This is a genomic window from Comamonas sp. GCA5, from assembly GCF_036541385.1.
GTDB lineage: Bacteria > Pseudomonadota > Gammaproteobacteria > Burkholderiales > Burkholderiaceae_C > Comamonas > Comamonas aquatica.
Genome location: NZ_JAZHFR010000007.1, coordinates 1 through 57671 on the forward strand (window position 1 = coordinate 1; position 57671 = coordinate 57671).

General features: G+C 65.3%; 43 protein-coding genes, 7 tRNA genes and 3 pseudogenes (1 of these 53 running past the window's edge). 19 read left to right on the plus strand and 34 right to left on the minus strand.

Annotated elements, in window-relative coordinates; genetic code table 11:
* Positions 1–435, minus strand: a 435-nt coding sequence (locus tag SJH88_RS02850; RefSeq protein WP_274753556.1) for a transposase, incomplete at its 3' end; no start/stop codon positions are given.
* Between the two features lie 649 nt (positions 436–1084).
* Here SJH88_RS02850 and SJH88_RS02855 point away from each other — a divergent pair.
* Positions 1085–1414, plus strand: coding sequence for a hypothetical protein (locus SJH88_RS02855; RefSeq protein ID WP_274753557.1), 330 nt, complete (start codon positions 1085–1087; stop codon positions 1412–1414).
* 159 nt (positions 1415–1573) lie between these two features.
* Here SJH88_RS02855 and SJH88_RS02860 read toward each other — a convergent pair.
* The 13 genes from SJH88_RS02860 to SJH88_RS02920 all read right to left on the minus strand — a co-directional run bounded on the left by SJH88_RS02860 (position 1574) and on the right by SJH88_RS02920 (position 12942).
* Positions 1574–1663: transfer RNA gene (locus tag SJH88_RS02860), tRNA-Leu, on the minus strand.
* A 94-nt stretch (positions 1664–1757) separates the two neighbouring features.
* A tRNA-Gly gene (locus tag SJH88_RS02865) sits at positions 1758–1833 on the minus strand.
* A 4-nt stretch (positions 1834–1837) separates the two neighbouring features.
* A tRNA-Cys gene (locus SJH88_RS02870) sits at positions 1838–1911 on the minus strand.
* 31 nt (positions 1912–1942) lie between these two features.
* Positions 1943–2018 (minus strand) — tRNA-Gly (locus SJH88_RS02875).
* 33 nt (positions 2019–2051) lie between these two features.
* Positions 2052–2127 (minus strand) — tRNA-Gly (locus tag SJH88_RS02880).
* Positions 2128–2160: 33 nt separating this feature from the next.
* A tRNA-Gly gene (locus SJH88_RS02885) sits at positions 2161–2236 on the minus strand.
* A 108-nt stretch (positions 2237–2344) separates the two neighbouring features.
* Complete coding sequence (lon, locus tag SJH88_RS02890) at positions 2345–4792, minus strand: endopeptidase La (RefSeq protein WP_154163379.1); 2448 nt, start codon at positions 4790–4792, stop codon at positions 2345–2347.
* 132 nt (positions 4793–4924) lie between these two features.
* Entirely contained in the window at positions 4925–6187 is a 1263-nt protein-coding gene (gene clpX / locus SJH88_RS02895; protein ID WP_043384832.1) for an ATP-dependent Clp protease ATP-binding subunit ClpX, read from the minus strand.
* A 104-nt stretch (positions 6188–6291) separates the two neighbouring features.
* Positions 6292–6900: an ATP-dependent Clp endopeptidase proteolytic subunit ClpP gene (gene clpP, locus SJH88_RS02900; protein ID WP_045267034.1), complete on the minus strand. Its 609-nt coding sequence runs from the start codon at positions 6898–6900 to the stop codon at positions 6292–6294.
* Positions 6901–7043: 143 nt separating this feature from the next.
* The gene (gene tig / locus SJH88_RS02905) at positions 7044–8354 is read right to left on the minus strand and encodes a trigger factor (RefSeq protein ID WP_043384835.1); all 1311 of its coding nucleotides are present in this window, start codon (positions 8352–8354) and stop codon (positions 7044–7046) included.
* An 86-nt stretch (positions 8355–8440) separates the two neighbouring features.
* Positions 8441–8527 (minus strand) — tRNA-Leu (locus SJH88_RS02910).
* Between the two features lie 96 nt (positions 8528–8623).
* Positions 8624–11815 (minus strand): efflux RND transporter permease subunit, encoded by a 3192-nt coding sequence (locus SJH88_RS02915; protein WP_274753558.1) that lies wholly within the window; start codon positions 11813–11815, stop codon positions 8624–8626.
* A 14-nt stretch (positions 11816–11829) separates the two neighbouring features.
* Positions 11830–12942: an efflux RND transporter periplasmic adaptor subunit gene (locus tag SJH88_RS02920; protein WP_042416032.1), complete on the minus strand. Its 1113-nt coding sequence runs from the start codon at positions 12940–12942 to the stop codon at positions 11830–11832.
* Between the two features lie 80 nt (positions 12943–13022).
* Here SJH88_RS02920 and hpnC point away from each other — a divergent pair, with 80 nt between their 5' ends.
* Positions 13023–13889: a squalene synthase HpnC gene (gene hpnC / locus SJH88_RS02925; protein WP_274753559.1), complete on the plus strand. Its 867-nt coding sequence runs from the start codon at positions 13023–13025 to the stop codon at positions 13887–13889.
* A gap of 63 nt (positions 13890–13952) precedes the next feature.
* On the opposite strand, the gene SJH88_RS02930 is transcribed toward hpnC, so the two are convergent.
* Positions 13953–15674, minus strand: a complete 1722-nt coding sequence (locus tag SJH88_RS02930) for a methyl-accepting chemotaxis protein (RefSeq protein ID WP_274753560.1) — start codon at positions 15672–15674, stop codon at positions 13953–13955.
* Positions 15675–15823: 149 nt separating this feature from the next.
* Between SJH88_RS02930 and hpnD the strand changes: the two genes are divergently transcribed.
* The gene (gene hpnD, locus SJH88_RS02935) at positions 15824–16663 is read left to right on the plus strand and encodes a presqualene diphosphate synthase HpnD (RefSeq protein ID WP_045267959.1); all 840 of its coding nucleotides are present in this window, start codon (positions 15824–15826) and stop codon (positions 16661–16663) included.
* 5 nt (positions 16664–16668) lie between these two features.
* A complete protein-coding gene (gene hpnE / locus SJH88_RS02940; RefSeq protein ID WP_274753561.1) occupies positions 16669–17991 on the plus strand; it encodes a hydroxysqualene dehydroxylase HpnE in 1323 nt (440 codons plus the stop codon).
* 90 nt (positions 17992–18081) lie between these two features.
* Here the strand turns inward: hpnE and SJH88_RS02945 are convergent.
* The 3 genes and pseudogenes from SJH88_RS02945 to SJH88_RS02955 all read right to left on the minus strand — a co-directional run bounded on the left by SJH88_RS02945 (position 18082) and on the right by SJH88_RS02955 (position 19892).
* Positions 18082–18293: pseudogene (locus SJH88_RS02945) on the minus strand (DUF2788 domain-containing protein).
* 19 nt (positions 18294–18312) lie between these two features.
* The gene (locus tag SJH88_RS02950; RefSeq protein WP_274753562.1) at positions 18313–19158 is read right to left on the minus strand and encodes a DUF2189 domain-containing protein; all 846 of its coding nucleotides are present in this window, start codon (positions 19156–19158) and stop codon (positions 18313–18315) included.
* A gap of 35 nt (positions 19159–19193) precedes the next feature.
* Positions 19194–19892: an HAD family hydrolase gene (locus SJH88_RS02955; protein WP_274753563.1), complete on the minus strand. Its 699-nt coding sequence runs from the start codon at positions 19890–19892 to the stop codon at positions 19194–19196.
* 79 nt (positions 19893–19971) lie between these two features.
* On the opposite strand from SJH88_RS02955, the gene hemH reads away from it, so the two are divergent.
* The 3 genes from hemH to SJH88_RS02970 all read left to right on the plus strand — a co-directional run bounded on the left by hemH (position 19972) and on the right by SJH88_RS02970 (position 23182).
* The gene (hemH, locus tag SJH88_RS02960) at positions 19972–21039 is read left to right on the plus strand and encodes a ferrochelatase (RefSeq protein WP_274753564.1); all 1068 of its coding nucleotides are present in this window, start codon (positions 19972–19974) and stop codon (positions 21037–21039) included.
* An 80-nt stretch (positions 21040–21119) separates the two neighbouring features.
* Complete coding sequence (locus SJH88_RS02965; RefSeq protein ID WP_274753565.1) at positions 21120–21638, plus strand: nucleoside deaminase; 519 nt, start codon at positions 21120–21122, stop codon at positions 21636–21638.
* 305 nt (positions 21639–21943) lie between these two features.
* On the plus strand, positions 21944–23182 hold the full coding sequence (locus tag SJH88_RS02970; protein WP_274753566.1) for an MFS transporter: 1239 nt from the start codon (positions 21944–21946) through the stop codon (positions 23180–23182).
* Positions 23183–23272: 90 nt separating this feature from the next.
* On the opposite strand, the gene SJH88_RS02975 is transcribed toward SJH88_RS02970, so the two are convergent.
* From SJH88_RS02975 to SJH88_RS02985, 3 genes are read right to left on the minus strand one after another with little or no spacing between them, the layout of a single operon-like run.
* Complete coding sequence (locus SJH88_RS02975) at positions 23273–24253, minus strand: Bug family tripartite tricarboxylate transporter substrate binding protein (protein WP_274753567.1); 981 nt, start codon at positions 24251–24253, stop codon at positions 23273–23275.
* Positions 24254–24310: 57 nt separating this feature from the next.
* Complete coding sequence (locus tag SJH88_RS02980; protein WP_274753568.1) at positions 24311–25288, minus strand: hydroxymethylglutaryl-CoA lyase; 978 nt, start codon at positions 25286–25288, stop codon at positions 24311–24313.
* Positions 25285–26508: a CaiB/BaiF CoA transferase family protein gene (locus SJH88_RS02985; RefSeq protein ID WP_274753569.1), complete on the minus strand. Its 1224-nt coding sequence runs from the start codon at positions 26506–26508 to the stop codon at positions 25285–25287. Before SJH88_RS02985 ends, SJH88_RS02980 begins: the two co-directional genes overlap by 4 nt.
* Before the next feature lie 201 nt (positions 26509–26709).
* On the opposite strand from SJH88_RS02985, the gene SJH88_RS02990 reads away from it, so the two are divergent.
* The 6 genes from SJH88_RS02990 to SJH88_RS03015 all read left to right on the plus strand — a co-directional run bounded on the left by SJH88_RS02990 (position 26710) and on the right by SJH88_RS03015 (position 33789).
* Positions 26710–27630, plus strand: a complete 921-nt coding sequence (locus tag SJH88_RS02990) for a LysR family transcriptional regulator (protein ID WP_274753570.1) — start codon at positions 26710–26712, stop codon at positions 27628–27630.
* Between the two features lie 106 nt (positions 27631–27736).
* The gene (locus tag SJH88_RS02995; protein ID WP_042416071.1) at positions 27737–28684 is read left to right on the plus strand and encodes a sulfurtransferase; all 948 of its coding nucleotides are present in this window, start codon (positions 27737–27739) and stop codon (positions 28682–28684) included.
* A 125-nt stretch (positions 28685–28809) separates the two neighbouring features.
* The gene (locus SJH88_RS03000; protein ID WP_274753571.1) at positions 28810–29904 is read left to right on the plus strand and encodes a YeeE/YedE thiosulfate transporter family protein; all 1095 of its coding nucleotides are present in this window, start codon (positions 28810–28812) and stop codon (positions 29902–29904) included.
* Positions 29905–29921: 17 nt separating this feature from the next.
* Complete coding sequence (locus SJH88_RS03005; RefSeq protein WP_162858919.1) at positions 29922–30089, plus strand: hypothetical protein; 168 nt, start codon at positions 29922–29924, stop codon at positions 30087–30089.
* A gap of 463 nt (positions 30090–30552) precedes the next feature.
* Positions 30553–32199 carry a methyl-accepting chemotaxis protein gene (locus SJH88_RS03010; protein WP_270147934.1) on the plus strand — a complete coding sequence of 549 codons (1647 nt, stop codon included), beginning with the start codon at positions 30553–30555 and terminating at the stop codon, positions 32197–32199.
* Between the two features lie 312 nt (positions 32200–32511).
* Entirely contained in the window at positions 32512–33789 is a 1278-nt protein-coding gene (locus SJH88_RS03015) for an O-acetylhomoserine aminocarboxypropyltransferase/cysteine synthase family protein (RefSeq protein ID WP_274753572.1), read from the plus strand.
* A 10-nt stretch (positions 33790–33799) separates the two neighbouring features.
* Here SJH88_RS03015 and SJH88_RS03020 read toward each other — a convergent pair whose 3' ends face one another.
* The 5 genes and pseudogenes from SJH88_RS03020 to purL all read right to left on the minus strand — a co-directional run bounded on the left by SJH88_RS03020 (position 33800) and on the right by purL (position 41823).
* Positions 33800–34462 (minus strand): LysR family transcriptional regulator substrate-binding protein, encoded by a 663-nt coding sequence (locus SJH88_RS03020; protein ID WP_331698941.1) that lies wholly within the window; start codon positions 34460–34462, stop codon positions 33800–33802.
* Between the two features lie 190 nt (positions 34463–34652).
* A complete protein-coding gene (locus SJH88_RS03025; protein WP_043384885.1) occupies positions 34653–35240 on the minus strand; it encodes an OmpW/AlkL family protein in 588 nt (195 codons plus the stop codon).
* Between the two features lie 185 nt (positions 35241–35425).
* Entirely contained in the window at positions 35426–36433 is a 1008-nt protein-coding gene (locus SJH88_RS03030) for a DUF808 domain-containing protein (protein ID WP_274753574.1), read from the minus strand.
* Positions 36434–36535: 102 nt separating this feature from the next.
* The gene (locus SJH88_RS03035; RefSeq protein WP_274753575.1) at positions 36536–37009 is read right to left on the minus strand and encodes a rhodanese-like domain-containing protein; all 474 of its coding nucleotides are present in this window, start codon (positions 37007–37009) and stop codon (positions 36536–36538) included.
* A gap of 804 nt (positions 37010–37813) precedes the next feature.
* Positions 37814–41823, minus strand: a pseudogene (purL, locus tag SJH88_RS03040) (phosphoribosylformylglycinamidine synthase).
* Positions 41824–42064: 241 nt separating this feature from the next.
* Here purL and map point away from each other — a divergent pair.
* Both map and SJH88_RS03050 read left to right on the plus strand, forming a co-directional pair.
* Positions 42065–42880, plus strand: a complete 816-nt coding sequence (gene map / locus SJH88_RS03045; RefSeq protein WP_043384897.1) for a type I methionyl aminopeptidase — start codon at positions 42065–42067, stop codon at positions 42878–42880.
* 169 nt (positions 42881–43049) lie between these two features.
* Positions 43050–45640: pseudogene (locus tag SJH88_RS03050) on the plus strand ([protein-PII] uridylyltransferase).
* Positions 45641–45808: 168 nt separating this feature from the next.
* On the opposite strand, the gene SJH88_RS03055 reads toward SJH88_RS03050, so the two are convergent.
* Both SJH88_RS03055 and SJH88_RS03060 read right to left on the minus strand, forming a co-directional pair.
* Positions 45809–46036 carry a SlyX family protein gene (locus SJH88_RS03055; RefSeq protein ID WP_043384903.1) on the minus strand — a complete coding sequence of 76 codons (228 nt, stop codon included), beginning with the start codon at positions 46034–46036 and terminating at the stop codon, positions 45809–45811.
* Positions 46033–47229 carry an aminotransferase-like domain-containing protein gene (locus tag SJH88_RS03060; protein WP_045267059.1) on the minus strand — a complete coding sequence of 399 codons (1197 nt, stop codon included), beginning with the start codon at positions 47227–47229 and terminating at the stop codon, positions 46033–46035. The genes SJH88_RS03055 and SJH88_RS03060 overlap by 4 nt, the downstream gene beginning before the upstream one ends.
* Positions 47230–47409: 180 nt before the next feature.
* On the opposite strand from SJH88_RS03060, the gene nth reads away from it, so the two are divergent.
* A complete protein-coding gene (gene nth, locus SJH88_RS03065) occupies positions 47410–48060 on the plus strand; it encodes an endonuclease III (protein WP_154163357.1) in 651 nt (216 codons plus the stop codon).
* Positions 48061–48172: 112 nt separating this feature from the next.
* Here the strand turns inward: nth and SJH88_RS03070 are convergent, their stop codons facing one another.
* The 3 genes from SJH88_RS03070 to SJH88_RS03080 form a co-directional block, all read right to left on the minus strand.
* Positions 48173–49696, minus strand: a complete 1524-nt coding sequence (locus SJH88_RS03070; RefSeq protein ID WP_183303551.1) for a tripartite tricarboxylate transporter permease — start codon at positions 49694–49696, stop codon at positions 48173–48175.
* On the minus strand, positions 49696–50250 hold the full coding sequence (locus tag SJH88_RS03075; protein ID WP_274753576.1) for a tripartite tricarboxylate transporter TctB family protein: 555 nt from the start codon (positions 50248–50250) through the stop codon (positions 49696–49698). The genes SJH88_RS03070 and SJH88_RS03075 overlap by 1 nt, the downstream gene beginning before the upstream one ends.
* A gap of 107 nt (positions 50251–50357) precedes the next feature.
* Positions 50358–51317 carry a Bug family tripartite tricarboxylate transporter substrate binding protein gene (locus SJH88_RS03080; RefSeq protein WP_274753593.1) on the minus strand — a complete coding sequence of 320 codons (960 nt, stop codon included), beginning with the start codon at positions 51315–51317 and terminating at the stop codon, positions 50358–50360.
* A gap of 176 nt (positions 51318–51493) precedes the next feature.
* Here SJH88_RS03080 and SJH88_RS03085 point away from each other — a divergent pair, with 176 nt between their 5' ends.
* From SJH88_RS03085 to SJH88_RS03095, 3 genes are all read left to right on the plus strand, one after another.
* Entirely contained in the window at positions 51494–52192 is a 699-nt protein-coding gene (locus SJH88_RS03085) for a response regulator transcription factor (RefSeq protein ID WP_274753577.1), read from the plus strand.
* Positions 52189–53628: a sensor histidine kinase gene (locus tag SJH88_RS03090; RefSeq protein WP_274753578.1), complete on the plus strand. Its 1440-nt coding sequence runs from the start codon at positions 52189–52191 to the stop codon at positions 53626–53628. The genes SJH88_RS03085 and SJH88_RS03090 overlap by 4 nt, the downstream gene beginning before the upstream one ends.
* Before the next feature lie 279 nt (positions 53629–53907).
* On the plus strand, positions 53908–55215 hold the full coding sequence (locus tag SJH88_RS03095; protein ID WP_154163354.1) for an NAD(P)/FAD-dependent oxidoreductase: 1308 nt from the start codon (positions 53908–53910) through the stop codon (positions 55213–55215).
* A 227-nt stretch (positions 55216–55442) separates the two neighbouring features.
* Here the strand turns inward: SJH88_RS03095 and cobT are convergent, their stop codons facing one another.
* The 3 genes from cobT to SJH88_RS03110 all read right to left on the minus strand — a co-directional run.
* Positions 55443–56522, minus strand: coding sequence for a nicotinate-nucleotide--dimethylbenzimidazole phosphoribosyltransferase (gene cobT / locus SJH88_RS03100; protein WP_154163353.1), 1080 nt, complete (start codon positions 56520–56522; stop codon positions 55443–55445).
* Between the two features lie 148 nt (positions 56523–56670).
* Positions 56671–57198, minus strand: a complete 528-nt coding sequence (locus tag SJH88_RS03105) for a hypothetical protein (protein ID WP_274753579.1) — start codon at positions 57196–57198, stop codon at positions 56671–56673.
* A gap of 115 nt (positions 57199–57313) precedes the next feature.
* Positions 57314–57671 carry the 3' portion of a cobyric acid synthase gene (locus SJH88_RS03110; protein ID WP_042416112.1) on the minus strand. 1142 nt of this gene lie beyond the right edge of the window, so 358 of the gene's 1500 nt are visible here — the last part of the coding sequence; its start codon lies beyond the right edge, outside the window; the stop codon is at positions 57314–57316.

Genomic DNA, 57671 nt, shown 5'->3' on the forward strand with positions numbered 1-57671 from the left:
AATCAGACTGGGCGAAACTTCGGTGCCGTACATCTCTTCGAGGTGGGCCTGTATCTCGCGCACCGTCATGCCACGGGCGTACAGCGAGATGATTTTGTCGTCAAAGCCGGCCCAGCGGGTCTGGTGCTTGGGGATGAGCTGAGGCTCGAAGCTGCCATGGCGGTCGCGGGGTACCTCGATGGGCAGTTCGCCGAAATCGCCCTTGAGGGTCTTCTTGCTCTTGCCGTTGCGGGTGTTGCCAACGGGGTTGGACACTGCTTCGTTGCGTTCGTGGCCCAAGTGTTCGGTCAATTCGGCGTCCAGGGCTCGCTCGACCAGTAGCTTGGTCAACTGTTTGAGCAGGCCGTTCTCGCCGATGAGGTCTTCGGGCCTCTTGTAGTTGGCCAGCAGGCCAGACAGCAGTTCTTCGGGTACGTCGTGTTTCTTGGTGTTCATAGTGTTTACGGACAGGCCGGCTTGCGCCGGCTGTTGATTGGCCGTTTACACAAAATTTTGCACACCCTCGGTCGTGGAAGTGAAGGCCATCGATCATGACCCGATCACGCAGCTTGCGATAAAGCACGTCCCGGCTGTCGTCGCTGATTGTGAAATAGTTGTCACGGCCGGCTGCTGCTGCGGCCTGATCCAGCACACGTAGCAGACGCAGGCTACGTGTGGTCAACGGGACCTTGCGAGCACCAATAACCCCCGCGGTCTTGTGCTCGGTCAGCGTGTAAATCTTTCGCTTCAAGTCCACTGTGCTGCGGCTCATACGCAGAATCTCACCGCTGCGCAGGGCTGTGTGCAAAGACACCCACATCGCCCATGCCGTTTCTTGTGTAGGCGCCAGTGGTGCAGTGCCACGCGTCACGCCTGCAGAACGCAGCATCAAGCGGATCTCTGTCCATGCGCTGGTGCGCTTTCGGGCAAATCCCTTCGCCGGCAGCTTGATGGACTTCCACGGGCTTTCTCCGGCCCACTTCCACTCTCGGATAGCAATCGTCCAGATAGGGCGGAAAAGCTGTGCCTCACGCAGCACAGTGTTGGGAAGCACCGTTTTCAAGCGGGTGTCACGCCACTTGGCCAAGTCGGCTCCGCTGATTTCATGGAACGTTTTGCCTGTGAGCCAGGGGAAATCACGCACCAAAGCATCCAAACGCAGGTTATCTGCGCGCTGTCGATCAGCAGGCTTCTTGCTGACTACCTCTTGCCGGTACTTATCGATCGCTTCTTCCAAAGTGCGCTTGGGATATTGGCCGCGTGCACCTGCCAGGATGGCGGCTTCTTCGGCCACAGCCCAGGCCTGTGCTTCTGCCTTGGTAGGCCGCACGGCGGACTTGCGCACACCCTCGCGCACAACCTCTGCGCGCCAACCAGTCTTGAGCTTTCTGTAGTAGGCCACGGCCCCTCCCCTCTCCAAGAGCATCGTGCGTAATGCGATGCGTAAAACCTGCGTAACGATTGGGTAATTTACGCCGTTTTTAGGTGCTGTTCGGTACGAACAGAGAGGACAGTTTGGGCAAGAAAAAAGCCCGCTTTCAGAGGAGAAAGCGGGCTTGAGTGCTGTTCAGGCTTTTTCAGCCTTGATTGTTCGTGGTGCCCCGGGCCGGAATCGAACCGGCACGCCGTTTTAATAGGCGGCGGATTTTAAGTCCGATGTGTCTACCAATTTCACCACCGGGGCACTGTTGCAAGCCCGCGAGCATAACCGATCTTCTAGCCATGCTTCGGACTGCGCACACATGAAAAAAGGGAAGCTGTTGCTTCCCTTTTTGAATTGGAGCGGGAAATCGGGTTCGAACCGACGACCTATACCTTGGCAAGGTATCGCTCTACCAACTGAGCTATTCCCGCATTTTGGAGGCGCGATCCGGAGTCGAACCGGACTAGACGGATTTGCAATCCGTTGCATAACCGCTTTGCTATCGCGCCTGACCTGGAAGCTTGTTAGAGCCACCTGAACTGGAGCGGGAAATCGGGTTCGAACCGACGACCTATACCTTGGCAAGGTATCGCTCTACCAACTGAGCTATTCCCGCAAATCTTTCAATTACTTGAAAGAGCCAAAAAACTGGAGCGGGAAATCGGGTTCGAACCGACGACCTATACCTTGGCAAGGTATCGCTCTACCAACTGAGCTATTCCCGCGAATCTTTCAATTGCTTGAAAGAGACAAAAACCTGGAGCGGGAAATCGGGTTCGAACCGACGACCTATACCTTGGCAAGGTATCGCTCTACCAACTGAGCTATTCCCGCTTATCAACGAAGCCCTAAATTCTACAACAGAATCTCAAGCACCGATGCGATGGAATGAATTGTAGCGCAATTTTTTGACACTCCAGAAAACAGCGCTACAAAATTTCATCAATGCTTCACCGCTCGCGTCTTCTTGGCCGCAGGCTTGCGCACCACAGACTTGGTGGCAGCCACGCCAGCCGGCGGGACAGCTGCTACGTCCTCATCCAATGCGACGGGCATGCGCTCCAGGGCAACCCTGAGCACCTCATCGATCCAGCGCACAGGAATGATTTCCAGCTCGGTCTTGACGTTCGCAGGTATCTCTTGCAGGTCTTTCACGTTCTCCTGGGGGATGAGGACCGTTTTGATGCCACCGCGCAATGCGGCCAGCAGCTTTTCCTTCAAGCCGCCAATCGCGGTCACTTCCCCTCGCAAAGTGATTTCACCGGTCATTGCCACATCGGCCCGCACCGGAATGCCCGTCAATGCCGACACGAAGGCAGTCGTCATGGCAGCACCTGCGCTGGGACCATCCTTGGGGGTTGCGCCATCGGGCACATGCACATGGATGTCGCGCTTTTCAAAAGCAGCGTCTTCAATCCCTAGCATGCGGGCACGGCTGCGCACCACGGTTCGTGCAGCCTCGACCGACTCTTTCATGACATCGCCCAGCGAGCCCGTACGCAGGATGTTGCCTTTCCCCGGCATGGTAGCCGCCTCAATGGTCAGCAAATCACCCCCCACTTCGGTCCAGGCCAGCCCCACCACCTGCCCCACTTGATTGAGCTGCTCGGCACGTCCGTAGGTGAATTTGTGGACACCCAAATAGTCATCAAGATTTGCCGCCTTGACAATCACCTTGGGCTTGAGCTGCTTCAGCTGCAAGCCCTTGACGACCTTACGGCAGATTTTCGACAGCTCGCGTTCCAAAGAGCGTACCCCCGCTTCACGCGTGTAGTAGCGAACGATGTCACGGATGGCATCGTCCTTGACCTCGAGCTCACCTTCTTTCAGGCCATTGTTGGAGATCTGCTTGGGCAGGAGGTACCGCTTGGCAATATTGAGCTTTTCGTCTTCCGTGTAGCCAGACAGACGAATCACTTCCATGCGATCCAGCAGCGCTGGAGGAATATTCATGGAATTGGACGTTGCCACGAACATCACGTCGCTCAGGTCGAAATTGACCTCCACGTAGTGATCACCAAAGGCATTGTTTTGCTCCGGGTCCAACACCTCCAGCAAAGCGCTGGAGGGGTCCCCGCGGAAGTCCATGCCCAGCTTGTCGATCTCGTCGAGCAGGAACAGCGGATTGCGCGTTCCGACCTTCTCCAAGCTTTGCAAGACCTTGCCGGGCATCGCACCGATGTAGGTCCGGCGGTGCCCACGAATTTCCGCCTCGTCGCGCATGCCGCCCAGGGCCATACGGACATACTTGCGCCCCGTCGCCTTGGCGATCGACTGCCCCAGCGAGGTCTTGCCCACCCCGGGTGGCCCGACCAGGCACAAAATGGGCGCTTTGACCTTGTCCACACGCTGCTGCACGGCAAGATATTCCAGAATGCGATCCTTGACCTTTTCCAGGCCAAAGTGGTCAGCGTTCAGCACCTCTTCAGCATTCGCCAGATCATGCTTGATCTTGGTTTTTTTCGACCAAGGCAAGCCCGTCAACACATCGATGTAGTTGCGCACCACCGTGGCTTCGGCAGACATGGGCGACATCAGCTTGAGCTTCTTGAACTCCGCTTCGGCTTTCTTGCGCGCCTCTGCAGGCATCCTGGCAGCCTTGATCTTCTTCTCGATCTCCTCGAGATCGGCGCCATCCTCGCCCTCCCCCAACTCCTTCTGAATCGCTTTGACCTGCTCGTTCAAATAAAAATCGCGCTGGTTCTTCTCCATCTGGCGCTTTACGCGACCGCGAATCTTCTTATCGACATTCAGGATATCGACTTCGCGCTCCAGTTGCTCGAAGAGATTCTCCAGCCGCTCTTTCACGTTTGCCAGATTCAGAACCAACTGCTTGTGGTCCAGTTTCAAAGGCAAATGCGCCGCAATCGTGTCGGCCAAACGACCCGCATCATCAATCCCGGCAATCGATGTCAGGATTTCAGAGGGAATCTTCTTGTTCAGCTTGACGTACTGATCGAACTGCTGCGACACCGCGCGGCGCAACGCCTCCACTTCACTCGCATCCGCCACAGGCTCGCCAGCATCCATGGGCACACAAGCAGCCACAAAATGCGTCTCCTGATCCTGCACATCCAACAACTTGGCGCGCTGCTGCCCCTCCACCAGCACCTTGACCGTGCCGTCGGGCAGCTTGAGCATTTGCAAAATGGTTGAAATGCTTCCGACCTCGAACAGATCGGAGACTGCGGGCTCATCCTTGGACGCTGTTTTCTGCGCCACCAGCATGATGCGACGATCCGCCTCCATGGCCAGCTCCAGAGCTTTGATGCTCTTGGCACGACCCACAAACAGCGGAATCACCATATGCGGGAACACCACCACATCGCGCAAAGGCAACAGTGGCAGTTGCGCACGCTCGGTGACTGACAACTCCGTTGATCCAGACATGGAACTCCTTACTCGCCAGCGCCGCATTGCGGACGCTGACTAATCAATTGCACTGCTGCAGGCAGCTTGCACCTGCCAGCTTGAGCCACGGCACGAACACCCGTACGCACCAGTAGCTCTATCCGATTTCACTCAAGCTTTCTTCGCGGCTTCTCGGTACACCAGCAAAGGCGTCTTGCCTTCAGCGATGGTGGACTCCTCCACCACCACCTTCTCTACATTTTCAAGATTCGGCAACTCGAACATGGTGCTCAGCAAGGACTGCTCAAGGATGGAGCGCAATCCACGTGCGCCGGTCTTGCGGGCGATCGCCTTGCGCGCAATCGCACCGAGCGCGGCAGGACGCACCTCCAGCTCCACACCCTCCATGGCCAGCAGCTTGCTGAATTGCTTGACCAGCGCATTCTTGGGCTCGGTCAAGATGCGCACCAAAGCTTCTTCGTTCAATTCGGTCAGCGCCGTCACAACCGGCATACGCCCCACGAGCTCAGGGATGATGCCGAACTTGATCAAGTCTTCCGGCTCAATCTCGCGGAACAGCTCGGTCAACGAACGATTGGCCTTGCTGCGCACGGCGGCGCCGAAACCGATCCCCGATGCCTCCGTCCGGTTTTCAATCACTTTCTCCAGGCCTTGGAACGCACCGCCGCAAATGAACAGGATGTTGGTGGTATCAACCTGCAAAAAGTCTTGGTTGGGGTGCTTGCGCCCGCCTTGGGGGGGGACACTGGCCATGGTGCCCTCGATCAGCTTCAGCAATGCTTGCTGTACGCCTTCACCCGACACATCCCGAGTGATGCTGGGGTTGTCGGACTTGCGTGAGATCTTGTCGATTTCATCGATGTAGACGATGCCGCGCTGGGCACGCTCAATGTTGTAGTCGCAGCTTTGCAGCAGCTTCTGAACGATGTTTTCAACGTCCTCACCCACATAGCCCGCCTCGGTCAAGGTCGTTGCATCGGCCATGACGAAAGGCACATCCAACTGCCGCGCCAAGGTTTGCGCGAGCAAGGTCTTGCCCGAACCCGTGGGCCCGATCAGCAAAATATTGCTTTTCGACAACTCCACATCGTCCTTGCCAGCCTTGTCCTTGTGGTTCAGACGCTTGTAGTGGTTATAGACCGCCACCGCCAACGTGCGCTTGGCCTGCTCCTGGTCGATCACATAGTTGTCGAGATTGGCCTTGATTTCTGCAGGCGTAGGCAGATCTCCACGCGCTTCGCGTGGGCTATTGCCCGGCACTTCATCCCGGATGATTTCATTGCACAAATCAATGCATTCATCGCAGATGAAGACGGACGGACCAGCAATCAGCTTTTTGACCTCGTGCTGGCTCTTGCCGCAGAAGGTGCAATAGAGGTTCTTTTCGCTGGATGTGCCTTTTTTCTCGGCCATGGGGGCTACGCCTTGTTTACGTCAATAGAGAGAGGATGATAGCAATGAAAAAACGGCGCTATCCGAAGGGGAAAGCGCCGCCTGCTGCCTAGCAGCGCCGTGTGTTACACGCGCTTTTCGATCACGTTGTCGACCAAGCCATAGTCTTTGGCTTCGTGCGCAGACAGGAAGTAGTCACGTTCGGTGTCGTGCTGGATTTTTTCCAGCGGCTGGCCAGTCTGCTCGGCCAAGAGTTTGTTCAGACGCTCGCGTGTCTTCAGAATTTCGCGGGCATGGATCTCGATTTCCGTTGCCTGACCCTGGGCACCGCCCAACGGCTGGTGGATCATGACTTGCGAGTTGGGCAAGGCAAATCGCTTGCCCTTGGCGCCTGCAGACAGCAAGAAAGCCCCCATGCTGGCAGCCATACCGCAGCACAGCGTGGACACATCGGGCTTGATGAAGTTCATGGTGTCAAAAATCGCCATGCCTGCACTGACCGAACCCCCGGGGCTGTTAATGTAGAAGGAAATATCCTTGTCAGGATTCTCGCTCTCCAGGAACAGCAACTGCGCCACCACCAGATTGGCCGTCTGGTCATTCACCGGACCCACCAAAAAAATCACGCGCTCTTTGAGCAAGCGGGAATAGATGTCATAGGACCGCTCACCACGGCCTGACTGCTCAATCACCATGGGCACCATACCCAAACCTTGCATATCCAATGCGCTCATGTTTTCTCCATACGATGGAACAGAACAAATACTGTAACCAAGAAATGAAATGGGGCCTGCACTCGAAAGCACAAGCCCCGGAATCAGAACTTTTTAGGCCACACCCACCTTCTCAAGGCAGATGTGGCAGCAAGCCAGCTTGATTACGCTTGACCCATCAGTTCTTCAAACGACACAGCCTTGTCGCTGACCTTGGCCTTGCCCAGCACAAATTCGGTCACGTTGTTTTCAATCACAACAGCTTCCACTTCCGCCAGACGTTGGCGATCACCGAAGTACCAACGCACCACCTCTTCAGGCTTCTCATAGGAAGCAGCCAGCTCGTCCACGTGGGCCTTCAGTTGCTCAGGAGTGGCTTCCAGCTTGTTGGTCTTGACCAGTTCAGCGACCACCAAGCCCAGGCGCACACGGCGCTCAGCTTGGGGCAGGAAGATGTCTTCAGGAATTTCCGCCTTGTCCGCATCCTTGATGCCGCGTTGCTTCAGGTCAGCGCGCGCGCCTTCCATCAGACGGGCCACTTCAGCTTGCACAGACGCCTTGGGCAGATCCAGCTCGGCAACCGACACCAGGGCATCCATCACCGCTTGCTTGTTGCGGGCCTGCAGGCGGAACTTCACTTCACGTTCCAGGTTCTTCTTGATGTCTGCGCGCAGAGCTTCCACGCTGCCATCAGCAATGCCCAGCGACTTCACCAGCGCCTCGTTGACTTCGGGCAGGTGTGCAGCTTCCAGCTTGTTCACAGTCACCAGGAAGTCGGCCGTCTTGCCAGCCACATCCTTGCCATGGTAGTCCTCAGGGAAGGCCAGAGGAAAAGTCTTGGACTCGCCCGCCTTCATGCCACGCACAGCGTCTTCAAACTCCTTGAGCATCTGACCTTCGCCCACCAGGAACTGGAAGCCTTCAGCCTTGCCGCCGGCAAATGCTTCGCCATCGATCTTGCCTTCGAAATCCACGGTCACGCGGTCGCCATCCACTGCGGCTTCGTCAGCTGCACGCTGGGCGAAAGTGCGGCGCTGCTTGCGCAGGATGTCCAGGGTCTTCTCGATGGCGGCATCATCCACCTCAGCGGTCAGCTTTTCCACTGCTGCGCCGGCCAAGTCACCGATCTTCACTTCAGGAAACACTTCGAACACGGCTTCGAAATCGGCATGACCTTCGGCAGCGCCTTCCTTTTCGGAAATACGAGGCTGACCTGCCACGCGCAGACCGGTTTCGGCCACAGCCTGGGCAAAAGCTTCGCCCACCTTGTCGTTCAGCACTTCATACTGGACGGAGTAGCCATAACGCTGCGCCACCACATTCATGGGCACCTTGCCAGGACGAAAACCGTCCATCTTCACAGTGCGTGCAACCTTCTTCAGACGCGCTTCAACTTCGGTCTGAATCGCAGCGAGGGGCAGGCTCAGCGTGATTTTGCGCTCAAGCTTCTCGAGAGTTTCAACTGTAACGGCCATGGTGATTCCTAATTCGGGGAAAGTAGTGGACCGAGCCGGCTGCAGTTCACAGCCTGCACCGTATTCCGCATAGTCTCACTGGAATGTGGTGCGCGGGGCGGGACTCGAACCCGCACAGTGTTGCCACCGTCAGGACCTAAACCTGGTGCGTCTACCAATTTCGCCACCCGCGCGGTCTGGATAACAGCGGACCGGCGTACACCGACCCGCGTCATAGGTCAATCGGCGATTTTAACCGCGAAAACTTCGCAGCAGAACGACAGCGCCCATCATTTTTCAGGGAAAAAGTGGACATCCGGGCGTTTGACGCGGAACCACGCCGCATACATTGCCGGCAAGGCGAACAGCGTCAAGACCGTCGCCACGATCAAACCGCCCATGATGGCCACCGCCATCGGGCCCCAGAACACGCTGCGCGACAGCGGGATCATGGCCAGGACCGCAGCGGCGGCCGTCAGCACGATGGGGCGCAAGCGCCGTACTGCGGCTTCCACGATGGCATCCCAGGCCGGTACGCCCCGCTCGCGGTCCGATTCAATCTGATCGATCAGGATGACCGAATTGCGCTGAATCATCCCCATCAGGGCGATCACCCCCAGCAAGGCCACGAAGCCAAACGGGCGGTTCAGCAGCAGCAAGGCGGCCGCCACGCCCGCAATCCCCAGCGGGCCGGTCATGAACACCAGCAAGGCACGGCTGAAGCTGTGCAATTGCAGCATCAGCAAGGTGAACACCAGGAACAGCATGACAGGAATGCCGGCTGCAATCGAGGAAGCGCCCTTGGCACTTTCCTCCACCGCACCAGCCACGACGATGCGGTAGTCCCCCCAGCCTTCCGCAGTCCACTGCACCTGCAAACGGTCCAGCTGCGGCTTCAGCGCCTGTGTCAGCGTCGCGCCCTGCAGCCCCTCGCGGACATCACCCTGCACTGTGATGGCATAGCTGCGCGCATCCCGCCACAACACCCCCGGCTCCCAGGCAAACACCGGCTGGGCAATCTGCAGCAAAGGGATCGACTTGCCCGATGCCGTGGGCACATAGGCCGCGGCCAGGTCCGACAGCGCATCGCGCTCTTCGATCGGCTGGCGCAAGACGATGTTGATGAGCTTGTCGCCCTCTCGATACTGGCCGATCGTGGTGCCCGAGAACATGGTCTGCATGGCCTGGGCAATCGACTGGCTGCTGACACCCAAGGCACGCGCCTTGTCCTGGTCGATCTCGAGGCGCATGGCCTTGACCGACTCGTTCCAGTTGTCGTTGACCCCACGCAGATCGGGGTGCTGCTGCATCACGGACTTCACCCGGTCGGCCAGCACACGCAGCTGCTGCGCATCCGGCCCCACCACCCGGAACTGCACGGGATAGGGCACGGGCGGCCCACTGGGGAGCAGCTTGGCGCGGGACCGCACCTCGGGAAACGCCTGCGCCAGCCCTGCCGGCAAAGCCTGCATCAAACGGTTGCGCGCCGCCAGGTCATCCATCATCACGATGAATTGCGAGACATTGGTTTGCGGGAACACCTGGTCCAGCGGCAGATAGAAACGCGGCACGCCCGAGCCCACCCACACCGTCACGCTCTGCACCCCGGTCTGTGCCCGCAGGAAGGTCTCCATGCGCTGGGCCACCTGCTCGTTGCCGGCAAACGAAGTCCCCTCGGGGAACCAGGCGTCCACCAGGATCTCCGGCCGGTTGGAATCCGGAAAGAACTGTTGCTGCACCCGCGTCATGCCGAACAGCCCCAGGCCAAACACCGCCGCTGTGACCGCGATCGTCAGCCAGCGGTGCGCGACACACCATGTCACCGCCGCGCGAAACCACCCATAGAAGGCACTGTCGAACACCTCGTGCGGATCCTGGGCAAATCCGGCCTGCACCGTCCGCTGCGGCTCCTTGAGGAACAGACTGCCCAGGTAGGGCACGAAATACACCGAGGCCACCCAGCTGATCACCAGCGCGATCACGGTGACCGCAAAGATGGCAAAGGTGTACTCCCCGGTCATGGACTGGGCCATGCCGATCGGCAGGAAGCCGGCCGCCGTGATCAGGGTCCCGGTCAGCATCGGCTTGGCGGTGATGTCATACGCGAAGGTGGCCGAGCGCAGCTTGTCGTAGCCCTCTTCCAGCTTGCGCACCATCATCTCGACCGCAATGATGGCGTCGTCCACCAGCAAGCCCAGGGCGATGATCAGCGAGCCCAGGGACACCTTGTGCAAGCCGATCTTCCAGTACCACATGGCCAGAAAGGTCGCTGCCAGCACCAGGGGAATGGTGACCGCCACCACCAGCCCCGGCCTTGGATCGATGTACCAGCGTCGCCACCACACGGTGGCCTCCGCACGTTTGTGCAGCCCCAGGCTGACAAAGCTCACCGCCAGCACCACCACCACCGCCTCGACCAGCACCTTGATGAACTCGTTGACCGATTCGGTCACTGCCCTCGGCTGGTCCTGGATGTTGACCAGCTCCACCCCGACCGGCAGCTTGGGACCGATCTGCGCCACAGCCTGACGCAGGGCGTGGCCCAGGCCAACAATGTCTCCGCCCTTGGTCATCGAAATGCCCAGGGCGATCACTTCGCGCCCTTCATGACGCACCTTGACACTGGGTGGGTCCTCGTAGCCGCGCGTCACACTGGCAATGTCGCCCAGCTTCAGCAGTACACCGGACGGCGCACGCACCGGCATGGACCGCACCTGCTCCAGCGCATCAAACTGACCGGCCACGCGGATCTGCACCTGTTCCTGCGGCAGTTGCAGCACGCCGGAACCCTCGATGGCGTTTTGCTGGTTCAACTGCCCCACCACCTGGTTGACGTCCAGCCCCATGGGCGCCAGGCGCTTCTGGGACAGCTCGACGAAGATGCGTTCGTTCTGCACGCCGAACAGCTCGACCTTGGCCACATCCTTGACCCGCAGCAGTTGCTGGCGTACGTCGTCGGCAAAGGTCTTCAGTTCGGCGTAGCTGTAGCCTTCGCCCGACAGGCCATAGATCACCCCGTAGACATCCCCGAACTCGTCGTTGAAGAACGGCCCCTGCACCCCCTGCGGCAGGGTGTAGCGCATGTCACCAATCTTCTTGCGCACGGTGTACCAGAGGTTGGCCACATCCTGGGGGCGCGAATTGTCCCGCAGCTGGAAGATGACCTGGGACTCCCCAGGCTTGGAGTAGCTGCTGATCTTGTCGGCGTAGGGCACCTCCTGCAGGGTGCGCTCGATCTTGTCGGTCAGCTGCTCCGCCACCTGCTGGGCCGATGCCCCCGGCCAGTAGGTGCGCACCACCATCGCACGGAAGGTGAACGGCGGGTCCTCATCCTGCCCCAGCTGGAAATAGGCGGCCCCCCCCAACAGCAGGATCACCACCATCAGGTAGCGCGTCAACGGGATGTGCTGCAGCGCCCAGCGCGACAGATTGAAGCCCGGCTTGTCCGGCGTCGGTTGCGGCGCTTGGTCTCGGTCACTCATGCTTGGCTCCAGGCTCAGTGCGCAGCTTCAGGGTGGCGTGGCTGATAGACGCTGACCTTCTGGCCCTGCGTCAACACGTGGGTGCCCGTCACCACCACCTGCATGCCCGGCTCCAGGCCCGAGGCAATCACCACCTCGCTGCCCTCGACGCTGCCCACCTCCACACGCTGCGCTTGCACGGTGGCACTGGCAGGATCGAAGCGCCAGACCATGGACGCACCCTGCTGCTGCCACAACGCCGTGGTCGGCAGCTTCAAGGCGGCCTGGGCTGCTGCCGCCCCGGAATCCATGGACACATAAGCCGTCGCGCCCAGGTCCGGCTGGGGCTGGCCTTGCAGGCCCACCTTCACGCTGTAGGTGCGCGTGACCGGGTCGGCGCTGGCGGCCATCTCGCGCACCGTGGCTGACAGTCTCTCGGCCGTGGACCAGATGCGCACCTGCACCGCCTGTCCGACGGCGATCTGACCGCGCGCACCTTCGGGCACGGCGATCACCGCATCGCGCGGCCCATCGTGGGCCAGTTGCAGCACCGCGGTGCCCGCGGACACCACCTGCCCCGGCTCGGCACTCACCGCCGTGATCACCCCGGCGGCCGGCGCCAGCAACCGGGCATAGCTGCTCTGGTTGCTCTGGGCCGCAGCCTGGGCCTGGGCCTGTTCCAGCTGCGCCTGGGCCGATTGCAGGCTGGCGCGGCGGCGGTCCAGTTCCACCCCGCTGATGAAACCCTTCTCCTTCAGGGCCGAGAAGCGCTGCCAGTCCGCCTGCGCCAGGTCCCGCTGCGTCCGTGCGGCGGCCACCTGGGCCTGCGCGGCCTGGGCGGCCAGCGCATAGTCCTGGCCGTCGATTTCGGCCAGCACCTGCCCCTGGCGCACCACATCGCCCACATTCACGGCACGCCGCACCAGCTTGCCGGCCACCTGAAAGCCCAGGCGCGATTCGGTCTGTGCCCGCACATCCCCGGCATATTCCACCCGGGTCTGCAGTGGACTGGCCCCCACCTCCAGCAACTTCACCGCACGCACCGGCTCGGGCGCCGGCGCCTGGCGCGAACAGGCCGACAAGGTCAACGCCACCAGCGCGACAACGCAAAGGCCCAGGCTGGGCCGCAACCGAAGAGTAGAAACCATGGAGGGGGAAAGATAAGTTACTGACTGACTGGTTAGCAATCTAGGAGAGCCCCCGCAACCTGTCAAGCGACAATCACGGCGTGAACACGCCCGCCCCCTCCTCCAGCCCGCAAGCCGCCCCGGTCACGCACTACGAGAACTTCCCCGTCGCGTCCTGGCTGTGCCCGGCCCCGCTGCGCCAGCCGATTGCCGCGATCTATGCGTTTGCGCGTGCAGCCGACGATCTGGCCGACGAAGGCACGGCCACGCCCGCCCAGCGTTTGCAGCAACTGCAGGCCTACCGCAGCGAACTGCACGCCACGGCCGGCGGCCAGCCACCGGCGCCGCACTGGGCGCACATTTTTGCGCCGCTGCAACACCAGCTGCAGCAGCGGCAACTGCCCGTCGGGCTGCTGGACGACCTGCTCAGCGCCTTCATCCAGGACATCGAGAAGACGCGCGATGGCGCCACCTATGCCGACCGGGAGGCACTGCTGGACTATTGCCGCCGTTCGGCCAATCCGGTGGGCCGCCTGCTGCTGCACCTGTATGGCGTGCACGATGCGCAGGCCCTGGCGCACAGCGACGCCATCTGCACGGCGCTGCAGCTGATCAACTTCTGGCAGGACCTGAGCGAAGACATTCCGCGCCAGCGGCACTACCTGACCGATGCTGACTGCCAACGCTGGGCCGTCACCCGGCAGGAACTGGCACGGCAACAGGTCACCCCGGCCATACAGAAACTCATAGCTGACAACGCAGCATGGGCAAGGGCCAGCATGCAAAAAGGCTTGCCACTTGTGCACCGCCTGCCCGGGCGCATCGGCTGGGAGCTGCGCCTGGTGGTGCAAGGCGGTTTGCGCGTGCTGGACCGGGTGGAAGCACAACAGGGCGCCAGCCTGCACACGCGCCGCACCCTGAGCAAGGCCGACCTGCCGCGCATGCTCTGGCGTGCGCTGTGGATGTGATCGCACGCCCCATGCAAAAGGCCGGTGCATGCACCAGCCTGGAACTTCAGAGGGCTCGTGGCTTTACGCGGCTTCGTTCGCCGATTCGGCCGGCGCCAGCGCAGGCGACGCCAGCGTGCGCTGCCCCTGGTACACCGCAGGCTTGGCCTTGGCCGTGGATGCGCCGGGGCGGCTGTAGCTGCTGATGTACGGCGTGCCCGTGGTGGCGCCAGCTTCCAGCACAAACTGGGCCGACATTTCCGCCATCTGGCGCGCCTGTTCCTGCAGCGCGCTCGAGGCGGCCGAGGTTTCCTCCACCAGGGCCGCGTTCTGCTGGGTCACGTCGTCCAGGTTCGAGACCGCATCGTTGATCTGCGCCAGGCCCTTGGACTGCTCGCGGCTGGCATCGGCAATCTCGTGCACGATGCTGGACACGCGCGCAATGCTCTGCACGATGTCCTCCATGGTCTTGCCGGTGCGGTGCACCTGGTCGCTGCCCAGGCGCACGCGGTTGACCGAGTCGTTGATCAGCACCTTGATTTCCTTGGCCGCCTCGGCCGAACGGCCCGCCAGCGAACGCACCTCGCTGGCCACTACGGCAAAGCCACGGCCTTGTTCACCGGCGCGCGCGGCTTCCACGGCGGCATTCAGCGCCAGGATGTTGGTCTGGAAGGCAATGCTGTCGATGACCCCGATGATGGCCTCGATCTTCTTGGCCGAGGTGTTGATGTCCTCCATGGTCGCCACCACCTGCGACACCATCTCGCCACCACGCTGCGCCACCTTGGTGGCCCCCGAGGCCAGCTCGCTGGCGCGCAAGGCGCTGTCGGCGTTTTGCTGCACCGTGCTCGACAACTCCTCGGTGGCCGAGGCCGTCTGCTGCAGCGAGGCCGCCTGCTGCTCGGTGCGCATCGACAAATCGCCCGTGCCCGCCGCCACCTGGGTCGAGGCGCCGGCAATCGCATCGGCACCGCTGCGCACCTTGTAGATGATGTCGTGCAGGTGCGTGCGCATGTCTTCCATCTGCACCAGCAGTTCGGTGATTTCATCCTTGCCGCTGACCGGCACGCGCTGGGAGATGTCGCCCGCCGCAATCACCTGGGCGGTGTGGTGTGCGGACTTGAAGCCGTGGCTCATGCGGCGCAGCAGCGACACCGACAGCAGCGTGGCCGGCAGACCGCCCAGCAGCACGCACAGCACGAACACCAGGATGCTGAAGTGGTAGCGCTCGGACGCCGCCTGGTAGGCCACGTCCGCCTGCGTGATCTGCAGGCCCTTGAAGGCGCCGACCAGGGCCACCAGCATGTCACCCTCCTCGCGCCCCAGGGTCAGGAAGCGCGACATCTGCTCGCTGCTGAAGTCGCCGTTCTCCATGCTGCGCACAATCTCGCCCAGCTTGGCGTTCCAGGCGTTCTGCGCACGGATGGCCTCCGCGAACATTTCCTTTTCCATGGGCTCGGTGACGATCTTGGCCAGTTGCTGCTGCCACTCCACGCCCTTGTCGAGGTTGTGCCGGATCAGCTCCAAGTGGCTGGACGTGGGGTGGTCGTGCAGGGCCGACAGGGGGTTGTCGGGGGCGTGCTGGAACGACAGCAGGGTCTGCATGCGCATCTGCGACACGCTTTCGTTGATCGAGTCGGCCAGCAAGATGCGCTGCAGCGACTCGTCGTGCAAGGAACGCAGGCTATCCCGAGAGCTCATCAAGCCATACCAACTCATGCCGATGACCACCGCCATCGATGCGAAGTAACCGAAAAAGACCAGCATGTACCGCTGTGTCAGACGCAGGGAATTGAAGCTCGGCATCTCGTATGCTTGTATCAAATTGCAACCCTATGATCTTAGGGGCTTGCCCGAAAAATAAGCACACCCTTCCATTGATGCAGATCAAGCCGCGCACTAATCCAGTACACAGCGCTGCGGCCCTGCCCAAGCATGTGACAATCGCCCGCCATATGAATCCGGAAACCTACGTCCAAGAAAAAGCTGCCGCATCGGGCAGCAGCTTTTATTACGCCTTCCTCTTTCTGCCAGCCAACCGCCGGGCCGCGATCACCGCGTTCTATGCGTTCTGCCGCGAAGTGGACGATGTCGTGGACGAGGTGCAGGACGTGGGCGTGGCCGCCCAGAAGCTGGCCTGGTGGCAGCAGGAAGTCGCCCAGGCCTTTGGCGGCCAGCCCAGCCACCCGGTGACGCAGGCCCTGATGCCGCACGTGGCCGAGTTCGGGATCGAGCAGCGCCACCTGCAGGCGGTGATCGAGGGCTGCCAGATGGACCTGGAGCAGACCCGCTACCTCGACTTTGCCGGCCTGCAGCGCTATTGCCACCTGGTCGCCGGCGTCGTCGGCGAAGTGGCGGCCCGCATCTTCGGCCAGACCGACCCGGCCACCACCGCCTACGCCCACAAGCTGGGCCTGGCCTTCCAGCTCACCAACATCATCCGCGACGTGGGCGAAGACGCCATGCGCGGGCGCATCTACCTGCCCATCAGCGAGCTGCAGCAGTTCGACGTCAAGGCCCACGAGATCACCAAGCGCGAATACTCGGACCGCTTCACGGCCCTGATGCGCTTCCAGGCGCAACGCGCCCACCAGCTCTACGACGAAGCCCTGGCGCTGCTGCCGGCGGCCGACCGCCGCACCCAGAAGCCCGGCCTGATGATGGCCAGCATCTACCGCACGCTGCTGCGCGAGATTGAAGCCGGCCAGTTCCAGGTGCTGCACCAGCGCATCGCCCTGACGCCGCTGCGCAAGCTGTGGCTGGCGTGGAAGATGCAGGCCCTGGGCCGCATGTAAGGGCCATGCCCCAGCCGCAGCGCATCGCCATCGTGGGCGGCGGCTGGGCCGGCATGGCCGCCGCCGTCGCCCTGCAGCAGCAGGGCCACCAGGTGCAGGTCTGGGAAGCCAGCCGCCAGTGGGGCGGCCGTGCGCGCGCCCTGGACATTCCCGCACCCGACGGTGGCCACTGGACGGTCGACAACGGCCAGCACATCCTGATCGGTGCCTACCAGGCCTGCCTGCAACTGCTGCGCACCGTCGGCGTGGAAGCCGCAGCCCTGCAGCGCCTGCCGCTGGATCTGCGCTACGCCGATGGCCAGGGGCTGCACCTGCCCGACTGGGCCCCGCCCTGGGACGCAGCCTGGGGCATTGCCCGCGCCCGCGGCTGGCACTGGCGCGAGAAGCTGGCCCTGCTGCGCACGGCCCAACGCTGGCAGCGCCAGCAGTTCCAGTGCCCGGCCAGCGCCAGCGTGGCCGACCTGTGCCAGGGCCTGCCGGCGCGCCTGCTGCAAGACTTTGTCGATCCCCTGTGCATTTCGGCCTTGAACCTGCCGGCCAGCGCCGCCAGCGGGCAGATCTTCTTGCGGGTGCTGCAGGATGGACTGTTCAGCGGACGAGGCGGCTCCAACCTGCTGATTCCGCGCACCAACCTGTCCACCCTGTTCCCGGCCACGGCCGCCGCCTGGCTGCGCCAGCGCGGTGCCCGGCTGCGCCTGGGCGAGCGCGTGCAGGCCCTCACCCCCCCGACAGACCATGGCGCTGCCTGGCAGGTGGATGGCGAAAGCATGGATGCCGTGGTGCTGGCCACGCCCTGCGCCGAGGCGGCACGCCTGGTGCAGGCCCTGCAGGGGGTGCCCGCACCGCTGTCCGGGCGGACCACCGCCTGGGCCAACTGCGCTCAGGCGCTGCCGCACACGGCGATCGCCACGGTCTATGCCCACACGGCGCAGGGCCCTGGCCTGCCGGCGCCCATGGTGGCCCTGCGCAGCCATGCGGACGCCCCCGCGCAGTTCGCCTTCGACAAGGGACAGTTGGGGGGCCCGGCCGGCCTGCTGGCCCTGGTGGTCAGCGCCAGCCAGGGCGACAAGGCACTGCTGCAGTCGCAGGTGCTGGCGCAGGCCCGCACGCAGCTGCGCCTGCCCGATCTGCAGCCGCTGAAAACCGTGATCGACAAGCGCGCCACCTTTGCCTGCACGCCCGGCGTGCAGCGCCCCGCTGCCGACATCCTGCCGGGGCTGTGGGCCTGCGGCGACTATGTGCAAGGCCCCTACCCCGCGACGCTGGAAGGCGCGGTGCGCAGCGGACTGCAGGCGGCTGCAGCAGTGAACAACTTTCTAAAAACATAGCTGACAGCGCGCAAAGACAAAGCACTTCAGGCCTTTTTTGGCCCAAAGTGCTTGCATCGCATGCGCTGACAGCTATGGTTTAAGAAGCGATCACTTTTCCAGGTACCACTGGATCACGACCTTCGCCAGAAAACCGATGAAGCCCACGGCCAGGCCCAGAAACAGCACAAAGGTGCCGAACTTGCCCGCCTTGGACTGCCAGGCCAGGTGACCAATGATGAACAGCATGAAGAGGATGAAGGCCCCCACGCCGTAGGTCAGGAAAATTCCGAAATTTGTTGTTCTGTAAAACCGAAGATCACAACACAGGTCCTAGAAACCTCACCGCCCTGGCACGCCGTGCGCCGCCTCCCGCAGCGCAAAGTCGGAGGCATCCACCAGATCGCGGTAGGCATGCCAGCTTGCATGGCCCAGCATGGGCATCACAAACACCAACCCCAGCAGCAGCGACGCCAGGCCCAGCAAGGTAAACATCAAAATCAACCCCGCCCACACGGCCATGGGAATGGGGTTTTGCAAAATCACCAACCAGCTAGTGAGCACCGCCTGCGGCAAAGAAACCTTGCGATCCAGCAACAAAGGCATAGAAACCACGCTGGAAGCGAAGATGGGTGCCGCCAGCAGGCTGCCCAGCGCCAGCCACAGATGGAACAGACTGCCATCCGCCGCCAGCACCACGTGCTGCATGAAGTCCAGCGGTGTGGCGATGCGCACGGGGGACATCAGCGTGATCAGCGAGGCAGACACCAGCACCCAGCCCGTGGCCGAGATGGACAGCAAGACGCCGAACTGCACCAGGCACCAGTAGTCGTTGCCGAGCTTGCTGTGCCCCTGTTGCCAATGGGACCAAGTATGCCGCACCAGGCGCCAGCCCACCGGCTCGCCACGCTCCAGGGCACGGCTGATGGCGTACAGGCTGGTGGCCACCACCGGCCCCATGACCAGAAAACCCGACAAGGCGCCGGCCATCAGCCAGAAGCGGTCATGCCCGATCCACAGGATCAACAGGCCGAAAAGCGTCAGGCACAGGCCATGCGCCAAGCTCAGTGCCGGGGCACGGCACATGTCCTTCCAGCCCAGGGCCAGCCAGCCCAGGGGCTGCACCAGGCCAACGGACAGGGGGACGGGCAGATCCATGCTGGGGTTGCGCGACAAAGTGCTGGGCATACGCTGGCTCCTGCGCCCCGCTGGGGGCAAAACCCTCAGGCAGCCAGCATGTCACACAGCGCTTGCAAGCTGGCCACCGTGGTGGGTGGGTGCTCTTTCTCTACCGGCCAATCTAAGCCGCTGCGGTTCAGCCAAACAGCGTGCATACCCGCATCCCGGGCTGCCACGGCATCCAGTTTGGCGTCGTCTCCTACATGCAGCACGGCCGAAGGCGGCACATCGACGGCCGCCGCCGCCAGGTGAAAGATGCGCGCATCGGGCTTGGCAAAGCCGGTGCGCATGACGTTGAAGCTGTCGCGAAAGAAGCGGCCGATCCCGATGTGGTGGATGTCGGCATTGCCATTCGTCACGGCCACCACGGGCCAGCGCCGGGCCAGGAACTCCAGTGCCGGCAAGGCGTCGTCAAACAGCTGCACGCGCTGGCGTTCGGCAAAAAACAGATCAAACGCGGGGGTCGCCAAATCCTCATCGTCGCCGGCCTGGCGCAGCGCCAGCCGGATGGACTCGCGGCGCATGGCACTCAGGTCATGGCGCAGGTCGGGGCGCTCCTGCTCCACGCGTTCGCGGATGGCACGCAGGGCTTTGGGGGTGTCAAACAGTTGTGCGGTCTTGGCTGCACGCTCTTTCAACCATAGCAGCAGCACTTCTTCAGCGCGGTGGATGGTGGGCCAGATCGGCCACAGCGTGTCGTCCAGATCCAGGGTGATGGCGTGGATTTGCGATGGGTCAAGCATGGGCCGAGGTTACTGCAAGCCGCCACACGCAACAGCCCCCGCGGTGCGGAGCCCACCCGGGTTTTGCGACAATCACTGCATGCTCTCACGCTTTGCCCCCGAACCCCAGCTCCCTTCCGGCCAGCCTGAACGCACGGGCGTGCTGCTGTGTAACCTTGGCACCCCCGATGCCGCCACCGCCCCGGCGGTGCGCCGCTACTTGGCGCAATTCCTCAGCGATGACCGCGTGGTGGAAATCCCCAAGCTGCTGTGGTGGCCCATCCTGCACGGCATCATCCTGCGATTGCGCCCCAAGGCCTCGGCCGCCAAGTACGCCACCGTCTGGAACCAGGGCGGCGCCACGGGCTCGCCGCTGCTGTACTTCACCGAGCGCCAGGCCACCCTGCTGCGCGGCTGGCTGGGCGAAGCCGGCGCGAATGTGCTGGTGGCACCGGCCATGCGCTATGGCAATCCGTGCATCCCGGCGCAGCTCGACGCCCTCAAGGCCCAGGGCGCCACCCGCATCCTGATCCTGCCGCTGTACCCCCAGTACTCCGGCACCACCACGGCCAGCGTGTGCGATGCGGTCTACGACTGGGCCAAGACCCAGCGCCACATCCCCGAGCTGCGCTTCGTGCACCGCTACCACGAGCACCCGGGCTACATCGAAGCGCTGGCACAGACCGTGGAGCAGCACTGGCGCGAGAACGGCCGGGCGCAGAAACTGTTCCTGAGCTTCCACGGCGTGCCCGAGCGCACCTGGCAGCTGGGCGACCCCTACCGCGACGAGTGCTATGCCACCGGCCGGCTGCTGGCCGCGCGCCTGGGGCTGGACGACAGCCAGTATGTGCTGACCTTCCAGTCGCGCTTTGGCAAGGCCAAGTGGCTGGAGCCCTACACCGAGCCGACCTTGGTCGAGATGGCCCGCCAGGGCCTGGAGAGCGTGGACATCATGTGCCCCGGCTTCACCAGCGACTGCATCGAGACCCTGGAGGAAATCAACCAGGAAGCGCGCGAAGCCTTTGTGCACGCCGGGGGCAAGGACTACCGCTTCATCCCCTGCCTGAACGACCACGCCACCTGGATGGGTGCGCTGCGCGACGTGGCGCGCCAGCACCTGCAGGGCTGGCCGGTGCAACCGGTGCCCTCCACAGCCCCCCAGGCCTGATGCACCCCAGGCCCCGTGCACGCCAGGGCGGCGGGTGTGCACGCTAATTGCTTGCATGGCGGTACACACTTTCTGTACCCATGACTGCCACACCCCACACCCTGCCCGCCCAGGGCCTTGTCCCGACGCACGAGCAACTGTGCCGCCACCTGCGCCACACCCAGCGGGTGGCCGAACGGGCCATGGCCCTGGGCCACCACCCGTTTGGCGCCATCCTGGTCGGCCCGGACCAGGAGACGGTGTTGATGGAGCAGTGCAACATCGACACCGTCAACCATGCCGAGTCCACCCTGGCGCGCATGGCGGTCACCAACTTCACGCCCGAATTCCTGTGGAGCTGCACGCTCTACACGAACGTCGAACCCTGCTGCATGTGCGCCGGCACGGCCTACTGGGCCAACATCGGCCGCATCGTGTTCGGCATGACCGAGCATGCGCTGCTGCAATGCACCGGCAACCACGGCGAGAACCCGACGATGAGCGTGCCCGCACGCTACATCTTTGACCACTGCCAAAAGCCCGTGGCGCTGATCGGCCCGGTGCCCGAGCTGGCCGCGGAGATCGCCGCCCAGCAGCAGCGCTTCTGGTCCCGCCGCTGACCGCGCACGGTCATCCCGGGCCTGCACCCTGCATGGCACATTCCGACATTTTTTGCAGGGCTGCCGAATTAAGCTGGTGCAGTTGCGGGCCTGTTGCACCGGCGCGGCGCAGGCCAAGCGATTACCCCTAGAATCACGCTCCGAATCCACGGCCTGCACTTTCCTGCAGGCCTTTTGCTGCGCCCCATCCAGCGGCGCCAGCATCTTTCGGTGATTGCTTTTGCCCCCATGGCCTGCGCGCCCTGGGGTTTGGCCTGTTGGGGGCACATGCCCGTGCCCCAGCAAAAAACAGGACAACAACAGCCATGACCTCCCCCTCTTCGACTGCAAGCGGCCAGCCCACGGCCGTCAACAGCTACAGCTGGAAAGCCCTGTGCGGCTCGGCCGTTGGCTACGCCATGGACGGCTTTGACCTGCTGATCCTGGGCTTCATGCTCACAGCGATTTCGGCCGACCTGAACCTCACCCCTGGCCAGGCCGGCTCCCTGGTCACCTGGACCCTGATCGGCGCCGTGTTCGGTGGCATCGTGTTTGGCGCGCTGTCGGACCGCTATGGCCGCATCCGCGTGCTGACCTGGACCATCGTGCTGTTTGCCGTGTTCACCGGGCTGTGCGCCTTCGCCACTGGCTATTGGGACCTGCTGGTCTACCGCACCATCGCCGGCATCGGCCTGGGTGGTGAATTCGGCATCGGCATGGCCCTGGCGGCCGAGGCCTGGCCGGCCCGCCACCGTGCGCGCGTGTCGTCCTATGTGGCCCTGGGCTGGCAGGTGGGCGTGCTGGGCGCCGCCTTGCTGACCCCGCTGCTGCTGCCGCTGATCGGCTGGCGCGGCATGTTCCTGGTCGGCGTGATTCCCGCGCTGGTGGCCTGGTTCATCCGCCACAAGATCCACGAACCCGAAGTCTTTGTGCGCAAGCCCACCGCCCCGCAAGCCTCGCGCTTCGAAGCCTTCCGCCTGCTGGTCAAGGACAAGGCCACCGCCAAGGTCAGCCTGGGCGTGATCGTGCTGACCTCGGTACAGAACTTTGGCTACTACGGCATCATGATCTGGATGCCCAGCTTCCTGTCCAAGCAGCTGGGCTTCAGCCTGACCAAGTCCTCGATGTGGACGGCCGTCACCATCGTCGGGATGATGGCCGGCATCTGGATTTTTGGCCAGCTGGCCGACCGCATCGGCCGCAAGCCCAGCTTCCTGCTGTTCCAGCTGGGCGCCGTCATCATGGTGCTGACCTATGCGCAGCTGTCCGACCCCATCGCCATGCTCTGGGCCGGGGCTGTGCTCGGCATGTTCGTGAACGGCATGATGGGCGGCTATGGGGCCGTGATGAGCGAGGCCTACCCCACCGAGGCCCGCGCCACAGCACAGAACGTGCTGTTCAACATCGGCCGCGGCGTTGGCGGTCTGGGGCCGGTGGTGGTGGGGGCGGTGGCCATGGGCTACGGCTTCCAGATGGCGATCGCCTTGCTGGCCGCCATCTATGTGATCGACATGATTGCCACGGCACTGCTGATCCCCGAGCTCAAGGGCAAGGAACTGCACTAAGCCCAGCAATGCCCCACCTGCGGCACCACCCCACAAAAAAAGGGCATCCTCGGATGCCCTTTTTTCATCGGCGGCGGGTCGCCCCAGCCATCAATCGGCCTTGATGTTGGCGGCCTTGACCACCTTGCCCCACAGGTCCCAGTCGCGCTTGACCATGGCCCCCAGGGCCTTGCTGTCCATGAAGTCGGCCGTGGCCCCCTGGTCCAGCGCCTTTTTCTGGAACGCCGGTTCGTTGAGCATGGCGCGCACATCGCCTTCCAGCTTGCGCACGATGGCCTCGGGCGTCTTGGCCGGCGCAAACAGCGCAAACCAAGAGGTGGCATTCACCCCGGGCAGACCGGCTTCGGCCGTAGTGGGCACCGACGCCAGGCTGGGCAGGCGCGCCTTGCTGGTCACGGCCAGCACCTTCAGCTTGCCGGCCTGGATGTGGGGCATGAAGGGCGGCGCCGTGCCGAAGGTCAGGTCCACCTGGCCGCCCAGCAGGTCCTGCAGCGCCGGGCCAGTGCCCTTGTAGGGCACGTGCACCATCTGGATGCCGGCGGCCTGCTCCAGCTGCACGCCAGTGACGTGCTGCAGCGAGCCGTTGCCCGAGGAGGCGTAGTTCAGCTTCATCGGGTGGGCCTTGGCATAGGCCACCAGCTCCTGCAGGGTGTTGACCGGCAGGTCCCCACGCACCACCACGATCTGCGGGGCCGACAGCACGTTGGCCACGGGCACAAAATCGTCACGTTCCCAGCTGGACTTGCCCAGGTGGGGCGAGATCACGTGGAAGCCCGAGTACTGCATCAGCAGGGTGTAGCCATCGGCCTCGGCGCGCTTGACCTGCGCGGTCGCGATGTTGCCGTTGCCACCGCCCTTGTTTTCGACCACCAGGGTCTGGCCCAGCATGGGGCCCAGGGCCTGGGCGGTCATGCGGGCGGCCAGGTCGGTGGTGCCGCCTGCCGCGGCCGGCACGACCATGGTGATCGGTTTGTGGGGGTAGGCCGTCTGTGCCAGGGCTGTGCCAGCCACGGTCGTGGCCAGTACCGAGGCCAGCGCCAGGCGTCCAAATTGCTTGCGAGTCATCGACATGGTTTCATCTCCTTCTTTGTTGTCATACGCCGGGACAGGGGTGACCTGCCCGGGCTGCTAGCGCGCCATAGCCCGGGCGCGAATTTCTGGCAGGGACACCGGTGCCGGGTGCAACTGGTGCGCCGGCCCGGCCTTGACGATGGGGCTGGGGATATCGTGGCCCAGCAAGGCCGGCAGCCCGGCAGCGATCTGCGTCAGTGCCGCCAGGTCCACCCCGGTGTCATAGCCCATCAGTTGCAGGGCATGCACCAGCTCCTCGGTGCAGGCGTTGCCGCTGGCCCCGGGGGCATAGGGGCAACCGCCCAGGCCACCGACCGAGGCATCGAAACGGTCGGCCCCGGCGTCGATGGCGGCCAGCACATTGGCCAGCGCCATGCCCCGCGTGTCGTGGAAATGCAGGGTCAGCGTGGTGGCCGGCCAGCGCGCCTTGAAGGCCTGGACCATGGCATGCACCTGGCGCGGATGGGCCATGCCCGTGGTGTCGCACAAGGTGATGCCCTGCACGCCAGCCGCCACAAAGCGCTGCACCCAGGCGAACACCTCGTCCACCGGCACATCGCCCTCCATCGGGCAGCCAAAGCTGCACGACAGCGACACATTGACAGCCACCCCCGCCTGCTGGGCGGTGGCGATCACGGCCTGCAGCCCGGCCCAGGACTGCTCGCGCAGCATGCGCAGGTTGCACAGGTTGTGGGTTTCGCTGGCCGACATGACCAGGTTCAACTCGTCGGCGCCGGCGGCAATCGCGCGCTCCGCGCCCTTGACGTTGGGCACCAGGCAGGTCAGCACGGTGCCCGGGCGGCGCGTGGTGCGGGCCAGCACCTCCTGTGCATCGGCCAGCGCCGGGATCGCCTGTGGCGAGACAAAGGCGGTCACCTCCACCTTGGCCATGCCGGTGGCCACCAGCGCATTGACCAGCGCGATCTTGTGCGCCGTGGGCACGAACACCGACTCCATCTGCAGGCCATCGCGCGGCCCGACCTCCTGGATAAACAGGCGTCGCCCGGCCCCTTGCCACACGCTGGGGGCGCTCATTCGATCACCCCCTGGCTGCGCAGTTGCGCAATCTGTGCGGCGTTCAGGCCCATGCCGGCCAGCACGGCATCCGTGTCATCGCCCAGGTGCGGTGCACTGCTGCGCACCGTGCCCGGGGTGGCCGACAGCTTGGGCACAACGCCCGGCACCTCCACGGTGTAGCCGTCGCGCGTGGCTTGCTGCAGGATCATGTCGCGCGCCCGGTAGTGCGGGTCTTCGCAGATGTCCTTGGCGGTGTAGACCCGGCCAGCCGGCACACGGGCCTGGGCCAAGACGTCCAACACCTCGGTGATGCTGCGGCTGCGGGTCCAGTCGCCGATGGCGGCATCGATCTCCTGCACCCGCGCCACCCGGCCTGCGTTGTTGGCCAGGTCGGGGGACTGGCCCAGGTCCTCGCGGCCAATCGCCTGCATCAGGCGCTTGAAGATGCTGTCGCCATTGCCGGCCACCAGCACCCAGCCGTCGGCGCAGGGGTAGGCATTCGACGGTGCAATCCCCGGCAGGGCGCTGCCGGCGGACTCGCGCACGGCACCGAAGGCACTGTACTCGGGCACCAGGCTTTCCATGACGTTGAACACCGCCTCGTGCAGGGCCACGTCGATCACCTGGCCCTGGCCGCCGTTGACCTTGCGGTGGTACAGCGCCGTCAGCACGCCGATCGTGCCGTGCAGCGCGGCCAGCGTATCGCCGATGGACACGCCGACACGCACCGGCACCCGCCCGGGCTCGCCGGTCAGGTGGCGCAGGCCACCCATGGCCTCGCCCACCACGCCAAAGCCCGGCAGGTCACGGTAGGGCCCGGTCTGGCCATAGCCGGAAATGCGCAGGATCACCAGCCCGGGGTTGATGGCATGCAGCGCCTCGGGCGACATGCCCCAGCCCTCGAGCGTGCCGGGGCGGAAGTTCTCGATCAGCACGTCGGCTTCGCGCAGCAGCTGGCGCGCCAGGTCCTGGCCCTGCGGCTGGCGCAGGTCCAACGCCACCGACTTCTTGTTGCGCGACTGCACCTGCCACCATACGGAGGTGCCGTCCTTGATCATGCGCCAGTTGCGCAAGGGATCGCCCGCGCCGGGCGCCTCGATCTTGATGACCTCGGCGCCGAATTCGCCCAAGGTCTTGCCGGCAAACGGGCCGGCAATCAGTTGCCCCATCTCCACCACGCGCACCCCGGCCAGGGCGCCTGGCTGGAGGGTGGTGGGGGCCATCGTGCTGTCTTGCATCTGCTTTCTCCGTGCTGGCAGCCCCGCACCGTGTGCGGGCTGCCGTCGCATGATGCAAAAGTCCAGGCCCGGCGCAAAACGCTGATTGGCGAAGCTGCCATCGCATTTTGGCAAAGCAACACTCCATACTGGTAATTACCCTTAATAGAAATCACCATATAAGCCACCTGCAATGCCCATACAGCAAAGCAAAATGTAGGAATGCGCCTAGACCCCACCTCCCTGCGTCTGTTTGTGGCCGTGATGGAAGAGCAGGCCATCGCCCGGGCTGCCGCGCGCGAGCACATCGCCACCTCGGCCGCCAGCCGCCGCCTGGCCGAGCTGGAAAACCAGCTCAAGGTGCGCCTGTTCGAGCGCAGCAACCGCGGCATCGCCCCCACCCCGGCGGCCTACACCCTGCTGGACCTGGCGCGCAGCGTGCTGGGCGAGATGGACGGTATCGCCCGCCAGATGCGCGAGTACGGCAGCGGCATGCGCGGCCACGTGCGCATGGTGGCCAACATCTCGGCCATCACGCAGTTCCTGCCGGCCCAGCTCAAGGGCTTTCTGGCCCAGCACCCCGAGGTGCAGGTCCACCTGCAGGAAAAGATCTCCACCGACATCGCCCTGGCCGTGGCCCAGAACACGGCGGACTTCGGCATCCTCAACGCCGGGCGCTACGGCGGCGAGCTGACCTACATGCCCTACCGCCGGGACGAGCTGATCCTGATCGCCCCCCAGGGCCACCCGCTGACGGCCCAGACCCGCGTGCGCATGCGCGAAGCGCTGGCCTACGACTTTGTGGGCGCCCACACCGGCAGCGCCATCAACGGCGTGCTGACCCGCAGCGCGGCGCAGCTGGACCTGCCGCTCAAGCTGCGCATCCAGGTGACCAGCTACGACGCGCTGTGCCTGATGGTCGCCGCCGGCCTGGGCGTGGGCGTGCTGCCGCGCCAGAGCGCGGCGCTCTACCAGGGCAGCCTGCCGATCCAGGCCCTGCGCCTGGACGAGCCCTGGGCCCAGCGCGAACTGGTGCTGTGCCTGCGCCATTACGCCTCGCTGCCGCCGGTGGCGCGGGCGCTGGTGGACCACCTGGTCGCACCGGCTGCGGGCGCACCGAAGGGGCCCAGCCTTATTCCCTGACGGCATAAGTTTGAAAGCGATGGTTCGTTCAAGCATCCTGTCGCTGCCACGACAATAGGGCCCTTCGTCACTTACGTGGGTGTCTGCTGCGCCAGGCACACATGCCATGACCTCTTCCAAGCTGATTGCCTTCTCCCTGTGCCTGGGTGCCAGCGGCTGGGCGCTGGCCGCTGAGCCACTGCTCACCCCCCAAGCCCTGTCGCCCCTGCTGCAACAACCCGGCGTGCGCGTGATCGACATCCGCGACCCCAAAGCCTTTGCCGCCCAGCACATTCCCGGCGCCGTGAACGCGCCCTACGGCCAGTGGCGCGGCCCGGCCACCAACCCGGGCGAACTGCCCGACCACGACAAGCTGGTCGCCCTGGTACAAAAACTGGGACTGACCGCCGCCACCCATGCCGTGGTGGTCTCCACCGGCAAGGACGCCACCGACTTCGGCGCCATGGCCCGCGTGTACTGGACGCTCAAGTCCCTGGGGCTGACCGAGCTGTCCATCGTCAACGGCGGCATGCAGGCCTGGCAGCAGGCCCAGTTGCCGCTGTCGACCACCCCGGTACAGGTGGCGCCCAGCACCTACGCTCCCACGTTCGATGCCACCTGGCTGTCGACGCGCGAGGACGTGCAGCAAAGCCTCAAGCTGAGCAACGCCGTGCTGGTCGATTCGCGCCCCGACGCTTTCTACCAGGGCAAGACCCAGGCGCCCGCCGCCAAGCTGGCCGGCACCCTGCCCGGCGCCGTGCAGTTGGACTTCAACCAGTGGTTCGAGCCCAAGACCGCACTGTTCGTCGACAAGGCCAAGGCCCAGGCGATTGCCGCACAGATCCAGGTGCCCAGCGGCCAGGGCGCCGTGGCCTTTTGCAACACCGGCCACTGGGCTGCGACCGACTGGTTCGGCATGAGCGAAGTGGCCGGCATGCCGCATGTCAAGCTGTACGCCGGCTCCATGGTCGACTGGACCCAGCAGCCCGATTACCCGGCCCTGCAGAACGCCCCCGGCCGTGGCGAGCAGCTGATGCGCGCCACCCAGCAGTGGTGGCAACGCAAGTTCAACTGATCCCACACTACATAAAAAGAGAGCAGTTAGCGCTGACTGAACAAGCACTTCCGGCATCAATCAGCGGAAAGTGCAAGCGGAACGCGCGCTGACCGCTCCTGTTTTTCAAGAGAGGCTGTCTTCGAATGAAGCGATTACCCTTGGCCATCCTCATGGCCGTGTTCTTTGGCTGGCTGCTGTGGTCGGTGTCCGTGCGCCAGGCCGCACTGTTTGCCGTCGGCATCGGCCTGGGCGCCGTGCTGGCTGGCAAGCGCTTTGGCTTCACCACCGGCTGGCGCCTGCTGGTCGAGGACAAGGACCCGTCCGGCGTCTTCGGCCAGCTGCTGCTGGCCCTGGCCGCCATCCTGGCCATGCCCCTGCTGGGCCACTTCCCCGAGCTGACGGCCGCCCTGGGCCCGCCCAGCGTGAGCCTGATCGTCGGCGCCTTCGTCTTCGGCCTGTGCATGCAGATTGCCGACGGCTGCGGCAGCGGCACGCTGTACAAGGCCGGCCTGGGCATCCCCATGAACGCCGCCATCCTGCCCGTGTTTGCCATCGGCAGCTTCCTGGGCAGCCTGCACCTGGGCTGGTGGCTGGACCTGGGCCGTGCCCAGCCCGTGGGCCTCGTGAGTGCCTGGGGCTGGCCCACCGCCCTGCTGGCCACCCTGGCCGGCCTGGCCGCCGTGGCCGCCGGCGTGAGCGCGTACTGCAAGCGCGCCAACCACCGTGCCGGGCGTGAGTACAAGCCGCTGTTCGTGCGCAAATGGGTGGTCGGCGCCGTGCTGCTGGCCGTGCTGGCCACGCTGAACCTGGTCATCGCCGGCCAGCCCTGGGGCGTGGTCTACGGCTTTGGCCTGTGGGCCGCCAAGGTCGCCAACGCCACCGGCGCGGTCGACGTGGGCAGCAGCTGGTTCTGGAGCCAGCCCGGCAACGCCCTGCGCCTGCAGGAGACGGTGCTGCTGGACGTGACCAGCATCACCAACATCGGCATCCTGGCCGGTGCCCTGTGGATCAGCGCCGGCACACCGGCCAGCGCCAAGCCGTTGACGGGCACGCAATGGGCCGTGGCCCTGGTCGCTGGCCTGGTGCTGGGCTACAGCTCGCGCCTGGCCTTTGGCTGCAACGTGGGGGCCATGTTCTCGGGCATCTCCACGGGCTCCATCCACGGCTGGATCTGGGTGCCACTGGCGTTTGCCGGCACCATCTTCGGCCTGCGCATCCGCCGCCATTTCGGCTTCTGACCCCGGAGGACAAGACCATGAGCCAATCGACCGTGCTGCGCACTGCGTTCTGGGTGATCCTGGTGGCCTTTCTGGCCTGGGACTACACCCACTCCCAACCCGTGGACCTGCGCTTCGAAGCCCCGCTGATCGCGGCCGGCTCCGGCGTTGCCGTGCAAGGCGGCCACTGCTCCATGCCGGATTGAACGCCGCACGCCCACCCTGCCCAAGGCCGCTGCATGCGGCCTTTTTTCATGCCGCAATAGCACAACAGACCGGGGCCGTCGATGCCGGCACCACAGGGTGCCACCTGGTGGGCACCTCCGGCTCCGGCCAGCAAGACCTTGTATACAGCAGGGTCTTAACCGTATTTCAACCATGCCGCCACACCATCGCCAATTTCGATTTCACACCCCGCGCAAAAGAAGACGGAAATGCCCAGCCCGTGCGCGCCAGCGGATATAAGCGAAAAGTTACAAATAGGAGCACCCCGGGCGCGGCAGCGCGTGCGTTGCGTCATGTGAGCGTCTCCTCATCCATTAACAATCTGCCACAATTTGTCACACAGAACCCGCAGGGCACAGTCTTTGCATCAGGTTCCATGGTGCACATCAAGGAATGTGCAGTTTCTGGAAGACCTTGGTTAGGAACACGTAAGCAATGAGAAATATGAGTATTCGGGGCAAGCTGTGGTCACTCGTCGCGGGCCTTTTGCTGCTGACAGCGGCCATGACCGGCATGCTGGGCTATCAGCTCTTCAAGAGCAATCAACACCTGTCCAGCATCTACAAGGACCAGGTGGCCCCCATGCAGTACCTCAAGCTGATCTCGGACGGCTATGGCATCAAGCTGGTGGAAATCACCAACAAGGTCTACAACCAGCAGATCCTGGCCGATTCGGGCAAGGAACAACTGGCCGAAGTGAAGAAGAACGCCGAGGCCGCCTGGCAGGCCTACCTGCCCTCGGTGGTCACCCCCGAGGAAAAGGAACTGGCCGACCGCGTGGGCGTGCTGCTGGATGCCATCACCCCGCGCATTGACGACGTGCTGCGCCTGTTCGAGCGCCAGGACCACGACTCGCTGGGCTCCTTCATCGAATACCGCCTGTTCCCCAGCGTGAGCCCTCTGGCCGCGGCCTTGCAGCAGCTGTCGGCGATGCAGGAAGAGCAGGCCCAGAGCGCCTACAACGAGGCCCAGTCCAGCCTGCGCCAGGCCGTGATTGCCGCCGGCGTGACGGCCGCCATCGTGCTGGTGCTGGCCCTGGCCGGCGCCACACTGCTGATCCGCACCATCACCCGCAGCCTGGACCGCGCCGTGCAAGTGGCCGAGACCGTGGCCCAGGGCGATCTGAGCTCCAGCATCCAGGTCACGTCCAAGGACGAGCTGGGCCGCCTGATGCTGGCCCTGCAGACCATGAACGGCAACCTGATCGGCATCGTGAACCGCATCCGTGAAAGCAGCGAATCGATTGCCACCGGCTCCAACCAGATCTCCACCGGCAACAACGACCTGTCGCAGCGCACCGAAGAGCAGGCCAGCAACCTGCAGCAGACCGCCGCCAGCATGGAAGAGCTGACCTCCACCGTGCGCCACAACACCGACAACGCCCAGCAAGCCACCCAGCTGGCGCGCAGCGCGGCACAAAGCGCCAACGCCGGCGGCCAAGCCATGGAGCAGGTCACCCAGACCATGGAAACCATCGCGGCCAGCTCGCGCAAGATTGCCGACATCATCGGCGTGATCGACGGCATCGCCTTCCAGACCAACATCCTGGCGCTGAACGCCGCGGTGGAAGCTGCGCGTGCTGGCGAACAAGGCCGTGGCTTTGCCGTGGTGGCCGGCGAGGTGCGTTCCCTGGCCGGCCGCAGCGCCGAAGCCGCCAAGGAAATCAAGCAGCTGATCCAGCAAAGCGTGAACCAGGTCAACGAAGGCACGCGCCTGGTGGACACCACGGGCCAGACCATCAACGAGGTCGTTCGCCAGGTGCAAAGCGTGGCCACGCTGATCCAGGAAATCAGCAACGCCAGCAACGAGCAAAGCCAGGGCACCAGCCAGGTCAGCGATGCGATTGCCCAGCTGGACCAGGTGACCCAGCAGAACGCCGCCCTGGTCGAGGAAAGCGCCGCCGCCGCCAGCAGCCTGAACATGCAGGCGGCCGAGCTGAACCAGCTGGTGGCCGTCTTCAAGACCGGCACCGGCACCTCGGCGCGCTTCGCGGCTGTGGCGCCCAAGCTGGCCCCCGCCGGCAGCGCGGCCCCTGCCCGTCAGGTGGCTGCCACTTCGCAGGCTGGCAACGAGCCCGCCCTGCTGAACTGAGCCCCGGCACAGTCCAGCCTTTCCCGCACGGCCACCCGGCTGTGCGGGCCTCCGCCCCACCCGCCACCCCTGCCGTGTTGCGCAGGCACCGCGCCCACCAGGCCACAGCGTGCGCGCAGCTTCAGCACCCAAAGTGCCAATGACGCTGGTGCAGCCAGCGCTGACAGCTCTCAATTTCAAAGCACATCCGGCCGCTGCTGTGCACGCACCGCTGGCGGCATAAGCACATCACGGATGCGTAGTTGGCGCCGCCAGGGTTCTTCTCCACAATCGTTGCACCTTCTACAACGATTGAACCCGGAGACCCTTGTCATGCGCATTGAAACCCTGGCCGTCCATGCCGGCTACAGCCCCGACCCCACCACCAAGGCCGTGGCCGTGCCCATCTACCAGACGGTGGCCTATGCCTTCGACAGCGCGCAGCATGGCGCCGACCTGTTCGACCTGAAGGTGCCGGGCAACATCTACACCCGCATCATGAACCCCACCACCGACGTGCTGGAAAAGCGCGTCGCGGCGCTGGAAGGCGGGATTGCCGCGCTGGCTGTGGCCTCGGGCATGGCGGCCATCACCGCCGCCATCCAGACCCTGGCCGAAGCGGGCGACAACATCGTCAGCGCCAGCACGCTCTACGGCGGTACCTACAACCTGTTTGCCCACACCTTCCCGCAGCAGGGCATCGAGGTGCGCTTTGCCGATCCGCGCGACCCAGCCAGCTTCGGCGCGCTGATCGACGCCAAGACCAAGGCGGTGTTCATCGAGTCCATCGGCAACCCGCTGGGCAATGTCACCGACATCCGCGCGCTGGCCGATGTGGCCCATGCGCATGGCGTGCCACTGATCGTGGACAACACCGTGCCCAGCCCCTACCTGCTGCGCCCGTTTGAATTTGGTGCCGACATCGTCGTGCACTCGCTGACCAAGTACCTGGGCGGCCACGGCACCAGCGTGGGCGGCGCCATCGTGGACAGCGGCAAGTTCCCCTGGGCCGAGCACAAGGCCCGCTTCAAGCGCCTGAACGAGCCCGACGTCAGCTACCACGGCGTGGTCTACACCGAAGCCCTGGGCCCTGCGGCCTTCATCGGCCGCGCGCGCGTGGTGCCTCTGCGCAACATGGGCGCGGCCATCTCGCCGCAAAACGCCTTCCAAATCCTGCAAGGCATTGAAACCCTGGCCCTGCGCATGGACCGCATCTGCGAGAACACGCAGAAGATTGCCGAAACCCTGCAAAACCACCCCAAGGTGGAATGGGTGCGCTATGCGGGCCTGAAGGACCACCCCGACCACGCCATCGTGCAAAAGCAATCGGGCGGCCGCGCCTCGGGCATCCTGTCGTTCACTCTCAAGGGCGCAGAAGGCCGCGCGGCCGGTGCGCGTTTCCTCGATGCCCTGCAGCTGTTCACCCGCCTGGTGAACATTGGCGATGCCAAGTCGCTGGCCACGCACCCGGCCTCCACCACCCACCGCCAGCTGGACGCGGCCGAACTGGCCAAGGCCGGTGTGACCGAAGGCATGGTGCGCCTGTCCGTGGGCATCGAGCACATCGACGACCTGCTGGCCGACCTGGACCAGGCCCTGGCCCAGGTCTGAGGACTGGGGCTCAGGCCCCAGGCACCTGTGCAGGGCCCTTGGCCTGTGCGCAGGTGGGCGGCGGCAGGCATTGCGCCAGGATGAGCTCCTTGAGCCGCTCTGCCGCCGGGGGCAGCGCATGGCCGCGCGGCCAGATCATGTTCAGGTGCGTGCGCAGCTTGGCATCGGCCAGCGGCACCAGCACAGGCAGGCCCTGCATGCCCAACTGGGCAAAGCTGTCGGGAGCAAAGGCCACGCCCAGGCCTTTTTGCACCATCAGCAGCATGGGCAAGGTCTCCACCCCCCAGTAGGCCACTTCCGGCGTGAACCCGGCTTCCTGGCAGGCGCGCAGCAGCATGTCCGAAATGCCGGTGCCCAGCAGCGAGCTGTGCAGCAAAAAGCGCTCTGCGCGCAACGCCCCCAAGGCAATCTGGGCCTGCCCGCACAAGGGATGCTGCGGCGGCAAGGCCACCCGCAAGGGTTCGTTCATCACCTCCTGGTTCTGCAGCTCCGGCGCCGCAAACTGGCTGCGGCAGATGACCAGGTCCAGGCTGCGCTCGCGCAGACGCTGGAGCAGGTAGCCGGTTTCCCCCTCGTGCACATGGACCGTGATCTTCATCGCACTGGCCAGCAATTGCTCCATCACGCGCGGCATGATGAACAGGCTGGCCGCCGTGGCGCAGCCAATGTGCACCGTGCCCCTGCTGGCCTGGCACTGTAGGTGTCGCCGATGGCCTTGCGCCGGCGCATCTGTGACCTGTGGGTGAGCGGTTTGCGCCTGATGGCCCACGCCCTGCTGGAATCAATCTAGTGCCGCACAGTTGCAGGCATAAAAAAACCGCTGCCATGGCAGCGGTTGGAAGCCCTTGGAGAGAGCTGGAAATTTAGAAGCGGTAGCCGACGCCCACGCCAAGCAGGATGGGATCGATCTTGAACTTGCCGATGCCGTTGTTGATGGTCGTGTCGATATACACCTTCTTCACGTCGAAGTTCAGCGACCAGTTCTTGTCCAGCGCATAGTCAAAACCGACTTGCAGAGCACCGCCCCAGCTGTTGCGCTTCACATCCAGACCGGCGGGCAGGTCAACATTCGAGAAGCGTGTGTAGTTGATACCAGCACCCACGTAAGGCTTGAAAGCACCAAAGTTGGTGAAGTGGTACTGGGCCATCAGGCTGGGAGGCAGGTGCTTCAGCGAACCAATCTTGGCGCCATTCAGTCGCACGTCCTGCTTTTGAGGGTAGGTCAGGACCAGTTCAGCGGCGAAGTTGGGGGTGAAGTAGTAGCTGATGTCCAGCTCAGGAATCACCTTGTCGTTGATGCTAACGCCAGCAGCACCGGCAGCACCGCCGTTATCGCTTTCCAGGTGCACAGCGCGCACGCGCACTTGCCACTTGCCATCTTGCTGCTGCGCCATGGCAGCACCGGAAGTCATTGCACACAGAGCGGCCACGGCCAGCAGAGTCTTTTTCATAGTAGGTGTTTGGTCAAAGTCCGGGGACAACCCCCGTGACAGCCATTGCATCACTGCGCCCCACCCTGGGGTTTGCCTTAGGTCAACCCGGTCACCAGCGCGATTTCAGAGTTTGCTGAAATGTTGGAATTGAGCAACAAACCCTGCCACCCCGCTTCCATCGCCCATGCACGGTGCCCCAGGGACTAGTGCGCGTCCGCGGTGCCGCGCAGGCGCTGCACCGCTTGCACCAGCACCACGATCACCCCGCCAATGAAGGCGCCCACCCCCACATGGACCAGCAGCGGCACCAGCAAGGCCACGACGCCACCCAGCGGGGCAATGCTGGCATCCAGCCAGGCCTGGATCGGCCGCAGGCCGTGCACCAGCAGGCTGCCTCCCACCAGGAACATGGCCGCCGTGCCCACGATCGACAGGCCCTTCATCAGCCAGGGGGTGAAAGCAATCAGGCCGCGGCCCAGGGTCTGCAGGCTGGCACGGTCCTTGGACATCCAGGCATTGCCGACATCGTCCATGCGCACAATGCAAGCCACCAGGCCATACACGAACACGGTGATGGCCAAGGACACCGCCACCAGCACGCTGAACTGCTTGACCAGCGGTTCGTTGGCCACGGTGCTCAACGCAATCGCCAGGATTTCGGCCGAGAGGATGAAGTCCGTGCGGATGGCACCCTTGATCTTTTGCTGCTCATAGTCCGCGGCGTCCATGCCACGCTGCTTGGCCTCGCGCACCGACGACTGCGCCACGCCCTGGGCCTGTGCTTCCTGGGCCTCCTGCACGGGATCGTGGCCGTTGCGGCGCTGGTGCAGGGTGTGCAGGATCTTCTCCACCCCCTCGAAGCACAGGAAGGCACCGCCCACCATCAACAACGGGGTGATCAGCCAGGGCATGAAGGCGCTGATCAGCAGGAAAGCCGGCACCAGGATCACCTTGTTGAGCAACGACCCCTTGGCCACGCCCCAGACCACGGGCAGCTCACGGTGGGTGCGCACGCCGGTCACCTGCTCGGCGTTCAGGGCCAGGTCATCGCCCAGCACGCCCGCGGTCTTCTGCATGGCCACCTTGGTCATGCCCGCTACGTCGTCGGCCATGGCGGCCGATTTGCGCGCGGCCACCTTGCTCATCAGGGCCACGTCGTCCAACACGGCAGCAATGTCATCCAGCAGCATCAACAGTCCAGCACCGGCCATCTCGACTCCTTGGTGAATGTCCGCCGCACGCTTGCTTGCGCGGCATGACGTGAATCTTCAAAACATGGCAGCCGCCCCGCCACAGCCAGGCGGCTGCGGGACTCAGGGCTTGTCGTAATACGCCTGGGCCGCGTCGCTCAGCAGGTTGGGGTGCATGCTGACCGCATACGGCAGGCCCAGGAAGTTGCGCCAGCCGCCCCGGTCGGCCTCGGTGAGCTTGCCGTCCTTGTTGACGTCCAGCGCCACCGGCGCCACGCCGTAGAAGCTGCCGCCCACGCCGTCCAGCTTGAGCTTGTCGCCCTTCTTGTCCGTGCTGAGCACGCGGCCACTGGCGGCATCCACGGCCACCAGCGGTTCACCGACAAAGCCTTCGCGGACCACGTACACCTCGGTATAGCCCTGACCAGCCCAGCGCTTGTCGACCAGCAGGTCGGGCCGCGCCAGCAGATTGGCCACCTCGGCCGCGCAGGCGCCCGTGCGGCACAGCACGGCCACCGGCGCATCCTTGTACGGCAGCACCGCCTGCACGGCCTGCCAGAAGTCCGCCGCGCTGACGCGCACCTCGGTGCCCGGCACCGCGCCATAGCGGCATTGGCTGCCATCGTCCGAACGGATCTGCGCCTCGGCCGCCCCAAACGGGTGGGGCTGGCACTGCTGGTACAGGCGTGGAAACGGCAGGTGGCGCGCCCCTCGGGGTGACCCAGGCGGTATTCCGTGGCATCGCGCACATCGATCAGCGCCATGCGCTGGCTGGCCGGCAATTGCGTGCCCACATAGGCCCGGGCCGCGCTGATGTCACCCGCGTAATGGCGCACGGGGGCGTACAGGGGCTGCGCCGGTGCCGCCTTGGTCACGGGGGTGGTGGCCGTGCTCTTGCCGCCGCCATACCAGCCTTGGACATAGGCACAGCCCGAAGTGAGCAGCACGGACGACAAGGCCAAGGCCTTCAGGACCCAGGAAGAAGAGGTTTGCATACACATGGTGAAAGAAGAACCCGCGGGCACGAAGACTGCGCCTGCGCTGTGGCCGCCATCATAGAGGGGCGCCGGGGCTGCACCACCGCATCGCCGCTGTGGACATGGCTGGGCCTGCACCAGGTCGTCACCCCGTGCTGCGCCGCCGGCAGTCCACCCACCGATGTATTGGCAGGCATGCTGGCCCTGCTGCGCTGGCTGGGTCCGGTGTTGCCCAGGTTGCAATTTAAAAAAGAGAGCAGCTTGCGCTGCCCCAATCTGCTGTTCAACGCCATTCAGGCTTGAAGTGCTTGAATGACCAGCACAGCACGCTCTCTTTTTGATGCAGTGTCCATAAAAAAAGGCCCTGCCTGCGCAGAGCCTTGTGTGCCAAGCGCGCAAGCTGCCTAGCAGCTTGCGGTGGCCATCAACCCAACCACTTGCGGGCGTTGCGCCAGACGCGCATCCAGGGGCTGAAGGCGGACTTGTCGCCCGAGGTCCAGCTCATCTGCACGTTGCGGAACACGCGCTCGGGGTGGGGCATCATGGCCGTGAAGCGGCCATCGGCCGTGGTCACCGCCGTCAGGCCACCGGCCGAGCCGTTGGGGTTGAACGGATACTGCTCGGTCGGCTGGCCGTGGTTGTCCACATAGCGCATGGCCTTCACGACTTGGTCTGCATTTCCACGGAACTGGAAGTTGGCATAGCCCTCACCGTGTGCCACGGCGATCGGCAGGCGCGAACCGGCCATGCCCTGCAGGAAGATGGAGGGCGACTCCAGCACTTCCACCATGGACAGGCGCGCCTCGAAGCGGTTGCTCTGGTTTTGCGTGAAGCGTGGCCAGTCCTGCGCGCCGGGGATGATGTCGGCCAGCTCGGCAAACATCTGGCAGCCGTTGCACACGCCCAGGCCGAAGGTGTCCTGGCGGCCAAAGAAGGCCTGGAACTGCTCGGACAGGCGGTCGTTGAAGGTGATGGAACGCGCCCAGCCAATGCCCGCACCCAGGGTGTCGCCGTAGCTGAAGCCGCCACAGGCGACCACACCGGCAAAGTTCTTCAACTCTGCGCGGCCGGCCTGCAAGTCGCTCATGTGCACGTCCACCGTATCAAAGCCGGCTTCGGTGAAGGCGTAGGCCATTTCCACGTGCGAGTTCACGCCCTGCTCGCGCAGCACGGCCACGCGGGGCTTGGCGGCCACGTTGATGAAGGGCGCCGCCACGTTGTCCTGGGGGTCGAACGTCAGGTGCACGTGCATGCCGGGGTCGGTGGGCTCACCGGCGGCGGCGTGTTCGCTGTCGGCACACACGGGGTTGTCGCGCTGCTGGCAGATCTTCCAGCTCACGGCGTCCCAGACCTGGTGCAGGTCGCTTAATGTCGCGCCAAACACCTTTTGTGCATCGCGCCAGACCTGCAGCTCGCCCTTGCCGGCGTCCACGGGGGACGATGCGGGGCGGGTCTTGCCGATGGTGTGGCTGCACTGGATCAGGCCGTGCTCGCGCAGCACGTGCATGACTTCGGCGCGGTCTTCGGTCTTGATCTGCAGCACCACGCCCAGCTCTTCGTTGAACAGCGCGCGCAGCGTCAGGTCCTCGCGGCGGCCGGCCACCTGCTTGCCCCAGTTCTTGCCCTCGCCGCTGTCCATGCGGCTGTCGCTGATGCCGTCGCCTTCGGTGATCAGCATGTCCACGTTCAGCGCCACGCCCACATGGCCGGCAAAGGCCATCTCGGCCACGGTGGCCAGCAGGCCGCCGTCGCCCTTGTCGTGGTAGGCCAGGATCAGGCCCTTGGCACGCAGTGCGTTGACCGCATCGACCAGAGCGATCAGGTCTTTGGCATCGTCCAGATCGGGCGTCTCGTTGCCCGACTGGTTCAGCACCTGGCCGATGATGGAGCCGCCCATGCGCATCTTGCCGCGGCCCAGGTCAATCAGCACCAGGGTGCTGTCCTCCACCTCGGCGTCCAGCTGCGGGGTCAGCGTGGTGCGTACGTCGTCAATCGCGGCAAAGCCAGTGATGATCAGGCTCACGGGCGAGGTGACCTTCTTGGTCTGGCCGTCCTCGCTCCACTGCGTGCGCATGGACAGGCTGTCCTTGCCCACGGGGATCGAGATGTTCAGCGCGGGGCACAGCTCCATGCCCACGGCCTTGACGGTGGCGTACAGCGCGGCGTCTTCGCCGGCTTCACCGCAGGCGGCCATCCAGTTGGCCGACATCTTGACCTTGGGCAGTTCGATGGGCGCGGCCAGCATGTTGGTGATGGCTTCGGCCACGGCCATGCGGCCCGAGGCCGGGGCGTTGATGGCCGCCAGCGGTGTGCGCTCGCCCATGGCCATGGCTTCACCCTTGAAGCCCTGGTAGTCGGCCAGGGTCACGGCCACGTCGGCCACCGGCACCTGCCAGGGGCCGACCATCTGGTCGCGGTGGGTCAGGCCGCCCACGGCGCGGTCGCCGATGGTGATCAAAAAGCGCTTGGACGCCACGGTGGGGTGGGCCAGCACGTCGATCACGGCCTGCTCCAGCGCCACGCCGGTCAGGTCCATGGCGGGCAGCGTGCGCTCCAAGCTGGTCACGTCCTTGTGCATCTTGGGCGGCTTGCCCAGCAGCACGTTCATGGGCATGTCCACGGGGAACTTCTGGTCGCCGGACTCGACCGCTGTGTCTTCCAGCACCAGCTGGCGCTCTTCGGTGGCCACACCGATCACGGCGAACGGGCAGCGCTCGCGCTCGCAGAAGGCGGTGAACTGGGCCAGCGATTCGGGCGCGATGGCCAGCACGTAGCGCTCTTGCGATTCGTTGGACCAGATTTCCTTGGGCGACAGGCCCGACTCTTCCAGCTTGACGGCGCGCAGGTCAAAGCGCGCGCCACGGCCGGCGTCGTTGGTCAGTTCGGGGAAAGCGTTGGAGATACCGCCGGCACCCACGTCGTGGATGGCCAGGATGGGGTTCTCGGTGCCTTGCGCCCAGCAGTGGTTGATGACTTCCTGCGCCCGGCGCTCGATCTCAGGGTTGCCGCGCTGCACCGAGTCGAAGTCCAGTTCCGCCGCGTTCGTGCCCGAAGCCATGGAGCTGGCTGCACCGCCGCCCATGCCAATGCGCATGCCGGGGCCGCCCAGCTGGATCAGCAACGTGCCAGCGGGGAATTCGATCTTCTTGGTCAGCTCGGCGTCGATCACGCCCAGGCCGCCGGCGATCATGATGGGCTTGTGGTAGCCGCGGGTGATGTCGCCGACCTGCTGTTCGTACTCGCGGAAATAGCCGGTCAGGTTGGGACGGCCAAACTCGTTGTTGAACGCCGCGCCACCCAGGGGGCCTTCGATCATGATCTGCAGCGGGCTGGCAATGTGCTCGGGCTTGCCGACTTCGCTGCCCCACAGCTTGGAGACGGTGAAGCCGGTCAGGCCGGCCTTGGGCTTGGAGCCACGGCCGGTCGCGCCTTCGTCACGGATTTCGCCGCCGGCGCGGTCGAGGCACCGGGGAAGGGCGAGATGGCCGTGGGGTGGTTGTGCGTCTCCACCTTCATCAGCACATGGTGGGTGGCCGTCTTCTTTTGATAGCTGGGAGCGCTGACCGCGCCTGCCTTGGCATCGAATTGGGCCACGAAGCGCTCGACCGCATGGCCTTCCATGATGGAGGCGTTGTCGGAGTACGCCACCACGGTGTGCTGGGGCGAGACGGCTTCGGTGTTGCGAATCATGCCGAACAACGACTTGTCCTGCTCCACGCCGTCGATGGTGAACTTGGCGTTGAAGATCTTGTGGCGGCAGTGCTCGGAGTTGGCCTGCGCAAACATCATCAGTTCCACGTCCGTGGGGTTGCGCTTCAGGTCGTGGAAAGCCTTGACCAGGTACTCGATCTCGTCGTCGGCCAGGGCCAGGCCCCACTGCTTGTTCGCGGTTTCCAGCGCCGTGCGGCCACCGCCCAGCACGTCCACAAACTCCATGGGCTGGGCCTGCAGGGTGGAGAACAACTGCTCGGCTTCGGCACGGGTGGCGAAGACCGATTCGGTCATGCGGTCGTGCAGCAAGGCCGCGATCTGCGCGGTCTGCGCTTGCGACAGCTCAGGCTTGCCGCCCAACAGGCCGGACTTCACCTCCACGCGGTACTCGGTCATGCGTTCAACGCGGAACACCTCCAGGCCGCAGTTGCGCGCGATGTCGGTGGCCTTGGAGGCCCAGGGCGAGATGGTGCCCAGGCGCGGGGTCACGACCAGGGCCACACCGTCGCTGCCGCCGACATACGGGTCGCCATACGTCAACAAGGCCGCCAGACGCTGCGCTTGCTCGGCAGTCGGGGCGGCCTCGGTGGCGACCAGGTGCACAAATCGGGCGCTGATGCCCGTGATCTTGGGGTGGATGGCGACCAGATCGGTCAGGAGTTGCTGGGCGCGGAACGAGCTCAGGGCGTTTCCACCCTCAAACTGAGTCAAATGCAAGGTCACGAGGCGGCCTGTTTATGTGAAGGCTGGTCAAAAGCGTCCCGCCCTGAGGACAAGCACCAAGGCAGGGACGCTGAATTGAGAGAGTTGCGATTTTACCGGGTCGAATACCCTATATATGGAAAGCAATATGAGCAGGGGGAATAGACACAGGCTTTGCACACAATCGCCAACACCCTGCTAGCAACTTCCCCAAGCGGGCCTGTGCCGCCACCGAAAGCCGGCCGATGGAATAATCCAGGGCATGAGCATCACCATCAAAACCCCGCAAGACATCGAGCGCATGCGCATTGCAGGCCGACTGGCTTCGGAAGTGCTGGACTACATCACCCCCCACATCAAGCCCGGCATCACCACCGCAGAGATCGACCGCCTGGGTGCCGAGTGCATGGCCCAGCAGGGCACCCGGTCCGCCACCATCGGCTACCAGCCCCCGGGCTACCCGCCCTACCCCGGCCACCTGTGCACCTCGCCCAACCACGTGGTGTGCCACGGCATCCCGAACGACAAGCCGCTGAAGAAGGGCGACATCATCAACGTGGACGTCACCGTCATCACCGAAGACGGCTGGTACGGCGACAACAGCCGCATGTTCATGATCGGCGAAGGCACCATCGCCGGCAAGCGCCTGTCCAAGCTGACCTTTGAAGCCATGTGGCTGGGCATCCAGCAGGTCAAGCCCGGCGCCACGCTGGGCGACATCGGCCACGCCATCCAGACCTACGCCGAAAAGCACAACCTGTCGGTGGTGCGCGAATACTGCGGCCACGGCATCGGCCAGAAATTCCACGAAGAGCCCCAGGTGCTGCACTACGGCAAGCCCGGCACGGGCACGGTGCTGGAAGAAGGCATGGTCTTCACCATCGAGCCCATGCTGAACCTGGGCAAGCGCGAGGTGAAGGAACTGGGCAACGACGGCTGGACCATCATCACCAAGGACCGCAGCCTGTCGGCCCAGTGGGAGCTGATGCTGGCCGTGACCAAGACCGGCTACGACATCCTGACCTGGTCCGAGGGCTCGCCCACGCCGCCCGACTTCATCACCGGCATCCGCACCTGATGCGGCACCAGCCCTGACGCCCTGTGACAAGGCAGTCCCGCTGCAGGCGGACTGCCTTTTTTCATGGCGGGATCGTGCACACTCGGGTTCCAGGTCCATGCCGCCGCCACGCCTTGCATATTTCTTGCTTGCCTGTGGTCCAGTTTTTGCCTGACAGGTCTTTCTTGCCATGAACATCGAACTCGGCGCCCTGCGCACTGCCTACCGCCAGGACAAGGCGGCCCTCACCGACGCCTTGCGCACCCCTGCCAGCAGCACCCGGGGCATCCGCAGCGTGCTGCAAAAGCTCTCGCGGCTGACCGACCAGCACCTGTGTGCCATCCGCGCGGCCAGCGGGCTGCCGGCCGAGGTGGCCCTGGTGGCCGTGGGCGGCTATGGCCGCGAGCAGTTGTTCCCCGCCTCCGACGTGGACGTGCTGTTGCTGCTGCCCGGCCACAGCACCGAGGGGCACGCCCCGCTGAAGGAGGACCTGGAGCGCTTCATCGGCGCCTGCTGGGATGCGGGCCTGGAAATCGGCTCCAGCGTGCGCACCATCAGCGAATGCGTGGCCGAGGCCCGGAACGACGTGACCGTGCAGACCTCGCTGCTGGAAGCCCGGCTGATCGACGGCGATGCGGCACTGTTTGCCGAATTCCAGCGCCAGTACCGCGCCTCGCTCAACCCCAAGGCCTTCTTCACCGCCAAGACGCTGGAACTGCGCCAGCGCCACATCAAGCACGAGGGCACACCCTATTCGCTGGAGCCCAACTGCAAGGAGTCACCCGGCGGCCTGCGCGACCTGCACACCATCCTGTGGGTGGCGCAAGCGGCCGGCCTGGGCAGCAACTGGCGCGAGCTGGCGGCCAGCGGCATTGCCACCGAGTTCGAGGCCACGCAGCTGGAGCGCAACGAGGCCACGCTGAGCCTGATCCGTGCCAAGCTGCACGCCCTGTCGGGCCGGCACGAGGACCGGCTGATCTTCGATTTGCAGACCGCCGTGGCCGAGTCCTTCGGCATCCAGAGCCACACGCCCGTGGGCGAGACCATGCCCGTGCGCGCCAGCGAGGTGCTGATGCGCCGCTACTACTGGGCGGCCAAGGCAGTGATGCAGCTGCAGCAGATCCTGCTGCTGAACATCGAGGAGCACCTGTACCCGAACAACGCCGAGCTCAAGCGCATCGACGACCGCTTCTTCGACAAGGACGGACTGATCGAGGTGGCCAGCGACGACCTGTACCAGAAGGACCCGCAGGCCATCCTGGCGACCTTTCTGACCTACCAGAAATCGCCCGGCCTGCGCGACCTGTCGGCGCGCACGCTGCGTGCCCTGTACAGCGCGCGCGACCTGATGGACAACACCTTCCGCCAGGACCCGGTGAACCGCGACACCTTCATGCAGATCCTGCAGGAGCCGCGCGGCCAGACCCATGCCTTCCGGCTGATGAACGCCACCTCGGTGCTGGGGCGCTACCTGTGGTCCTTCCGCCGCATCGTGGGCCAGATGCAGCACGACCTGTTCCACGTCTACACCGTGGACCAGCACACGCTGATGGTGCTGCGCAACATGCGGCGCTTCTTCATGGCCGAGCACGTGCACGAGTACCCGCTGTGCTCGCAACTGGCCAGCGGCTGGGACAAGCCCTGGCTGCTGTACCTGGCGGCGCTGTTCCACGACATCGGCAAGGGCCGCGGCGGCGACCACTCCGAGATCGGCGCCATCGAGGTGCGGCGCTTCGCCCGCCAGCACAACATGGCCGCCGAGGACGCCGAGCTGGTCGAATTCCTGGTGCGCGAGCACCTGCAGATGAGCACCGTGGCGCAAAAGCAGGACACCAGCGACCCGGACGTGATCCGCGCCTTTGCCGACCGCGTGGGCACCGAGCGCCGCCTGACGGCGCTGTACCTGCTGACCGTGGCCGACATCCGCGGCACCAGCCCCAAGGTCTGGAACGCCTGGAAGGGCAAGCTGCTGGAAGACCTGTACCACGCCACGCTGCGCGTGCTGGGTGGGCGCGCCCCGATGCCGCCGCCCTGGTGGAGGCGCGCAAGCGCGAGGCCCAGGTGGCCCTGGCCCTGACAGCCCAGCCCTACGAGTCGCACAAGGCGCTGTGGGACACGCTGGATGTGAGCTACTTCATGCGCCACGAGCCGGCCGACATCGCCTGGCATGCGCGCCAGCTGTCGCGCCACGTGGGCAGCCCCGTGCCCGTGGTGCGCGCGCGCCAGTCCCTGGTGGGCGAAGGCGTGCAGGTGCTGGTGTACGCCCCGGACCAGTCCGACCTGTTCGCCCGCATCTGCGGCTACTTCGACAACGCCGGCCTGATGGTGGTGGACGCCCGCATCCACACGGCGCGCAATGGCTATGCGCTGGACACCTTCCAGATCGCCTCCGAGCAGCTGCAGATGCACTACCGCGAGCTGACGACGCTGATCGAAAACGGCCTGCCCCAGGCCATCCTCAGCAAGGAGCCGCTGCCCGAGCCCGGCAAGCGCCGCCTGTCGCGGCGCGTGCGCAGCTTCCCCATGGTGCCGCGCGTCACGCTCACGCCGGACGACAAGGCGCAGAGCTGGCTGCTCAACATCTCGGCCAGCGACCGCGCCGGCCTGCTGTATTCCGTGGCGCGCATCCTGGCGGCGCACGGCCTGAGCGTGCAACTGGCCAAGGTCTCCACCCTGGGCGAGCGCGTGGAAGACAGCTTCCTGGTGCAAGGCCCGCGGCTGAACAGCAATGCCCAGCAGCTGCTGATCGAAACCCAGCTGGTGCAGATGCTGCAGGAGTGAGCCACGGCCTGCACGCGGTCCGAAGAAAAAAAGAGCGCCTGGCGCAGGCTTGACAAGGATTTCAGAGGATTTTGACTCTGAAAGCCTTGCAGGACCTGCGCCAGGCGCTCTGTTCGTGGAAGTGACTCCACTGGCACCGGACCCCTGCCGCCCCGTGCGCCACACCGCTCAATAGTGCGGTGGCAGCTCGTCGCGCAGGTTGCGCGGCGCGCCCTGCCCGCCTTCCGGCACCTGCTGGCGCAGTTGCCGCACTTCGTTGATCAGCGCGTCGATTTGCTGCTGCTGGCGATAGATGGTCATGTTCAGTTGCTCCAACAGATCGTCGGTGTAGCTGGCCTTGACCTCCAGGTCCATGATGCGCGCCTCCAGCGCCTCGGGCGTGGGCTGCTCGCTCATGCCCGCAGCGCCTTGGCCAGGCGTGCCACGCCTTCGCGGATCTTGTCCTCGTCCGCCGTCGCGAACGACAGGCGGAAGGTGGACAGGTCGGGGTGCTGGCTGAAGAACGGGGCCCCCGGCACAAAGGCCACGCCCTGCGCGATGGCCTGCTTGGCCAGCACGTTGGCATCGGCCAGCGCACCGTGCGCGCCGGTCAGGCGCACCCACAGGAACAGGCCGCCCTGCGGTTCGGTGAATGCCACGGCATCGCCCAGCTCGCTGCGCAGCGCCGCCATCATGGTCTGGGCACGCTGGGCGTAGACCTTGCGCACCTTGGCCAGCGTGGCGGGCATGTGGCCGGCCAGCAGGTAGTGCGCCGCGGTGGCCTGGGCAAAGGTGCTGGTGTGGGCATCGCTGAACTGCTTGCACATCACGGCCTTGGCCAGCAGCTCGGGCGGGGCGATCAGCCAGCCGATGCGCAGGCCGGGGCTGAGCACCTTGGACAGCGAGCCGCAGTGCGCCAGCCAGTCGCGGCTGCCGGGCACCTCGCTGGACAGCGCCAGCAGGCTGGCGGGCGGGGGGGCATCGAAGTACAGGTCGCCATACGGGTCGTCCTCGACCACCAGGGTCTGGTACTTCACGGCCAGCTCCAGCACGCGCTGACGGCGCTCCAGGCTCAGCGTGGCGCCGCTGGGATTGCCGAAGGTGGGGATCAGGTAGACCAGCTTGGGCTGGTGCTCGGCGATCAGCTTTTCCAGCTCGTCCACGATCACGCCCTGGCTGTCGATGGGCGCGCTGATCACTTCGGCGCCGTACAGGCGGAAGCACTGGATGGTGGCCAGGAAGGTCGGGCCTTCGACGATCACCTTGTCGCCGGGCGAGATCATGCACTTGCCCAGCAGGTCCAGCGCCTGCTGGCTGCCCGTGGTCACAACCAGGTTGTCGGCGTACACGTCCTTGGCGCCCTTGGCCGCGGTGAAGGCGGCCAGCTGTTCGCGCAGCGGCATGAAGCCTTCGGTCGCACCGTACTGCAGGGCCAGGCCGGCGTCCTGGGCCAGGGCCTTCTGGGATGCGTCCTGGATGCCCGCCACGTCGAACATGGCGCTGTCGGGAAAGCCCCCGGCAAAACTGATGATCCCGGGCTTGCCCAGCAGCTTGAATAATTCACGGATCGCGGATGTTTCTACGTTGTCCAAACGTTGTGCAAACTGCATGGAGCATGTCCTCTCGGTAAAAATCCAGTGCCTGGTGCCGGGGCTGTGCACCAGGCCGGCAGCGGCCTGCCGCCTATGCGCTGCATTATCGCGCCTGCCACAGGCCGCACCGCGCCATGGCCGGCCACCACCGCCCGGCGCTTGAAGGAAAATCCGCAGCTGCCATCCCCACCGAGCGCCATGAAAAAATCCGAAATCGTTCCCTTCTTCACCCTGCTGCGCGACGCCAACCCCAGCCCGCAGACTGAGCTGGAATACACCACCGTCTTCGAGCTGCTGGCGGCCGTGCTGCTGTCGGCCCAGGCCACGGACGTGGGCGTCAACAAGGCCACGCGCAAGCTGTTTCCGGTGGCCAACACGCCGCAGGCCATCCTGGACCTGGGCCTGGAGGGGCTGGAGGGCTACATCAAGACCATCGGCCTGTACCGCAGCAAGGCCAAGCACCTGATGGCCGCCTGCCGCATCCTGGTTGACCAGCATGGCGGCCAGGTGCCCGCCACGCGCGAAGCCCTGGAGGCCCTGCCCGGCGTGGGCCGCAAGACGGCCAACGTGGTCCTGAACGTGGCCTTCGGCCAGCCGACGATGGCGGTGGACACGCACATCTTCCGCGTCAGCAACCGCACCGGTCTGGCCCCCGGCAAGACCCCGCTGGAGGTGGAAAAACAGCTGCTCAAGCGGGTGCCGGACGAATTTGCCGTGGACTCGCACCACTGGCTGATCCTGCTGGGACGCTACGTCTGCCAGGCGCGCAAGCCCAAGTGCTGGGAATGCCTGGTCGCGGCGCACTGCGACTTCAAACCCAAGACCGCCGCGCCCACCGGACGCGCCTAGGCCCGGGCCCGCAACGCCTGAACGCCCTCCGCACCACGGGCCCAGTGCTGCGGGTCCAGCCCATGAAAAAAGCCCCGCACAGCGGGGCTTGGAGGGGTCGACGGCAGGCCGTTCAGTGGGCCGCGAAATCGTGGCGTTGCACGGCACGGCGGGCCGCCCAGTACTGCAGCGCACGCGGCACGATCAGCACCAGCAGCACGATCACCACCAGCGTCAGCGACATGGGGCGCTGCAGGAAGATCCAGAAGCTGCCCTCGCCGATCGACACGGCGTTGCGCATCTGCGCTTCGGCCAGCGGGCCCAGGATCATGCCGACCACCACGGGGGCCGTGGGGAAGTCGAAGCGGCGCATCAGCACACCCAGCAGACCGATGCCATACAGCAGGAACAGGTCGAACGTGCTCTGGCGCATGCCATAGGCACCGACGGTGGCGAAAATCAGAATCCCGGCGTACAGCTGGGGGCGGGGAATCTTCAGCAGCTTCACCCACAGGCCCACCATGGGCAGGTTCAGCACCAGCAGCATCAGGTTGCCGATGTACAGCGAGGCGATCAGCGCCCACACCAGGGCACCGGCGCTGCTGAACAGCTGGGGCCCGGGGTTGATGCCGTAGTTCTGGAACGCGCCCAGCAGCACGGCCGTGGTGTTGCTGGTGGGAATGCCCAGGGTCAGCAGCGGAATCAGCGCCGCCGTCACCGTGGCATTGTTGGCCGCCTCGGGGCCGGCCACGCCTTCGATGGCGCCCTTGCCGCCGAACTCGGCCTTGTCCTCACCCTTGGCCAGCTTCTTCTCGGTGGCGTAGCTCAGGAAGGTCGGGATTTCCGTGCCGCCGGCGGGAATGCAGCCAAACGGCGTGCCGATGATGGTGCCGCGCAGCCAGGCTGGCACGGAACGCTTCCAGTCACGGCGTGTCATGTGCACGCGCGTCACCTTGTTCTGCGACTGGTCGACCTTGCCTTCGTACAGGGCGGCGTACAGCACCTCGGCCACGGCGAACAGGCCCACGGCCACCAGCACGATGTCCACGCCGTCCATCAGCTCCATCTTGCCGCCGGTGTAGCGGGCCGAACCGGTGATCTGGTCCATGCCCACGCAACCCAGGGCCAGGCCGATGAACAGGGCCGTCATGCCGCGCAGGCTGCTTTGCCCCAGCACCGCGCTCACGGTGGTGAAGGCCAGCACCATCAGCATGAAGTACTCGGGCGGACCCAGCTTCACCGCGAAGTCCGCCACTGCGGGTGCGAACAGCGTCACCACCACGGTGGCCACCGTGCCCGCCACGAAGGAACCGATGGCTGCCGTGGCCAGCGCCGCGCCGGCGCGGCCGTTCTTGGCCATCTTGTTGCCCTCCATGGCCGTGACCATGCTGGCGGTTTCCCCCGGCGTGTTCAGCAGGATGGAGGTGGTCGATCCCCCGTACATGGCACCGTAGTAGATGCCCGAGAAGAAGATCATGGAGGCGGTGATTTCCACCTTGGCCGTGATCGGCAGCAGCATGGCCACGGCCACGGCGGGGCCGATGCCCGGCAGCACGCCCACGGCCGTGCCCAGGGCGCAACCCAGCAGCGCCCACAGCAGATTGATCGGTGTGGCCGCCGTGGCAAAGCCCTGCATCAGTGCGTCGAACATGTCCATCACAGCCACCCTGTTTCCGTCAGACCTGGCAGGTTGATGGCCAGGAACTGTGTGAATGCCCAGAACACCGGGGCCGCAATCGTGAAGCCCACCAGCACGTCCTTGAGCAGGCCCTTGCCGCTCAGGGTGTCCGTCTGGCCCTGGGCCCGGCGCAGGCCTTGCACGGCCAGGGTGAAGCACAGCGTGCAGCTGATGATGAAGCCCAGGTGCTCGATCAGCCCGGCATTGAGCAGCAGACCCGCCGAGACCCAGACGAAGGGGCCGACATCGGCCTTGGCACTGCCGCCGGGCTCACCCGCCTTGCGGTAGCCACCGGTCAGGGCCTCCCACACCAGCCAGACGCCGCACAGGGCCAGCACCGCGGCACACAGCCAGGGCAGGAAACTGGGGCCTACGCCGCCGTAGCCGGCGTCGCCGGCAATCTGGCTGGCACCGACGCCCATGCCCACGGCGACCAGCACCACCCCCACGCCCACGGCGGCTTGCCAGCGCGCGGACGGAATCGAACTGTGCCAGGCCGGCTCGGCGGGCACAGGGTTCAAGCTCTCAGACATGCAGAGCTCCTTTAAGAGAGAAATCAGGCTCTAGCGCTTGTGCAGCAAGCGCTTTCAGCTATCAAGTTCTGCAGCACGGTGCACGCACCGTGCCGCAGGACCGCGCGTTACACCATGCCGGCGCGGGTCATGGTGTCTTGCAGGCTGCTGAACTCCTTGTCCACAAAGGTGGCGAAGGCATCGCCGGCCAGCCATGCCGGGGTCCAGTCGTTCTTCTTCAGGGCTTCCTGCCAGGCCGCGCTCTTGGTGGCCTTTTCCAGCTTGGCGATCAGCTCGTCGCGCTGCTGCTTGCTGATGCCGGGGGCACCGTAGACACCGCGCCAGTTGCCGATTTCCACGTCAATGCCCTGCTCCTTCAGCGTGGGCACGTCCAGCGACGGCAGGCGCTCGGCCGAGGTCACGCCCACGGGCTTCATCTTGCCGCTGGCGATGTACTCGGCAAACTCGCTGTAGCCGCTGCCGCCGATGGTGACGTTGCCACCCAGGATGGCCGAGATCGCCTCGCCACCCCCACGGAAGGCCACGTAGTTGATCTTGGCAGGGTCCACGCCCACGGCCTTGGCAATCATCGCGGCCGCGATGTGCTCGGTCGATCCGCGCGAACCACCGCCCCACTTCACGCTGCCGGGGTCTTTCTCGAGCTGGGCAATCACCTCGCCCATGTTCTTGAACGGCGAATTGGCAGGCAGCACGAACACGTTGTATTCGCTGGTCAGGCGCGCCAGGGGCGTCACCTGCTTGAGGGTCACCGGGGGCTTGCCGGTGATGATGCCGCCCAGCATGACCGCGCCCATCACCATCAGGGCGTTCGCATCGTTCTTGCTGCCGTTGACGAACTGCGCCAGGCCGATGGCACCGGCCGCGCCGCCCTTGTTGTCGTAGGTCACCGACGAGGCCACGCCCGCATCCTGCAGGGCCTTGCCCAGGGCACGGCCCGTGGTGTCCCAGCCGCCACCGGGATTGGCGGGCAGCATCATCTTCATGGCCGCAGCCTGGGCCCAGCTGGTGGGGACGGTGCCGGCCACCGCCAGGGCAGCCATGCTCTTCAAGAAAGTATCGCGTCGCATCATCTTGTCTCCTGTTTATAGGTTCGTCGTCAGGAAAAGCAGCACCAGCCGCAACCTGCACTGCTTGGGCTGCATGATGCGGCGACTGCCTGTCAAATGGCTGTCCTGCAGGGGCCGTGAAAACCCCAAGCTGCACAGCAACAAAACCCGGTCGCCGCAGTGCTAACGTGCCGGCCATGCACATTCTCCTGGTCGAAGACGATCCCGCCATGCAAACCAGCCTGCAGCGCGCCCTGGCGCGCCGCGGCATCCATGTCAGCCTGTGCGCGGACGGGCTGCAGGCCATCCCGCAGTGGCAGGCCCTGCAACCCGACGTGGTGGTGCTGGACCTGACGCTGCCCGGCCAGGATGGCCTGCAGGTGCTGGAGCACCTGCGCGCGCTGCGCGCCACCACGCCGGTGCTGATCCTGACCGCGCGCAGCACCGTGGGTGACCGCGTGCTGGGCCTGAACGCCGGGGCCGACGACTACCTGGCCAAGCCCTTCGACCTGGACGAACTGGAAGCACGCCTGCGTGCCCTGGAGCGGCGCGCCCAGGGCGCGGGCGGTGCCTCCACCCAGGCCGACCATGACAGCTTCGGCACCCTGCGCCTGGACCGTGCCAGCGGCGCCATCTACCACCTGGGCCTGCCCATGGACTTCACGCCGCGCGAGCGCGCACTGATGCACGCCCTGCTGGCGCGACCGGGCCAGGCCATCGCCAAGGAGCGCCTGTACGAGCTGGTGTTTCCCGGCGAGGTCGATGTCAAGTACGAGGCCATCGAGGTGGTGGTCTACCGCCTGCGCAAGAAGCTGTCCGGCACCGGCATGGACCTGGTCACGCTGCGCGGCCTGGGCTACCTACTCAAGCCCACGCCCTCGGGGGCCGCGGCATGAGCGAGCCCCAGCACCGCGGCATCTGGTCCTTGCGCAGCCAGCTGCTGGTGGGCATCTTGCTGCCAGTGATTGCCTGCATCGCGCTGAACATGCTGTGGTCCTACCGCGCCTCGCTGCAGGCGCTGCACACGGCCTACGACCGCACGCTGCTGGCGTCGGCCAAGACGATCGGCGAGCAGCTGGACGTGGACGGCTACGACGAGCACGCCCGCATCCACGCCCTGGTGCCGTATTCGGCGCTGGAGGCCTTCGAGGCCGACACCCACACGCGCCTGTACTACCGCGTGTCCAGCCTGGATGGGCAGCTGATCTCCGGCTTTGACGACCTGCCTTTCTGGCGCGGCACCATCCCGGCCCAGCCGCCCTACGCGGCGCTGGTGGATTTCTACGACAGCACCTACCGCGACCAGCCGGTGCGCATCGCCGTGCTGCTGCAGCCCGTGGCCAGCCACAAGGGGCGCAGCATGGCCGTGATCCAGGTGGCCGAAACCCTGCAGCTGCGCCACAACCTGGCCTGGAACCTGCTGACCGAGACCCTGTGGCAGAACGCCGTGCTCCTGGGCCTGCTGGTGCTGACCATCATGATCGTCGTGCAACGCGTCACGCGCGCCGTGCGCGAGGTCGGCCACGCTATTGGCCAGCGGCCGCACCATAACTTCCAGCCCCTGCAACGCGACGCCGTGCCGCGCGAGCTGCAGCCCTGGATCGACGGCATGAACCGCGCCATCGAGCGCCTGCGCGAACTGCTCAGCCACCAGAAACGCTTCGTGCGCGATGCCTCGCACCAGCTGCGCACCCCGCTGGCGGTGCTGAAGGTGCAGGTGCAGTCGGCCCGCCAGGGCGACATGCCGCCCGCCACGGCCTTGCAGGAAATCGAGGCCACCGTGGACCGCGCCACACAGCTGGCCAACCAGATGCTGTCGCTGGCCAAGGTGGAACAGCTGCGCCAGCAGCCACAGGCCGCCACCGCCACCGGCTGGGACGCCATCGTGCGCGAGGTGGCGCTGGACCTGGCCCCGCTGATCGCCGACAAGATGCTGGACTTCGAGCTGCGCGCCGACACCCCCGTGCCGCTGTCTGCGCACGAATGGATGCTGCGCGAGCTGGTGCGCAACCTGCTGCACAACGCCATCCGCCACGCACCACCGGGCAGCGCCCTGCTGGTCACGCTGACCCCGCAGGCCGACAGGCAGCACGCCTGCCTGCACATCATCGACCAGGGCCCGGGCCTGTCCGAAGAGCTGCTGCAGCGCCTGTACCAGCCGTTCTCGGCCGGGGACACGCGCAACGGCTCCGGCCTGGGGCTGGCCATCTGCCTGGAAATCGTCCAGGCGCTGCACGGTCGCCTGGAGCTGCACAACCGCCAGCAGGGCGCGCGCATCCTGGGCCTGGAGGCCGTGGCCTGCCTGCCCATGGCCCCGACCGAAGGCGTCTGAGGGCGGCCGCCCGCGCCCGCAATACCCTCGCACTCTGAGCGGTTATCCCCCAATTTTTGCGGGCTGGGGGAACGGTGGCCCCAACGCCCGCGCGGCCCACGGGCCTGCAGCGCTATGCATTGCGAAGCACTCTGCTGTAAGACATAAATCCCAAGAAATCCCAAGCCCATCCTACGCATCGCGCTATCAAAAATATCAGCAGAATGCCTGTTTCGCCGCGCAGGCCGAATGCATGCGCGCAGCCTCAACAACATTCGATAGCACAGGCAGGAAACAGCAATGGGTGAAGCGCAGCAGGACAAGGCAGCACGGGTCGTGGTCGTGGGGGGCGGGGTCGCGGGGCTGGAAATCGCCTCGGCACTGGGCAAGCTGCGCGACCCGCACACCGCCTCGGTGACCCTGGTCGATGCCGATTCCGCCCACGTCTGGAAGCCCATGCTGCACACCATTGCCGCCGGCACGCGCGATCTGGCGCAGCAGCAGACCACCTACCTGGCCCAGGCCACGGACGCCCGCTTCGCCTACCAGCCCGGCGCCATGGAAGGCCTGGACCGCGCAAGCAAGGAAATCATCCTGTCCGCCATCTGTGCCCCCGACGGGCGTGAAATGGTGCCCGCGCGCCGCATCGGCTACGACAAGCTGGTCATCGCCGTCGGCAGCGGGGCCAACGACTTCGGCACGCCCGGCGTGCTGGAGCATTGCTACATGATTGATTCGCGCCGCAAGGCCGATGACTTCAACCGTGAAATCCGCCTGCGCATGGTGCGCGGCATGACCGAGGGCGAAACCCTGCAGGTGGCCATCGTCGGCGCCGGCGCCACCGGCGTGGAGCTGGCGGCCGAGTTGGTGCAGCTGTCCGAAAGCGCCGAAGCCTATGGCGCGCTGGGGCGGGCCGCCAAGTTCCGCATCGTGCTGATCGAGGCCGGGCCGCGCATCCTGCCCAGCTTCCCCGAGGAGATCTCCCAGGCCACCCAGCAGCGCCTGGAGCACCTGGGCGTGCGGGTGCTGGTCGGCCGCCGCGTGCAGGCAGCGCTGGCCAACGGCCTGCTGCTGGATGGCGACGAGGTCATCCCCGCCGGGCTCAGCGTCTGGGCTGCTGGCGTGAAGGCGCCCAATTTCCTGGCCCAGCTGGGCCTGCCCGTCACGCGCGGCAACCAGCTGATCGTGAACGACGATCTGCAGACCGCCGACCCCGACATCTACGCCGTGGGCGACTGCGCCAGCTACACCCTGCCTGGCCAGAGCACGCCGCTGCCGCCCACCGCCCAGGTGGCCCACCAGCAGGCACGCTACCTGATCGAGCTGCTGCCCAAGGTGCTGGCCAGCCGCCAGCCGTACGCCGGCCAGGGCTTTGCCTACCGCGACTTTGGGGCGCTGGTCTCGCTGGCCAACTACGACGCCTACGGCTCGCTGGGCAAGTTCGGGCTGTTCAACGGCGGCATGATCAAGGGCCGGCTGGCCATGCTCAGCCACATCTGGCTGTACCGCTCGCACCAGGCGCGCCTGTACGGCTTCTGGCGCGGCGGCCTGCTGTGGCTGGTGGATTTGATGAACTCCCGCCTGCGCCCCACCATCCGGCTGGATTGATCCCAAACGCCCCTACCCCCCAGCACATCGAAGATTGGCGTCCGTGACACAACGTAAAGCCGCAGGCAGTCCCCGCGTACGACCAGGCCCAGCAGCGACGTATCAGGGGTCACGCTAGCGGGTATAAAAAAAGGAGCTGACCGCGCAGCCCCTGCGGGCCTTGCAGAACGATTCGTTCTGAAAGGCAGGCGGGAGGCGCGCAGTCAGCTCCCTTTTTTGAAAAAGCTTCAGCCGGCCTTGGTAGCCACGCCGGCCGAGGTGAAGCTGGCCATCTCGCGCAGGATGGCACAAGCCGCCGGCAGCAGCGGCCAGGCCGCCGCGGCCCCGGAACCCTCGCCCAGGCGCAACTGCCAGTCCAGCAAGGGCCGCGCGCCCAGCGCCTGCAGCAGCAGGGTGTGGCCGGGCTCGCCCGAGCGGTGGGCGTACACGCAGCGCTGCAGCACCGCAGGCTGCAGGCGGCTGGCCACCAGCACCGCCGCCGTGGTGATGAAGCCATCGACCACAATCACGCGCCGCTCGGCCGCGGCCTGCAGCACGGCACCGACCATGGTCGCCACCTCCAGCCCGCCCATGGCGGCCAGCACCGGCAGCGGCTCGGTCACGGCGGCATGCGTCTGCAGCACCTGCTGCAGCACGGCGATCTTGCGTTCCACACCCTGCGGATCCAGGCCCGTGCCCATGCCCGTGACCTCCGCCACGGACACACCGCACAGCCGCGACAGCAGCAGCGAGGCGGTGGAGGTGTTGCCAATCCCCATCTCGCCCAGCAGCAAGGCATTGCCCGGCAGGCGCTTGACCAGTTCCACCCCGTTGCGGATGGCCAGCGCGCATTCCTGTTCGGTCATGGCCGGGCCCTGGCTGCAGTCCTGCGTGCCATAGGCCACCTTGCGGCGCCACAGGCGCGGCTGGCCGGCCTTGGGCAGCTTGTCCTCGGGGTCCTGCTCGCGGGCGGCAAAGTCGCGCGCCACGCCGCAGTCCACCACATTCAGGGCAATCCCATGCTGGCGCGCCAGCACGCTCACGGCCGCGCCGCCGGCCATGAAGTTCTCCACCATCTGCCAGGTCACGTCCACGGGGTAGGCCGACACCCCGCGCGCCGCCAGGCCATGGTCGGCCGCAAACACCACCATCTGCGGCGCCTCCAGCACCGGGGCGTCGCTGCCCAGGATGCAGGCCAGGCGGTGCGCCAGCTGCTCCAGCACGCCCAGGGAGCCCACGGGCTTGGTCTTCACGTCCAGCAAGCCCTGCACATGGGCGGCAAATGTGGCGTCCTCGATCGAAGCCACGTCAGGAATCACGGTCGACATTTCCATCCCTCATCACACACAAAAAAGGCGCTCCAGCGCCCGGGCCCAAGTATGCGCCTGCGCCCATGGCCTTGCCCCGCACCACATCAATCGCGGGCAAGAAAAAACCCGGCCAGGCCGGGTTGGGGGTGCTGGGCAGCGCAGGCGCTTACTTGCGCATCGGCTCCATGGGCTGGGGCATCGGCTGCTGCATCATGTGGTGATGCTGGGCGGGCGGTGCGGCGGGCACCTCGATGGTCTGGGTGTATTCGCGGATCACCCCTCCCCCCTCGACGCTGCCGGAGAGCTGTGGCTGCTGCACGCGTGCCACGCAGGCGCTGCGGTCCAGCTCGGTCTTGAAGATGTCGCAGCGGCGCAAGGCGTTGCGCTGCAGGTCATCCATGCCCATGCCCGGCGGGTTGACCGGCCCCTGCCCGCGGCGCTGTTCCGCCGCGACGGCCGCGGCCTCGCGCTGCTGCGGGCTCATGGCCGTGCCCTGGGTCCCGTGGTGCGGCATGGCGCGATGGTGCGGCGCCTTGGCCGGATGGTGGGGGGCTGCAGGGTGGTGCGCCCCAGGGGTGAGCGCAGCGGGAGCGGACGCGGGAGCAGCGGTTTGCGCCTGTGCCAAGCTTGCGCCGGCCAGTGCCACCATGCACAAGCCCAGGCGCCAGGAAGGGGTCCATTGCAACTTCATCAAAGCATTCTCCTTGGATAACAAACAATGCCAACAGCATGCCTGCCATGGCCCGACATGGACTATCAGCCCAGCCCGCCCAGCCTTGCAGGCACAAGCCTACAACCGTAGCACCCGCTTACACCTCTTGCGCAAACCAGGCCTGCACGCCCTCGGCCAGGCGGGCAAACACCACCTCCAGCGACGGGGCCTGGGCGCCGAACAAGGCCTGGACAAAGGCCGTGTTCTCCAGCATGCCGTGCCAGTAGGTGCCCCAGATGTGGCCGGGGCCGTTCTGCCAGACCAGGCCCGGCACCACCTCCCGGGAACGCTGCGGCTGGCCGGCCTCCATGTCGGTGCGCAGCTGCGTCTGGCCGTGGTGGATTTCATAGACGTCCAACGCCATGCCCGCCAGCGACGACCAGGGCCCGTGCAGCGCCGGCAGGTGCACGCGCACACGGCGCACGGTCTTGTCCGGCGCAAACAGCGTGACCAGG

Coding starts and splice junctions, on each gene's coding strand:
- SJH88_RS02855 (WP_274753557.1), top strand. CDS start 1,085: ATGGAACGTTTTGCCTGTGAGCCAGGGGAAATCACGCACCAAAGCATC.
- lon (WP_154163379.1), bottom strand. CDS start 4,792: ATGTCTGGATCAACGGAGTTGTCAGTCACCGAGCGTGCGCAACTGCCA.
- clpX (WP_043384832.1), bottom strand. CDS start 6,187: ATGGCCGAGAAAAAAGGCACATCCAGCGAAAAGAACCTCTATTGCACC.
- clpP (WP_045267034.1), bottom strand. CDS start 6,900: ATGAGCGCATTGGATATGCAAGGTTTGGGTATGGTGCCCATGGTGATT.
- tig (WP_043384835.1), bottom strand. CDS start 8,354: ATGGCCGTTACAGTTGAAACTCTCGAGAAGCTTGAGCGCAAAATCACG.
- SJH88_RS02915 (WP_274753558.1), bottom strand. CDS start 11,815: ATGAGTGACCGAGACCAAGCGCCGCAACCGACGCCGGACAAGCCGGGC.
- SJH88_RS02920 (WP_042416032.1), bottom strand. CDS start 12,942: ATGGTTTCTACTCTTCGGTTGCGGCCCAGCCTGGGCCTTTGCGTTGTC.
- SJH88_RS02930 (WP_274753560.1), bottom strand. CDS start 15,674: ATGCCGAGCTTCAATTCCCTGCGTCTGACACAGCGGTACATGCTGGTC.
- hpnD (WP_045267959.1), top strand. CDS start 15,824: ATGAATCCGGAAACCTACGTCCAAGAAAAAGCTGCCGCATCGGGCAGC.
- hpnE (WP_274753561.1), top strand. CDS start 16,669: ATGCCCCAGCCGCAGCGCATCGCCATCGTGGGCGGCGGCTGGGCCGGC.
- SJH88_RS02950 (WP_274753562.1), bottom strand. CDS start 19,158: ATGCCCAGCACTTTGTCGCGCAACCCCAGCATGGATCTGCCCGTCCCC.
- SJH88_RS02955 (WP_274753563.1), bottom strand. CDS start 19,892: ATGCTTGACCCATCGCAAATCCACGCCATCACCCTGGATCTGGACGAC.
- hemH (WP_274753564.1), top strand. CDS start 19,972: ATGCTCTCACGCTTTGCCCCCGAACCCCAGCTCCCTTCCGGCCAGCCT.
- SJH88_RS02965 (WP_274753565.1), top strand. CDS start 21,120: ATGACTGCCACACCCCACACCCTGCCCGCCCAGGGCCTTGTCCCGACG.
- SJH88_RS02970 (WP_274753566.1), top strand. CDS start 21,944: ATGACCTCCCCCTCTTCGACTGCAAGCGGCCAGCCCACGGCCGTCAAC.
- SJH88_RS02975 (WP_274753567.1), bottom strand. CDS start 24,253: ATGTCGATGACTCGCAAGCAATTTGGACGCCTGGCGCTGGCCTCGGTA.
- SJH88_RS02980 (WP_274753568.1), bottom strand. CDS start 25,288: ATGAGCGCCCCCAGCGTGTGGCAAGGGGCCGGGCGACGCCTGTTTATC.
- SJH88_RS02985 (WP_274753569.1), bottom strand. CDS start 26,508: ATGCAAGACAGCACGATGGCCCCCACCACCCTCCAGCCAGGCGCCCTG.
- SJH88_RS02990 (WP_274753570.1), top strand. CDS start 26,710: ATGCGCCTAGACCCCACCTCCCTGCGTCTGTTTGTGGCCGTGATGGAA.
- SJH88_RS02995 (WP_042416071.1), top strand. CDS start 27,737: ATGACCTCTTCCAAGCTGATTGCCTTCTCCCTGTGCCTGGGTGCCAGC.
- SJH88_RS03000 (WP_274753571.1), top strand. CDS start 28,810: ATGAAGCGATTACCCTTGGCCATCCTCATGGCCGTGTTCTTTGGCTGG.
- SJH88_RS03005 (WP_162858919.1), top strand. CDS start 29,922: ATGAGCCAATCGACCGTGCTGCGCACTGCGTTCTGGGTGATCCTGGTG.
- SJH88_RS03010 (WP_270147934.1), top strand. CDS start 30,553: ATGAGTATTCGGGGCAAGCTGTGGTCACTCGTCGCGGGCCTTTTGCTG.
- SJH88_RS03015 (WP_274753572.1), top strand. CDS start 32,512: ATGCGCATTGAAACCCTGGCCGTCCATGCCGGCTACAGCCCCGACCCC.
- SJH88_RS03025 (WP_043384885.1), bottom strand. CDS start 35,240: ATGAAAAAGACTCTGCTGGCCGTGGCCGCTCTGTGTGCAATGACTTCC.
- SJH88_RS03030 (WP_274753574.1), bottom strand. CDS start 36,433: ATGGCCGGTGCTGGACTGTTGATGCTGCTGGATGACATTGCTGCCGTG.
- map (WP_043384897.1), top strand. CDS start 42,065: ATGAGCATCACCATCAAAACCCCGCAAGACATCGAGCGCATGCGCATT.
- SJH88_RS03055 (WP_043384903.1), bottom strand. CDS start 46,036: ATGAGCGAGCAGCCCACGCCCGAGGCGCTGGAGGCGCGCATCATGGAC.
- SJH88_RS03060 (WP_045267059.1), bottom strand. CDS start 47,229: ATGCAGTTTGCACAACGTTTGGACAACGTAGAAACATCCGCGATCCGT.
- nth (WP_154163357.1), top strand. CDS start 47,410: ATGAAAAAATCCGAAATCGTTCCCTTCTTCACCCTGCTGCGCGACGCC.
- SJH88_RS03070 (WP_183303551.1), bottom strand. CDS start 49,696: ATGGACATGTTCGACGCACTGATGCAGGGCTTTGCCACGGCGGCCACA.
- SJH88_RS03075 (WP_274753576.1), bottom strand. CDS start 50,250: ATGTCTGAGAGCTTGAACCCTGTGCCCGCCGAGCCGGCCTGGCACAGT.
- SJH88_RS03080 (WP_274753593.1), bottom strand. CDS start 51,317: ATGCGACGCGATACTTTCTTGAAGAGCATGGCTGCCCTGGCGGTGGCC.
- SJH88_RS03085 (WP_274753577.1), top strand. CDS start 51,494: ATGCACATTCTCCTGGTCGAAGACGATCCCGCCATGCAAACCAGCCTG.
- SJH88_RS03090 (WP_274753578.1), top strand. CDS start 52,189: ATGAGCGAGCCCCAGCACCGCGGCATCTGGTCCTTGCGCAGCCAGCTG.
- SJH88_RS03095 (WP_154163354.1), top strand. CDS start 53,908: ATGGGTGAAGCGCAGCAGGACAAGGCAGCACGGGTCGTGGTCGTGGGG.
- cobT (WP_154163353.1), bottom strand. CDS start 56,522: ATGTCGACCGTGATTCCTGACGTGGCTTCGATCGAGGACGCCACATTT.